The organism is Candidatus Kuenenia sp. (genome assembly GCF_027493735.1).
GTDB lineage: Bacteria > Planctomycetota > Brocadiia > Brocadiales > Brocadiaceae > Kuenenia > Kuenenia stuttgartiensis_A.
The window spans coordinates 389,812-447,482 of record NZ_JAOSKF010000018.1; the positions used below are offsets into that span (position 1 = coordinate 389,812).

Consider the following 57,671-nt stretch of genomic DNA (forward strand, 5'->3'; position numbering starts at 1 on the left):
TTTGCCTTTATAACAATACCATTCGAAACGGCTAACGGCAGTGTGGATAGCGCACGGGCGGCGCTTGAAAAATGGGTTGAAACCCGTCGCATTATTTCAAAAGAGAAACTGGAATTTGAGCTTGCGAAGGAAATGCTTTCTGAGCGGATAGAACTGCTGGGACGCGAAATTGAGACCGTGCGTAAAAAAAACAGTGAGATCGAAGCAAGTATAACGGAAGCGGATAAAAAGAGGGCGGAAATGTTTGAAGAAAATGAAAAACTTAAAAAAGCATCTACAACTTTAAGCGCTACCGTGATAGAACTTGAAACCAGAACAAAGGAACTCTTGAAAAAACTGCCCGACCCTATTAGAGGACGTGTGAAACCGCTCAGCCAGAGGCTTTCAGAGAACCAGGAAGATACAAAACTATCTTTGGGAGAACGATTTCAGAATATCATTGGAATACTAAACGAAGTAAATAAATTTAACGGCGAGATATCCGTTGTAAGTGAAGTGCATGGTCTGCCGGACGGAAACCATGTTGAAGCGACATCTCTTTATATTGGAATAGGCCAATCATATTTTGTTAACGGTAATTGCGACAAGGCAGGATTAGGGATTGCTTCACAAGACGGCTGGATTTGGAGGCCTGCCAATGAACATGCCGCTGCTATTGCCAAAGCGATAGCAATTTTGAAAAATGAAACCGCAGCGGCATTTGTGCAATTGCCAATAGAAATTCAATAAACGGAAATGAGGGTATTATGAAGACAATTAATTGTATCGGTATTGTAATGCTGCTTACTATTTTTTGGGGGTATGCATTTGCTGATGATAAGCAAAAGAATGTTGAAGGCTCCTTTGCCCGTGCTGAAGTAATGGTGCAGGGGCAGCTTGAGGAAGGCCTGGCGGAACTCAGCGCCCTACGTGAATTGATAGCAGATGAAAAAATCCCGCTTAACCGCAAGCTTAACGACCTTGAAAGTGAACTCGTCCGGGTACGTATGGATTATCAAAAGACTTCACGTATGCTTGACAGCCATACGCTTGACCTTAGCAACCTGAGAAATGAAATTAAATCGCGCCATGAGGAGGCTACGTATCTTTCCAACCTGATGGGAGAATACGTAAGAAATTTTGAAACAAGGCTGCACATCGCAGAAATCCAGCGCTATGGGGAAATAATTGAAAAAGCCAGGCTTGCTGCCGAAAACAACAATCTCTCCAAAGATGAGGTATTTAAGGCGCAGGCGGCATTAGTTTCTGTATCTATAACACGTCTCGAAGATGCGCTTGGCGGTTTATGTTTTGAAGGCGAGGCGGTTGATACCGACGGATTGGTAAGACACGGTGATTTTGCTCTCGTCGGGCCGGTTGCGATTTTTCGCTCAAAAGATGGAAATAATGTAGGCACTGCGGAACAGCGCCTCGGCTCGCTTGAACCCTCAATTATCGGCTTTGCAAGTAACAGCGACGCCGTTGCGGCGGCACAGGTTGTATCAAATTTCCGTGGATATTTTCCGATCGATCCGACACTTGGCAATGCTCACAAAATTGAAGCTACCAAAGAAACATTTTGGGAGCATATACGCAAGGGCGGGGTGGTCATGGTTCCCATTTTTGCACTGGCGGGGGCTGCGCTTTTAATGGCAATTTACAAATTCATTGGTTTAGCCTTTTTACGCAATCCGCCTTCAAAAGATATAGGTGTATTTATCAACGCCATTGCGAGGCACGATAAAAACGCAGCCATGCAGGCGGCTGAAGCCATCAAAGGGCCTGTCGGCAAAATGCTCTCAGCCGGAGTTGAACATGTTAAAGAAAAAAGCGAACTGATTGAAGAGGTCATGTACGAAACGATACTTGCCACACGCCTGAAACTTCAGAGCCTGTTGCCATTCATTGCCATCAGTGCATCTTCAGCTCCTTTGCTTGGACTGTTGGGGACGGTAACCGGCATTATAAACACCTTTAAACTGATTACCGTATTTGGTTCGGGAGACGTTAAAACCCTTTCCGGCGGTATTTCAGAGGCTCTGATTACCACCAAATTTGGCTTGATTGTGGCAATTCCGTCATTGCTGCTGCATGCCTTTCTTTCACGCAAGGCGCGCAGTGTTGTTGATCAGATGCAAAAAGCCGCTGCTGCCTTTATCAATCAGGTGAATAAGACACCTTATGAACGCGTTAAAATGAAAGAAGAAGATAGTTATTTAGCAATGAGTGATAATTGATAAAAAGGTATATACAATGAATGTACTGACCGAACATTTAAAAACCCTATGGGAACAGGCATTATCCTTATGGCTTTCCGGAGGATGGAGCATGATTGCCCTTGCGGCAAACGCCCTGGTACTGTTTGGACTTGGAGCGCATATGCACTTTAAACTGAACGAAAAGGGCTTTCGCCGCGTTCCTGAAAAGATATGGAGCCGCTGGATAAATCATCCTGAAGAAAGAAAAGGGCATATCGGAGCGCTGCTCGATTTTGTTGCAGGCGGCAATTCGATAAAACATGCGATCGTTCTGTTTCAGGAACTCCATACAACGGAGATTGCCCCGTTAGGAAGGGATTTGCTCGTTATGAGAATATGTATAGGCGTATCACCGCTTTTAGGTCTTCTTGGGACGGTAACCGGTATGCTTACGACATTTAGCGCCCTTGCTACAGGGTCAGGCGGTGAAAAAACTATGGGGCTTGTTGCACAAGGGATTTCGGAGGCATTGATTACGACTGAAACCGGATTGGTGTTGGCGCTGCCAGGCCTTTTTTTTCAGTATCACCTGTCGCGTCAATACGAAAGGTACAAAAGCTTCCTTGCCCATCTGGAAACAATTTTTACACAGAAACTTTATAAAAAACTTGCGAAACCATTTTAACAGGAAGGAACTTTATGGGACGTTTACGTGATTTAGCGGCGGAGGACAACAGTGATACAGGGATAGATATGTCGCCGCTGATTGATTGTGTTTTTATCCTGCTTATCTTCTTTATCGTCACAACAACCTTTGTTGAAGAGACAGGGGTTGAGGTTGATAAGCCTCAGGCTGCATCCTCTGTCAGGCTGGAAAAAACAAGCATACTGATAGCGCTGACAGATAAGGGAGAGGTAGTTTACGGCGGTAGGGAAATCGGCGTCAGCGGAGTACAGCCGCTGGTGAAACGCATGCTTCAGAAGGAAGAGGTTCCGGTAATAATTCAGGCTGATACCGCAGCGCAGTCCGGACTGCTGGTACGTATCATTGACGAAGCCAAGCTGGCGGGCGCCGTCAAGGTAAGTATTGCTTCCCGTCAGTCTAAAAGTTGAGCATAAATAGAGTGAAAGATTATAAAACGAGTTCTACTTCGGGCCATATATCTCATTACATAAGGGTTGTTTCTGCCGCAGCGGGGTTGACGTTTCTCTTTTTTCTAATATTGCCGCTAATGCAGACGATAAGCAAACCTCCCCGGGCTGATATGGCGGTGCGGGATATAGATACGGCTTATGTGCCTCCACCCCCGCCACCTCCGGAAGAAGAACCGGAAAAAGAGCCGGAACCTGAAGAACCTCCGCCCGAACTTATGGACGAATCACCACCGCTAGACCTGTCGCAGCTTGAATTGGCCCTTAATCCGGGTTTAAACGAAGGCTGGCTGTCCGGTGACTTTGCCGTAAAACTAAATACCGTTGCCGCAGGCGCAGGGGACGATAATCTTGACGCGTTGTTTTCAATGGCGGATCTTGACCAGAAGCCGCGTGTTGTCTATCAGCCGGGGCCTGTCATTGACAAACAGGTAAGAAAAAAGGCGCCGGGAACGGTCTACATACTTTTTATTGTTAATCAGAACGGACGTGTTGAAGACCCCATGGTGCAGCGTTCTACTGATTCTGTATTTGAAAAGCCAGCGCTTGCAGCGGTAAAGCAATGGAAATTTGAACCTGGCAAACGGAACGGAAAGGCTGTCCGGTTTCGCATGCGTGTTCCCATCAGTTTCCCGAAAGGATAGTAATTATGAAAAGATTATTTTTGCAGATTACAAATAGTATGCTTATCTTTATCATCGCCGGTATATTTTATTTGATTTCATGGATAACCGTCCCTGAAGAACGGCAGGCCTGTGCTTCGGGATTAAGTCAATCAGAACTGAAAATCTGGAACGATTTGTCGTTCCAAAAACGGTTTGCCGAAAGCTATATGGCAGAGACTGAAATTGAGCCGCGCGTGACTATGGAGGAACGCGACAGGATGCAGAAGGTGCTTGGGTTTATGTCTTCCGGTGAAATGGACAAGGCTGCCGGCCTGCTGGAAAAGAGCCGTGGTGACAAGGCGAATGCACTTTATGACTTTATGCTTGCTAACATACTATTTCAACAGGAAAAGATTGACCAGGCTGCAGGGATATATCAGATTGCCGTGGAAAAATATCCGAAATTTCGCCGTGCATGGCGCAATCTAGGCCTTATATATGTGCGCATGAGCGAGTTCGAAAAAGCACTGCCTGCGCTTACCCGTGTGATTGAACTCGGCGGAAGCGATTCATTAACATACGGGCTGCTGGGCTTTGCATATTCATCTGTGGAAAATCACCTTTCTGCCGAATCGTCTTTTCGCATGGCCGTTTTGCTTGACCCTGCCACTATTGACTGGAAAATGGGGCTGGCTCGCAGCCTTTTTAAACAGGAAAGATATGCAGAGGCTGTTTCGCTTTGTGATAGTCTGATTTCCGGCAATCCCGACCGTGCAGATTTCTGGTTGCTGCAGGCAAATGCCTATATCGGGCTTAACCAGCCGCTTAAGGCTGCTGAAAATTATGAACTTGTCGATCGCATTGGCAAATCTACCATAGATAGCCTCAACATGCTGGGTGACGTTTATATCAATGAGGGGTTATACGAAATGGCGGTAGATGCTTATATTCGTGCTATGGGAAAAGGTACACAGTATAAGATTGAGTGCGCCATTCGTGCCGCCAAAGCGTTGACTGCTCGTGGAGAGATTAAAGAAACAAGGAAACTGCTTGATAGTATAAAGGCCTTGCATGGCGGACAGCTCAGCACTGAAGATAATAAAGACCTGCTTAAACTTCGTGCAAGGCTGGCCGTTGCTGAAGGTTCCGGCGGCGAGGAGGCGCGCGTGCTGGAGGAGATTGTCGGACTTGACCCGCTGGATGGCGAGGCGCTGATTTTGCTTGGACAACATAGCAACCGTAACGGAGACACTGAAAGGGCAGTGTTTTATTACGAAAGGGCGGCCAATATAGAAAAATATGAGGCGGATGCCAGGGTGCGCCATGCACAGTTACTTGTAGGAATGGGTAAGTATGACGAAGCCCTGCCACTGCTCCGCAAGGCGCAGCAACTTAAACCACGAGACGACGTTCTTAAGTACATGGAACAGGTGGAGCGTATTGCCAAACCACGATAGTTTTGATACAAAAGCACGGCGAAATCTTATACAAATAGTTTCGTCTTAAAATATCATTCTTGAGTGTAGGGGCGAAGCATCTGCTGTAAATTGTCATAAATGCATTCATACCCAAAACGGGCAAATGCTTCGCCCCTACTTTAGTGTAACCTCTGTACCTGTCTTACATTTAGCAGGTAGAAACTATTCTGAAATTAGAGAATATGAAAACTAATTTACCGCGAAAATGGCTGGAATTTGATTCTTCGATATTTTATGAAAAGCTGGCAAAATGGATACTCAGCATCCTCATCCTGGTCATCCTTTCCGGTATGTTGGGCGGCGTTGTCATTACGATGTTTCATTTGCGGCTCCTCTTTAGCCTGGACATAGAACACGCCCTGCGGGTTATTATCATAGACGCCCTCACCATCCTTGCCCTACTGGAGATATTTAAAACCACTATGGCGTATTTTTCCGAAGGCCGCATAAAGGTGACCTATATTATAGACACGGTCATTGTTGTAATGCTTACGGAAATCATGGCGTGTTGGTTTAAGGAATTCGATCTGTACAAACTGGGTACGATAGCCGTCCTCGTCTTAGTATTGTGCGTTATGAGGGTATTTTCCGTTAAATATTCTCCAGGTATAAAACACCCCTGACCCATAGCAACCTTAACATAAAATTAACATGTTCTTTATACTGCCTTTACATAAGAGTTGTTTAATAGTATAGGAATTTCAAGCCGGTCACACAGTCGTACAAGTTGTGCAAAAGAAATTTGCCGAAGGTATGATTTGTAATGTAAGGGTTTAGAGAGTTTAATTTTATATTTATGGAAAGGAGCTACTATTATGAAAATGAACACGTTTTTTATTTGTCCTGAATGCGGGAATGACAAGGATTTTAAAATCTTTACGAGCAACTTTCAGATCGTCAGACAATCGCCAGAATTGGGGCGATGCATTGACTCAAGCTTTGCCCTGCCTAATCTGCGGCAACATGACAATTACATCGAATGTGTGCCCTGTCTTAAAAGGTATGATTATAACGATGCATTAACGAACGGGAGGAGATACGTTAGGGCGATTGGGAGGTTTAAAAAAACTTACCCTATGTCTCAGCGGTAAGTGTGTCTTTTAACGTAGGAATAAATAGTCAAACAAATTAGATTCTTTAAAGATGAACAATAAAATTCATTGTAAGGGCAGCACTGACAAACCCAGTTTGTCCGTGCTGTTATGATGTTGAGCCGTTTCACTGTAAAACCGTATTAAATATTTTGAAAAATAGATGTTTTAGGCGTATTTCTAAAGTTTGGTGCGAAACGAGAACGTGCCGTTCATAAAAATGGGGGTATGCGCTATGACAGCCGCAATCGCTTTCATTTCCGAAACAAATAAAAAATCAGGTATCAGCAAAGAATTGGAAGAAGAATTCATAAACATTATTGAGAAGGGGCTGATTTTCACCAAATTTCAACCCATTGTTTGCCTTGCCACGGGAAACGTCGTTGCGTATGAGGCATTAAGCAGAGGTCCGGAAGCAAGTATGTTCGAAAATCCAATATTCCTGTTCGAAGTAGCCGAAAAACTTGAGATGTTGGAAGACCTGGACATGCTGTGCAGGGAAAAGGCTATTATGAACGCTAAAATATTGGGCATGAATACAAAGCCAATTAAATTATTTATCAACATAGACGCGGCATGTATAACCTATTCAAAACATGATAAAGGAAAGACAAAGACATTAATTGAGGAATTTGAGTTTGAAATGGACAACGTTGTACTTGAGATTACGGAAAGGACGTTCATAAATGACTCTCAGATTTTCCACCAGGCGTTATCACACTATCAATCGCAAGGGTTTTCAATAGCTATAGACGACCTTGGGTCTGGAAGTGCTGGCCTGCGGCTGATATCGGAAATAAATCCACAGAAAGTGAAAATTGATAAATTTCTTGTTGAAAACATAGATAAATCATTTAAAAAGCAGGCCATTGTAAAAATGCTGGTAGATATGTGCCACAGAGTCTTGAATTCAAAAATTGTAGCGGAAGGCATAGAGACGTTTGAAGAATTTACCACCGTAAAAATGCTTGGGATTGATTGGGGACAAGGCTACCTTTTCGGCAAACCATCATCAACACTACAACTAGTTTCAGGCTACGTTAAAAACAAAATCATTTTACAGCAGCATGCCAATGGCGGAGAAGTCTTTTCTGATGAATCGAGAATTGAAAACATAGCGTCTTTGAATGTACCTGCCTTTCATTGCGACACGCAGATTGGAAAATTGGTAGAAACATTTAATCAGAACCCAGAAATGCTTGGCATACCAATTGTGAATAATGGAATTCCAGCGGGGCTTGTCATGAAAACCAACCTTTTCTCTCAGTTGAGTAAAAAGTTCGGCTATGATCTTTTTTATAAACGTCCTGTTTCATACTTAATGGGAACAACGTTCTTAACCGTTGATGTAAGCGAGGATATTGATTCAGTTGCAAAACAGGTGCTCTCTAGAGATTTTTCCATGCTATACGATATATTTATTATTACCAATAACAATAAATATTATGGCGTCTCCACGGTTCATGCCCTACTTGAGAAGATGACCACCTTAAAAATAAAACATGCAAGCCAGGCCAACCCGCTGACGGGGCTCCCTGGAAACGATTCCATAAAGGTATTTGTTGAAAAACAGATAAGAGCCGGTCAGGATTTTGCCTGTGTGTATTTTGACCTGGATTTTTTTAAGGCCTATAACGACTATTATGGATTTTGCAAGGGTGACGAAGTACTCAAAAAAACGGCATATTTGATTATGGAGATATTTAGCGTTTCAAGAATCGGCTATGTTGGACACATTGGAGGAGACGATTTTATCGCTATTATTCACACGGAGGAAGCACAAGACTTGTGCGCCAGATTTATCCGTGAATTTGACGCCATGGTACCCAAGCTGTACGCAGAGATTGACGTGAAAAACGGCTGCATCGAAACCCTGGACAGGAATAATCTAAAATGCAGGTTCCCGTTGATGTCCGTATCGCTCGCAGTTGTTGAATCAAAAGAGAACTCGCGATTTCAATCACTTCTTGAAATAAGCACGGTTGCGGCTGAAATGAAAAAGAAGGCCAAAGCCGTTAAAGGGAGTGTTTTCCTGATAAATCAAAGGGCAAATTGCAAAAGTCGCAACCCGATACAAATCATTGGATTGCAACTTGATGTCTTTGTCTTACACCTTATTTCGTGATAAACTCACGCTAGGACTTTTATGCTTAAATCACGAAAAACCCAAAAGAGAACACCAACTGCAAATATGATTAGTGAGGTTATACCTGCTCGGTTTAAATACCATTGACGCGATATTTCCTTACCTCTATCCATAAGGAAGTTTTCAGCATGGACGAGTATACTCGAAGCCTTTTTGTAATCATGCTTTAGGCTCCTTGCCAAAGCCTCACCTAATAATCTTTTAAAATTTAACTGGTTGTTTTCGGAAAGATGAACAATTGGTTTGCATTCCAACAATGCAACCGTATTTAATATTTCGTGATGCTTCTCTGGAGATTGCGGGCCTTTTGCATCAAACTCTTTACTTGTTATCCAGTCTAAATCATTACGATGATCTATAAAGGCAATAAATTCCTCTGTATCTAAAATTAGATGTTTTAGTTCAAGTGGCCCCCATTTGTCTTTGTTGTAATCTGTGATCATTTTCTCACCGTTTAAACAATAGCAAATGGGTAAAAGTCCATACGTCTCCCAGCATTAAATACAGGGCTTTGAGGTGCATTTTTTGCGTATGTCATTGTTTTTGCCTGATCAAAAGCTGCATTTATTTTGACAATGCCATATTGATTGTTGTTTGTAGGCGAAAAATATTTCGGGGCAGCTAACAACTCTTGAGTAAAAACACCGCCACTGCCGTCGTCACCAGCAGATTGGTTGATATCACATGAATATGCAACAATACGACCTTCAGGGTTAGCCATTACTGCGTCATCGAATATTTTTCTATAATCTATGGGTATGGCCGCACTTTTCATAAATGCCTTCATTGCGGCTCTCGTTTCTTCCATTGTCTCGACTCTAATTAATTTTCGACACACATCGACTATGACCAAGTGACGTTTGTTTCTAGGATTTATACTGCTAATCGAAACAGTCTCATTTTCTTTTACATACATTACCGTTTCATCAAGACCTTTTCCGACACGATGCTCACCATGCCCAGAGCAAGAAATAAAAACATAATCTTTGTACCTAGCCGATTCGATTTGCGCATCCACAGCGGCGGAACTGGGATCTGAAAGGGTTACTATTTCGTCTGCCCTCCAAGCCCCACCCTTATTCGACAATAAAAACTGTTTAATATTCCCCATATCAGTGGTCACGCCAGGAAGTTCCGGTTTTACGCTTGGGGATCCAATTAGTATTGCTTGTCTCGATATCGCCATATGATTTCTCCTTTTTGTACCGGATAGGTCACGGGCATTGCTGCCCGATTCCCTCCTAAGAACTGTACGTGATAGTTTCCCATCATACAGCTCAAGCACCTGTTTAAGCTTCTCTTATGGAGAAACCCGCTAATAAATTTCTTCACGTTAATAACTGACTGTCAGTATATCAAAAAAAAACGAAGGGGGCACCAGGCTTAGCACCCGTCATTTGCGTTCCCTTCTTTCAACTGATTCATTCAATGTTCACGTAATAAGGCACCTGCCAACTATCAGCCTCATTACTGAGCCGGTAATATTTCAACCGGTATCTCTTCCATTACAGAAAAGCATTCGCTTCCTTATGGCATCTCACCCCCAGTCCTCCAACAGCATGCCTCACGGTTAGCCTGCCCATAGGGCGAAGGTCTGAGTTTCCACGTTCCGTATAATTGACCCTGTAAATGACTTAGATGCGTCCTGGACACCGGTGGTTCTACAGTTCCGTGCAAGCACGTTAGAGACTTGCAACTTTACCAACATGCTATTCACTGGGGAATAACCTTCGACCTGTTAAACCTAGTAGGTCTGTCGCTCATTGACGATGCGTGCGGACATTCATATATTTTCATCATATCATTCGTTCCTAGCCCTTAACCGGATAGGTTTTCCGGAGGGGTCTGCCTGTCGCCATTTCGACTCAATTCGGTACGTTGTCCGTGAGGCTTCGCACCCCGTCGTCAGCGCAATGGTAGCACGCTCACGTAGGAATAAGCAGGAACATGCTTAGTACACTCAAGAAGAAAATCTTCTTTTAGTACAATCAATTATGCGACATCGTGTCGCGACTAACGATAGAAGTCAGGAACAGCCAGGGCTACCACTGACCTCAATAAAAACAAAAATATTTCAATATAAAAACGAACTACAAAAACGCCTCGGCCCTGGCTGTTACCTGAACTGACGGGTTATAGTGCTTTTTCGTATTACCTTGGCTTCAAATACTTTAGGAGTTCATTGGCAGCATGAACAATCCAATCAGTATCTTTGTAAGCCCATCCACCCATGCCATCTATATTTAACTTAATGTTTTCACTACCTTTACTTTTCTCATAATTATCAATTGCCCTTTTAAAGGAACGTCTATTCCAAAAATGGAGCTGTTCGCAAATTAGAGATAGGGTTATGCCATAGGATCCTGTCAAATTGAAGCGAGGGTTATTTCTAATAGCTAAGAGTTCACTACGAATTGGATTAATCAATTCATTAAACTCTTTCCTTTTATCTCTTCCGATAGCGAGTCGGTTGCTCACAAGATATCCAATAAAAGCTCCAAGAAGAGCAAATGCAAATTTTTCCAAAATATCATTCATAGGACCCTATAACATCCATTTATTGAGGGTTTCATAATCATTCTGGCTCGAAAATAAGACTACAAAAATAGCTTAAGTACATGTACCGCAATATGATATGGCTATAAAACCATTTTCATCGTTTCTGGGTGTTGCTAATGCAACATGATGACTGCTTTTGTATAATTCTTTATCGCACTATAACAAGTAATTGTTAAGTTTATAGATAACACCATATAAAGTTACACATTCTTATTCTATTATTGCTTTTTCTTCAAAAACAAATAATTTATCATGGATAATCCGTCATTTTTGTATATTGTCTGTAAGGAATGGGGATTATTACATTTTCCTTGATATTCCGCAAGAGGGTACTTTTGGAAAAATAGGGTCACACCTTGATTAGTGATTTTACCTTTTATAATTGTTTATTGGCTTCATCTTCTTTAAATATCTTTTATTTCATAACACTTTAGTTTTTTGAACAATTCCAATAATAGTGCTGCTGCTTGCCGGATAGTAGTGTAGGGGTGGAGCATTTGGTATAAACGGTTGCGGCTCGTTCCTCATTTGAGCTATCTAAGTAGAGACAGGTTTCAAACCTGTCTCTACCATGTAGTGCGACGAGGTTCGTCGCACCAAAAAAAAAGTTGTGCGATAAGGAATAGGGTCTACTCAAATAGTGCGACGAACCTCGTCGCACTACAAAGGATAATTTCCAGTTTCAAAAGACTAAAGTGTTACTTTATTTCATAGTAGCTACTCTCGTACACTCCGACTTATAATCACTGATCAAGGTGTGAACCCAAACCTCATGTTTGCAACCTGAGCCCGCCTGGAGTCTGCGCATTTTAGTCTTTGTCATTTTACTTCGGCCTTTTGCTCCTTTGCCCACGTATCACGCAGTAGCGCCGTTCTGTTAAAAACAGGTTTTTTACTGGCGGTGTCTTTTGCATCAACGCAAAAATAACCTATGCGCTCAAATTGGTAACGGCTCCCGGGTTTAGCATCTGCCAGTCCAGGTTCTACACGGCATTTAGCTATTATTTCCAGGGAATTTGGGTTTAGAAACTTTTTAAAATCAGTTTCATCTTTTTCTCCGCATGGAGATTCCTTTATGAATAAATGGTCGTACAAACGCACTTCTGCTTCAATTGAATGTTCGGCAGAAACCCAATGTATTGTGCTCTTGACTTTACGGCCATCCGGTGCGGAACCGCCCCGTGTTTCCTGATCATAGGTGCAGTGCAATTCTTTGATTTCGCCGGTCACTTCGTCTTTTATTGCCTTTATACAGGTAATGAAATAGGCGTAGCGTAAACGGACTTCACGCCCGGGGGCAAGGCGAAAGAATTTTTTGGGCGGTTCTTCACAGAAATCATCCTGTTCTATATATAAAACCCTGGAAAAAGGCGCCTTTCGTGTCCCCATATTTGGGTCTTCCGGGTTGTTTATACACTCCAATTCTTCCACATGACCCTCGGGGTAATTAACAATGACTACCTTAAGCGGGCGCAATACCGCCATTACCCGGAGAGCATGTTTATTAAGGTCTTCGCGGACAAAGTGTTCCAGCAGTGCGATATCAACCATGCTCTCTCTCTTTGCCACTCCAATTCGTTCGCAGAAATTGCGTATTGCTTCCGGTGTATATCCCCTCCTTCGCATGCCTGAAATAGTAGGCATTCTTGGGTCGTCCCACCCACTTACCTGCTTTTCCTCTACCAGTTCAAGTAATTTTCTCTTGCTCATCACGGTATAGCTGAGGTTGAGGCGTGCAAACTCTATTTGTTGCGGATGGCATTCCACCCCTAACGTGTCGAGTATCCAATCATACAGGGGGCGATGGTTTTCAAATTCTGTTGTGCATATGGAATGCGTGATCCCTTCAATGGAATCGGAAAGGCAGTGGGCAAAGTCGTACATCGGATAAATACACCATGTATCGCCGGTCCTGTGATGCTTTGTACGCCGGATGCGATAGATAGCAGGATCTCTCATGTTTAAATTGGGAGATGACATATCAATTTTTGCGCGAAGCACCTGAGCGCCATCCGCAAACTCTCCGTTGCGCATGCGTGTAAATAAATCAAGATTTTCTTCTATGGTTCGTGTGCGATAGGGGCTATCCTTTCCCGGTTGAGTCAAGGTGCCGCGGTGCTCTCTTATCTCGTCAGCGCTTAAACTACATACATAGGCCTTGCCTAGCCGTATCAACTGTACCGCATACTCATACAGCTTTTCAAAATAATCGGATGTGTAATAAAGATGCGTTCCCCAGTCAAAGCCCAACCAATGTACATCGTTTTTAATTGACTCAACATATTCAATTTCCTCCTTGCAAGGGTTTGTATCATCAAACCGCAGGTGACATACACCACCTTTATTTTCCAGGGCAATACCAAAGTTAAGACAAATTGATTTTGCATGCCCGATGTGCAGGTATCCGTTTGGTTCCGGCGGAAAACGTGTAACCACCCTACCGCCGTGTTTATTCGTTTTTATATCTTCCGCAATAATTTCCCTTATAAAATCAATCCCGGAAGCAGGATTATCTGTAGACATATTATTTCACTCCTTTGCGACCGAAGGTCATGGATATTTTATTCTTTTGAATTAAAGGTTGAATTTTATCATTCTAACACCATTAAGCAACAGCATTTTTAGGTGCGTTTCGCACAGGCAAGATGCCTGTGCCACAGATCTGTGTATCATTTACGCTGAATAGTTACGGTGAAAATGCTGTTTATCATTGTTTGTACAAGACTTCTTCTCTAAAATGAAGTTTTTATTCTCAATTATGTTAGCGTTTAGGAATTTCAATGTTAATACGTTTTATGAAAAAATTGAAAACACTTTGGCAAAGAAGCATTGTTTACAGGGTATTTGTAAAGAAATACCGGCGCTATTTTATTATTGGGGCAATCTCGCTCATTACTGTGGATATTATTAATATATTTCCCCCACTTATTATAAAAAAAACCATAGATATGCTTTCCGGTGACAGTAACATGCGAGGCATTGCATATTATATCGGCTTATTTCTACTGGCGACATTTTTCCAGGGGGCATGCCGCTATGTGTAGTGTGGCGGATATATTTCATAGGAACGTCTTTTCGGTGCGAGCATGACCTCCGTATGGCTTTTTTTAAGCATATAGAAACACAATCACAGCGTTTTTTCCAGAAATATAAAACTGGCGATCTGATGTCCAGGGCTACAAACGATATGAATGCTATCCGTATGGCAGTTGGGCCTGGATTATTAATCGGGCTTGACGCCTTGTTGTATTTTATAGTTATTCCTCCGATTATTATCTGGTTGTCCCCCAAACTATCATTATTTACCTGTATATTGATGCCCTTAACGCCTTTTATTGCTTATAAAATCAGGAATGTTATTGACCGCCAGTTTTGTAGTGTCCAGGAACAATTTTCAAGGGTCAGCGAAAAGGTACGGGAGAGCATTTCCGGTATCCGTGTGGTAAAGTCTTTTAACATTTCTCAACAGGAAGAAGCGGCTTTACGGGAATTGTCAGAAGATTTTGTAAAGAAGAATCTTAAGCTTGCCATTCCGCAGTCTCTTTTGGGTCCAGCCTTTGAGTATATTACTTATTTGGGAATAATCATGCTGCTTTGTATTGGCGGAAGAATGGTCATTCAAGGCGATATTACGCTTGGCACCCTGGTCGCTTTTCAAAGTTACATATCAATGATGATTTGGCCTATGACGGCTGTAGGTTGGTGTGTCTCATTATTGCAGCGCGGTAATGCGTCTATGAAACGTATTGATGAAGTGATGGAGGAAAAGCCTGAGATCGACAAACATTCTGTAACAAGTAAAAAAGTAACTTTGAAAGGAGATATTGAGTTCAGGGACGTACATTTTCAATATTATAAACAGGATAAATGGATATTAAAGGGCATACACCTTAAAATACGCGCTGGGCAACGTGTGGCAATTGTAGGGTCTATCGGCAGCGGTAAAACAACGTTGTTAAGCCTTTTGCCCCGGATACTATCAGTAAAAGACGGTACGGTATTTATAGACGGGATGGATATCAATGCTATGGATGTTACATTGTTGCGCAGGTGTATTGGTTTTGTTCCTCAGGAGGCATTTTTGTTTTCTGAACGAATTGCAGATGCCATTTTGTTTGGCAATGCAGGGGCGGGAACTGGTGAAAAAGTGAGAGAACTTGCCCGTATGGTAAAACTGGAGGCAGAAATCCAAAAGCTACCCGAGCAGTATGAAAGTTATTTAGGCGAACGCGGAGTTAATTTGTCGGGCGGGCAGAAACAAAGATTAACCATTGCGCGTGCGCTGGCGGTAAATCCGGACATTATTATTATGGATGATTGCCTCTCTGCGGTGGATGTTCAGGGGGAGCATTTTATTCTGCACAACATAGCGACAAAATTTCCCGGCAAAACACTCATTATTGTTACACACAGATTACCGGCTATCAGGGATTTTGATGTAATTGTTGTTATGAAAGAGGGCATGATTGTTGAGAAGGGCACACATGCAGAGCTTATAAAAATGAACGGGGAATATTCGGCGCTTTACAGGAAAGAGGAGCTGGAAGAAGGCATAGAAATATTGTAGGGGCGAAGCATTTGCTATAAATTGTCATAAATGCGCTCAAACCCAAAACTGGCAAATGCTTCGCCCCTGCTTAAATGTATAGTAATTTCAATCGTAACGCTTTGGTTTTTTGAAAAATGTATTACCTATAAACTCCGTAGGAGCAGCCTGTTTGTAGCAAAACAGAATATTATAACAGATCGTAGAGACAGGTTTGAAACCTGTCTCTGCAATTAGGAGCGACCTGTCTCTTGTAAATCCATATTAAACAGGTCTGCCTGAATACGGACAGGCCGCTCCTACGGAGCTATTTTACTCTATTGAATTTTATTGTGCTACAAACAGACCGCCCCCTAACGGGGCTACATGGTATTTTTTCTATCCCGTGAATTTTTCAAAAAGCTAAAATGTTACCAATCGTAACATTTTGGTTTTTTTTAAGTATTTGAGGGGATTTAAGGGGGCGTGTTATAAATTACGCTGAGTAGTCGCATCCGATTCAGCTTTCCGAAATTAGCTGTATACAGTGGTTGAAAAGCAGGAATAAAACCACAAAACGGTCACTGTTTTCCAAAGGTAAAGGTTCCGCTCTTACCGCCGGATTTTTTTACCAGGTGGATATCGCTGATTACCATTTCCTTATCGGCAGATTTGCACATATCATAAATGGTAATTGCGCAGATGGCGGCGGCGGTGATGGCTTCCATTTCAACGCCGGTTTTCCCTGTGACTTTTACTTCTGCAAAAACTTCAATGGTGTCTGCGGCATTGTCTTTGTAATCTATTTTAACGCTGGTAATATTGAGCGGATGGCACATCGGGATAAGCTGAGAAGTTTGTTTTGCCGCCATAATTCCGGCAATTCTTGCAACCTCAAGCACGTCCCCCTTGTGCATTTTTTTATCCATAATAAGGCGGAATGTTTCAGGTTTTGTGGAGATCTTTGCGTGTGCGATAGCTGTCCTGTTGGTATCGTCTTTATTGCCAACGTCTACCATTCTGGAAGCGCCTTGTTCGTCAAAATGTGTGAGTTGTGTCATAGTTTTATTTAATGGAATACTTTTTACAATATATTTTGTCGTGATGGTCAAAATCTATAAATTTTATAAGTTTTGTTCCTGTTCTATCTCGTTGCGCAATTCATCAACGCTGGAAAAGGGGGAAAACTTCCCCCTTTTGTCCAGCGTTTTTATTTTTTTTATGTACTCTGGGCGAACCTCATGCAAGTCATTACTTATGTCTTCAATTTCATTGTCTATTACAATTAATTTGGATTTTATGAATTCCAGGTCTTTTTGAATTTTTGCTAATATATTAGTAGACATCTGCGTTCCTCTTCATGTTGAATATTTTGAATTTTATCTTCAAGCATTTTTACTTTTGCGGACAATGCTGCAATCGCATTCTGCTGCTCCTGAATAACCTTTACACAAACCGCAGTGATGTCCATGGAATTCAGATGCGATGAGATGATAGGAGATGATAGAAAATTGCTTTTTTCCATCCGGCAGTCAGTTTAGCAAAAACAAAGAAAATTACAAGTTCTTTTGTTTTATCAGCTCTAACCAACATCGAGCCTGTCATTGTCATCCATTGGATACACCTGATATACGTATCTTTTCAGATTGATTATATTTTTTTGTTTTACTATAATCACCTACAATTATCATGGGATTCGCGGATAGGTTTATCCGGTATGGTAAGGTACTTCTTTGCCGATAAGATATTTTTTGGTAGCGGCGGATTTTATGCCTGTGGTAGTTTTAAGAGGCGTTGTTATCTGTTTGGGAGTTAAATATGAACTTAAAAGAGCGCCTGAATCATAAGCTGTATATTCAAGTACTTCGTCAAATGTCACCTGAAAAAAGGTTACTTAAGGCATTTGAATTATCTGAATTTACCAGGCAACTATTTATTCATGGATTGCAGAAAAGATTTCCGCATCTTTCAGATGAGGAATTTCAAAAAATACTTTTGAAACGTATCGATAAGTGTCACAACAGGAATTATTAAAAAAGGTTATTCAGGCGCTCAAAAACGCCGGAATTCAGTACATGATAACAGGTTCCGTTGCTTCAAGCCTGCAAGGTGAACCACGTTCTACCCACGATATAGATGTAATTGTAGCTATTCAGAAACCGGCGGTAAAGAAACTGATAGAGTCTTTTTCACCGCCTGATTTTTATGCAGATGAAGACAGTATCTGTGATGCAATTAACAAGCAAAAGATGTTCAATATAATTGATGTAAAAGAGGGCGATAAAGTTGATTTCTGGATATTAACCGATGAACCTTTTGACCAATCCCGTTTTTCACGAAGGTATGTCGAGGAAGTTCTTGGGATAAAACTGCAGGTTTCAAAACCTGAAGATACAATCCTGGCCAAACTGAGATGGGCAAAACTTTCAGGCGGCAGTGAAAAACAATTTACCGACGCATTACGAGTTTATGAGGTACAATTTGGAAAACTTGATATGAATTATATGGAATATTGGGTAAAGAAATTAGGCGTTGAACCACTATGGAAACAGCTAAAGAACGAGGCTGAAATAACATAGGGGGGAGAGGAGCATTTCCGATTTTTTGTAACCGTTTGTGTGATTAGGGGAAAACAACGCTGGCAGGGGTTAATACTACTGTACGTTTCATTAAAACATGGCAGATGTGTCGCAAAAAACCGGGAATGCATCTGTATCAACCCCACAAGGGCATTAAAGCAGCAAGGGATGTGGCAAGCCTGTCCCCCGCTGGCGGGGGATTAAGGGTGTGGAATTGTCTGCGGAGCGTGGGAAAGAGGGGCAAAATTGTTTTCATAAATAAAGGGGTAGTTGAATCGATGTAGAAATTCAGTCCACCCCCTGCACCCCCGCCAGCGGGGGACATAGTTTGAACAGGAGCATTCCCGATTTTTGGTTAACTAATTGTACATTGTACCACAAACATCCTGGCTCGAAAATAAGACTACAAAAAATAGTTTAAGTACAGATATACAACACGATATGGCTATAAAACCATTTTCATCGTTTCTGGGTGTTGCAAATGAAACATGATGACTGATGACTCATTTTGTCATTACGCGGGTATCCGTTTTGTTATTGCGATGATCTTTTCAGCTTGTCATTGCGAGGGTCTTTTCCGAAGCAACCTCATAAACCGTAATAGAGATCCTTCCATCCTGCATTCATTCCATTAATTAATTCTATTTTTTTAGCCCTTGAGCCACCCTTAATTTGCTTCTTTCTCCCGCGATATGGGGCCTCTTATGTCACAAAATATCTCGTAGTATATTGATTGCTTCGGAAAAGACCCTCGCAATGACAAGCTGAGCCCCCCCCTACAATGACAAGCAGAGACCTTTTGGATGGCCCTATACATTTGAACCGGTACAGAAACAGAAATGCCAGATGTTTCCGACTCGAAAGTAAGACTACAAAAAATAGCTCAAGCACAGATACCGCAATATGATATGGCTATAAAACCATTTTCATCGTTTCTGGGTGTTGCAAATGCAACATGATGACTGCTTGTGGTATTTTACCCTCAAGCTGGAAGCTTGAGTTACTATTCTTCCCCTCCCCCCTGCTAATGGCATTTTTACAAAAAATCGGGAATGCTCCCGTTGAGTTGAGTTGGGGGGGATACTACTCTACTCTTAACCGCCTACCTTGTGCATAACCACATGCCCTCTGCCGGAATGTTTGCGGGGTTTTAAATGTGCGGCACGGATAAAGGCGTCCTGAAGCAATTCTTCGCTGAAATTGTTCCGCAGTATAGACTTCAAATCAACCTCTCCTCCCGATAAAAGACAAGAGCGAAGTTTTCCTTCTGAAGTTAACCGAAGCCGGTTGCACGAATCGCAAAAAGGCTGGCTTACAGCGGAAACAAATCCTATCGTGCCGAGAGCCCCTTTTATTTTATATACTCGTGCGGCGCCGCTGCCAAGCACTGGTTTAGGTAGAGGAATCAGTTCATTATCTTTTTCGATAGTACTTATTATTTCAGAGGAGGAAATGAATTTATTTTCTGAAGTCAGGCTGCTTTTATTCATCGCCATATATTCAATGAAACGCACCTCGATATCACGTTCCAGTGTAAGTCTTGCAAAATCTTCAAATTCATCATCATTAATGCCCTTCATTGCAACTACATTGATTTTTGTATTTTTAAATCGTAATTGAAGGACTTCTTCTATGCCGTCCAATACATCACTTAAATTCCCTCCGCGCGTGATTTGTTTGTATTTTGTTTCCTGAATGCTGTCAAGGCTGATGTTTAGCCTAAACACCTCAATTTTCCGGAGTATTTTTGCATAGTCTTTCAGGTAAATGCCGTTTGTTGTCATTGCAAGGTCTTCTATGCCCTCTACCTTTGCCAGCATTCCGATAAATGAATCAATACCCCTTCGGACAAGCGGCTCTCCGCCGGTTAATCGAAAACTTGTTATGCCGAATTTTAAGGCAGATTGTATGATAGCTATTATTTCTTCATAAGTAAGGATATCCTTATGTTCCATAAGCGCAATGCCGGCTTCCGGCCTGCAATAAGTGCACCTGAGATTACAAAGCTCTGTTACCGAGATTCGCAGCCGGTTTATCTGCCTGGAATATGAGTCCGTAATAGCCATTAAGTTATTCCTCAACCATTTTCAACATTATAATTTATTTTTGGTATGATGTGGTATTCCTTCATTTTCCTCCACAAAGTGGTGGTGGAAATTCCTAAATTATTTGCCGCTTGCTTGCGGTTTCCTGCAAATTTCTTTAAGGATTCTACAATTGTTTTTCTTTCCTGTTGGGCTAATGCGGCTCTGATTCCTCCGGAATCGTGAAGTATGTCGATAGAATCATGAAAAAGGGATTCCTGTATTGCAAGGTCTGCCGGCATGATGCGGCCATTTTTTGATAATGTAATTGCCCGTTCAATCACATTTTCCAATTCCCTGATATTCCCGTACCATGAGTAGTTTAAAAGTGTACTCATCGCAGTTTCGGAAATTTCAGGTATTTTCTTGTTGAGTTTGTGTGAACACGCATTTACAAAATAATTCACCAGGGCGGGGATATCCTCTTTTCTTTCCCTAAGGGGCGGTACATGAATTCTTATGACGTTTAACCGGTAGAATAAATCTTTTCGAAAGCCGCCGTTTTTAGTAGATTCTTCAAGATCCTTATTCGTTGCGACAATAACGCGTACATCAAGGAATACAGGTTTATTATCACCAACCTTGCGGATTTCTCCGTTCTGCAGAAACCTTAGTAGTTTAACCTGGGTGGAAAGCGACGCCTCGCCAATTTCGTCTAAAAATAAAGTCCCCCCCTGCGCCTCAAAAAACAGCCCCTTTTTATCCTTTACCGCACCGGTAAAGGAACCCATAACATGCCCGAAAAATTCGCTTTCCTGCAAATATTCAGGCAGTGCTCCACAGTTCACTACCACAAATGGTTTGTTGCTTCTTGGACTGTTGTTATGTATGGAACGTGCAACCAGTTCTTTCCCCGTCCCGCTTTCTCCGGTTATTAATACCGTACTTTCACTGTTCGTCAGTTCTGCCAGTATATTCAGTATTCGCATCATTACCGGAGAATTGCCAATAATACCTTCAAATTTGTAATGTTCTTTTGTGCCTTTTTGTAAATTATTGACCTTTTCAGACAAACGTTTCTTTTCCAGTGCACGCTCAATGACGGAAAGCATATCGGGCAGATGAAAGGGTTTTGTGATGTAATCGTATGCCCCGTCTCTTATCGCCTGGATAGCACTGTTAATAGTGCCAAATGCAGTCATGACAATAACCTCCGTTGAGGGGTTGATTTCTTTTACGTTTGACAGCACTTCAAGTCCGTCCATAATTCCCATTTTCAGGTCCACAATAATTAAATCATAGCCAATTTCTTTTTGCTGTTGTATGGCCATTTCGCCATTATCAACCCCTGTAACCTTGTAACCAGCCCTTTTCAGAGCAATTACAAGAGATTCTCTCATATTTTTTTGATCTTCAACGACAAGAATAGTATACATAATTTTTAAAAACCTCAAACGGAAACGGTGCGGGATTTCTTATTGTTTAACGGTAGCCTGATTGTAAATATTGTACCCCTGTTTTGTATGCTTTTTACATCGATCGTACCGTCATGATTGTCTAAAATGCGGTGTACGATGGAGAGCCCTAATCCGGTGCCTCTTGATTTTTTTGTGGTAAAAAAAGGCTCAAAGATCTTTTTAATTCTTTCCGGCGGTATGCCGATACCTGAATCGGAAATGATAATTTCTATTTTATCATCATTCGGGACTCCGGTTTTTTTCAGGCTAATGGAGATTTCACCTCCATTTGGCATGGCGTCTATAGAGTTTATCAATAAATTCCAGAATACCTTTTTTATCCAGATTCTATCCAGAAATATCTTTGGAAGGGCTTTGCTATAGTTCTTTTTAATCCTGATATTCCCGTTGAACCTGGCGTCTTTTTTCAAAAGAATTAATGTCTCCTCAACCATTTTTGCAATGTCACTTTTGGTAAAATGGTATTCGGCGGGATGCGCAAAGGTAAGGAAATTGGAAATTATATTATTCAGCCACTCGGTCTCTTCAACAACCATATTGAACAGGTTTTTATCATCGTCGCTAAGAACCAAATCTCTCTTCAGCATGCAGACGGAATTTGATATTGCTCCGAGCGGATTCCTTATTTCATGGGCAATGGAAGCCGCCAATTCGCCAATGGACGCCAGCCGCTCTGAACGGCGTATTTGCTCTTCTATTTTCTTTTTTTCAGTAATGTCTTGTATAATGCCTTCAACACCGATCACACATCCGTTCTTATTTTTTATAGGATATGTGTTTTGAGAAAACCAGAGTTCTTTGCCGTTTTTGCAATAAACCCTGTATTCCAGACCCTTAAATACCTTTGTTCTGCCGCCAATGATTTCTTTTGTTATATGCTTAACCAATGCAACATCATCCTTGTGGATTATTTTAAATGCTAAAGAAGGTGCATCATAAAACTCCTGGGGGAGGTATCCCGTTACATTTTTTAATGCATTGTTGAGGAACATAAACCTTCCGTTTTTATCAAGACGGAAGATGATGTCTTCTATATCTTCTACCAGATTTCTGTATTTTTCCTCAGAGTATTTGATTCTATCAAATAGGCGTGTATTGTCAATTGCAATAGCTAGCTGCGGAACAATCTTATTAATAACATCCACGTGTGCTTCTGTAAAATTGTTTACCTTTTTGCTTCCGAAATTAAGGCTTCCTATGATTTCTCCCTTGCAAATTAAAGGGACCGACAGGCGGGATTTAATACCTTCCTTTGATAAAATAGGGTCTGTTGAAAACGGGCCTCTGGAAGTATCGTGAACGACAAAAAACTCACCGTCTTCCACCACCTTTCCCGCCAGTGTACCCTGTTTAGAATACTGCACCCCCTCTTCCAATTCAGAAAAACGATAATCTTTCGAAACGGCGAAAGTCAAAAATTCAACCCTCTTTTCATCAAGCAATGCAATGCTTAAGCGGTCAAAAGCAATTACTTTGTGAAATTCTTCGCTGAGGGACTTATAAACCTCTCTGATATCCAGTCTTGAGGCTAATATTTTATTTATATTATTCAGGATATCTTTTTCCTGCTCAATCTTCTTCCACTCAGTCAGGTCTATAATAATACCTTCGTAGCCAATGATGTTGTTCCGCATATCCCTTCTCAGGCTGCCGGTCATCATACAGGGAATTTTGCTGCCGTCCTTTCTTTTTAACGCTATTTCGAAATCCTTTACATAACCGTTTTTGTTTATGGTTTCTTTTATTATTTTACCTTCTGACGCTTTGTAAAATAAATGATGAATCAGGTTGAGTTGTAAAATATCATTCTTTGTGTCATAACCAAACAATTCAATGCCGGCCTGATTAATATCGACAAACTGACAATTTATATCACAGAAAAAAACGACGTCTTTGCTTGATTCGAACAAACGTTTATATTTTTCTTCAGAGATGATTAATTTATGTGTTCTTTCTTCGATAATTCTTTCAAGGTGAACCGTATAATTATTGACCTCTTCTTCCAGTAACTTTTGTTCGGTAATATCCCTTATGATTATTACGTAACCTGTTGGTGAGCCGCTGAAAGAATTCCTCCTGGTGATGGTTGTATATCCGGTAAATGTTTTTCCATCTTTACGCACCAGTTTCATTTCATCTTTGTAGCTGCCGGTAAATAATGCAGATTTAAGTATTTTTTGAAATTTTCCGAAATAAAAAATTTTTTTTTTTTTTTCCAATAGACAGTATTTCTTCTCTGGTGTATAACATTTTTATATTTGATTTGTTTATCATTTGTTCCGGCGCATATTGAAACATTCTTGTTGCGCCTTCGTTAAATTCCAGAATATTTCCACAAAGATCACTTGCAATGATTGAATGTTCCGTAGAACTGACCAGAATGCTTTTTAAGAAATTTGTCGCCTCTTCCAGTGCTGTTGTTTTTCCCTGAACGGATGCTGACATGACATTAAACGCATCTCCCAGTTCCTGTATTTCATCCCGTGTGTTTATTTCCACGCGTTGCGAAAAATCTCCGGCAGACATTTTACGAGTTGCTTTTGTTAAGGTAAGAATGGGGGTGCCTATTTTTTGGCCGGTTATAAAAGCAAATGCGATCCCCGATATCGCCATAATAATGCCTGCAACGGTCAAATAAGAAAGTATTTTTGATATAGAATTCTTAAGTTCATTCATAACGAGAGATATTTTATCTGCGTCAACTTCGACAATAATACCCCACTGCAGTTCGGGAACCCAATGCCATGCCCCCAGTACGGTTTTTCCGGCGTTATTAACATAACCAATCATGTCATATCCATTAGCGCCGGCTAAACATGCTTTTACACTCCTGGTAAATTGGTTTGTTCCCGGTTCTGTCAGGAGGGTTTTTAGTGGCATTTCTTTGGCAAAATTTCCTGTAGTGTGGAGGAGTTTTCCAGGAGCCAATCCGGCAATAAATTGCCCTTCCCTATTGATAATGTGTACTGCGTAATTATCTCCATGTGGTATTTCTAATATCTCTTTACTGAGGAAAGAGAGGTCTGATTTTAATACTACTATACCCACTATATGCCCATTTTCTTTTATTGGTATGTAGGCATATAATGTGTTAAAAATTGCCTGCCAGTTTTGTGCTTCAAGTGTATCAAATGTAGTTATAGGAGGTGTTTCTGAAAAACATATTTCACCACCCCCTGCCTGGAGAAAACCCTTACTGCCGGCAATGTTTAACCCTATAATGCTACCGTCAGTTGACACACAAATATTACCGTCAATGTCACTGATAATAAATTCATGTAAATTGTTTTCCGTGGATAGGAGAGAAACGAATCGTGTGGTGGTAGTGTTATCTGCTTTTGCTAAACAAACAGCAGCAGCCATAAAAGGGTTTTTTGCGAGATGTTCCGCATCTCGCCGTATTTTTTTAACCGGTCATTCAACAGAAAAGCTTTTTTAGAGGTAATCAGTTGTAAATTATTAATGGTCGTTTCATGGATAGCTTTTCGTGCAGTGGGATAAGCGATAAGACGCATCACCAACAATGGAGTAAGGACAGCCAGCAGGAAGAAAAATATTAATTTTATTCTGATAGAACGAAACATAAGAGGTCTCTTTTTTGTTTTAAAATATCCGTTATCTCTCTCTCTTTTTATGATCGTGACGCTCAGATGGATCGGGAGAAAAATATGAAAAAACACCTGTTTTTTGCAACACGTTAATCCTGAAAGTCGGGCAAGAAACCCCTCCTACGTTATCCTGGTTAAAATCAGCGGGAGGGTAACATTATTTTGCGGCGGGCAGTTGTTAGCGGAGTATGTTTTGTGAGGAATACGCTTATTATTTGAATAGTATGGGCGGAGTCATTATAAACAACTACTCAGACAGCATTCCTTATTCAACAAAGTTAGGGTCTACAGGTACTTTACCCAAAAAAGGGACTTCCCTGTATTCTCTTATTTCCGTGTTTTCTTCTGTTTGTTTTCTGACAAATACTTCACACTTTTTGCTTATCTCGCTAAAGGCCTTTGCTCCTTCCGAATCAGGAAAAGCAGTTACAAATGCCTCGCCATCATCACATTTCTTTGTGACTTCAGGATCCAACGGTATCTTGCCAAGAAATGTCAATCCTAATTCTTTGCAAATCTTTTCGCCGCCTCCCGTTTTAAACACTTCTATGTGCCCTTTGCAGTGGGGACATACTAAATCACTCATGTTCTCTACCACGCCAATGACCGGCACATTGCTGTCTCTCGAGAAATAAACCGATTTCTTTACATCAAGCAAAACTACATCCTGGGGCGTAGTGACAATAACAGAACCATCCACTTTGCCAATAAGTTCAATGATTGAAATGGCCTCGTTGCCTGTGCCAGGCGGTAAATCAACCAGCAGATAATCAAGTTTTCCCCAACAGATACTTCCCATTAATTCACATAAAAAATCCCACTTTGCGGCATCTCTCCATATTATGGGAAGCGCGGGATCTTCGATGAGAAAGGAAAGAGAGGCAATCTTTAAATTTGGGAGCACTTCTAACGGTAGTATGCCTTCTTCTGTCCCCTTAAGTCTTTGTCCCTCTACTCCCAGCATCATGGGTATATTTGGCCCGTGTATATCCGCGTCGGCAACGCCTACCTTGTATCCCTTCAAAGCCAATGTCACGCCAAGATTTGTAGTGACGGTGCTTTTTCCCACACCGCCCTTATTACTTATTACAACGATTTTGTAGGTAATCTCCTTCATGCGTTGGGCGATTGCCCACTTATTGTGTTCTATATGGTCTAATTGGCAGGAAGACTGTTTATCACAAAGTTCACAAGTAAACGGTATCTTACAGTCAGACATCATTACCCCTTTCATAAGTTTGTTCTAATCGCTGACGCCAAAAATGGCACAACGTATTTGTTGGTGTGAGATGAAAAAATTACCTGTTCCAATAAAGAAAAATACCGCATCTTTCTCCGCATTTTTCTAACATAGTGTGTGTTAATGGTATGATATTTTTTACGGACGTTAACCCTGCGGAAGCGTCTTGATTGCACACGTACTGTTTATCGTACTGCATACGTATTCGCAAATACCACAACCGACACATTTTTCTTCGTTAATTACCGGTTTGCCGTCTTCCTGATACAAGGCTTCATCCTGTAAAGGACACTTAATATAACACAGGTGACAATCCTGGTCGTCCCATGCAAAGCATTGTGACTTATTGATACGTGCAATCCCCATTTTTACCTGAGTAACAGTATCGACGGGCTTTAATGCGCCGTCTTTGCACGCCTCAATACACAATAACCCGTTACATAATACACACGGACTTTCCTTTGGTTTTATAACGGGAGTGCCAATCGCCACATCCATGAACCCTTCGTATCGCTTAATGGCCTTTGCGGGACAAACCATTATGCACTCATCACAACGGGTGCATAATGAGAGAAATTCCGTTTCTTCTATTGCTCCTGGAGGACGCAAATAATCCCCTTTTGGCATTATCCGGTCGATTTTTTTGCTTGTATAATCTGCGGCTTTGTTGCCAACATAATAAAATAAGTCTTTAAAGAACTGTCGCCTGTCAACAATTTTATCAGAGTCGCCCATTTCAAATCCCGCAACAATCAAAAATAATGAGAAGTTTTAGTTAATGATAAATCCTAAAATGAATCTACTTCAATTAAAATATCTTGTCAAGGTCAAATCCTTATCATAATCTAATGCCAAAAAAAGTGGGGGAATAAGAATTCTTTAACCATAAACACCTTCTGTTACGATATCTCTCCCACTAACCCATTAAAATAAATTTGCATCTTTTTTGATTGTTTGTTACATTCACCATTCATAGTATTACCCGACAAAACTACTTTTTTTATAAGTTTTTCTTCGCGCCATTCGTACTCTTCGTGGTAAAACTCCTTCTGATTGCAGCTTAGTTGCGTTATGTATCATATATACCTTTTTCGTTTTATGGAGAAGCTTTAAAGTGGCAAAAAAGACCGCTGATAATAAAATGACCTGTTCCTTTTGTGGTAGAAATCGTGAAGCCATAGGGCGATTGATACAGGGGAATGCGAACAGTTTTATTTGTAATGAATGTGTTGACACATGCTACATGTTGTTTAAGAAAGAGCATGCCTCCGTCGCCGATGTTAGGCCGGCGGGCAAAATTCTTACTCCGATGGAAATAAATGATAAATTAAACGAATACATCATAGGACAAGAAAAGGCAAAAAGAACACTTGCCGTTGCTGTATATAATCATTATAAACGATTGCTAACAAGCAACAGAGGCAAGGATGATGAGGTTGAAATAGAAAAAAGCAATATCCTGTTAATTGGCCCTACAGGTTCCGGCAAGACGCTTTTAGCCCGCACACTCGCGAAACTGCTCAATGTTCCTTTTGCTATTGCAGATGCAACAACTCTGACAGAAGCAGGATACGTTGGAGAAGACGTAGAAAATATTTTGCTGGGTTTGTTAAGAAATGCGGATTTTGATGTAAAGCGCGCACAGCAGGGAATTATTTACATAGACGAAATAGATAAAATCGCAAGAAAGAATGCAAGCAGTTCCATTACCCGGGATGTTTCAGGTGAAGGGGTACAGCAGGCATTATTAAAGATTTTGGAAGGTGTGGTATCGAATGTCCCTCCCCAGGGGGGAAGAAAACATCCGGAGCAAAAATATATACAGATAGACACAAAAAACATCCTCTTTATTTGCGGCGGAACTTTTAGCGGCGTTAATGAGATTATTAAGAGGAGGATTGGCAAGGCGAGTATTGGATTTGATACAAAAAAAAGTACTCACGAAACCTCCGATAATGATACATCCCTGGGCGCTCTTCTGAATAAGGTTGAAGTTGAAGACCTTATTGAATACGGCATGATTGTGGAGTTTATGGGGAGATTGCCGGTAATTGTATCATTATTGCCGCTTACGGAACAGGATATGATCAAGGTAATGACTGAGCCGAAGAATGCATTGGTAAAGCAATACCAAAAATTCTTTGAAATGGAAAATGCTAAACTGGAATTTACCGATGAGGCACTGATGGCAATTAGTAAAATAGCGCTGAAAAAAGAAACTGGCGCAAGGGCATTACGTTCTGTATTTGAAAGTTTTATGTTAGATCCTATGTATCACTTGCCTGACTGTAAAAATGGTTCAACCTTTTTAGTTACCCCTGACGTTGTGAATGGCAAGATACCTTTGATTGCCCAGGAATTAAAGAAAACGGCGTGACAATTTTCCCGCCCCGATATATATAAGAACAACTGAACGTCCCCCTCTGTGTAGTTACAAACATAGTACCTTAAAACCCAAGGTAATTATTTTTCATTAGGCGGCATTTAATCCGCATCTATACTGCAAACAAGACACTGATTTTCTTTCGCTGATTTACCTGCAAAGGTGTCTTCATGTATAAAACTGTTGCATACCACGCATTTCTTGTTTTCTATTAGATCAATTTTTCTACGGTAATATCCTAACGCTTCAATCTTTGTACGAATGATTTCCCTCCTTCTTTCAAACCCATAGCATGCCGCAAGAAACGATCTGAAATCAAAGCGTTGTGTTACGAGCATGATGAGTTGGAATCCGTTTTCATGCCCCGCTGTGGATGCATCAATTCTGGCATAAATAACAGACGCCTTTTTTTTACTCTTTTCATTTACTTTAAATATAATGCCGCCGCCTCTTTTCAATAAGGTATGTTTTACATAGGTGTCATGAAGGTATTTCCCCAATGTTTGTTCAATAAGGGACTCCGAAATATCCGGTGGAAATTGCATTTTGTAAAGTATGAATTTTACGTCTGATTTGTCTGTTGGTTCAGGTATGAGTTCATGTATGCTGAAGCCGGAACAATATTTTTGTATACCGGCAATTTTCCCGGCGAGCGTTTCCCGTTGTAATGCTTCTTCTGTGATGGCATTTGAAAGGAAAGAAAGGTGATAGATATTTATGCCATAAGCAAAATCTACCGCCGGTTTTCCATCTATAAATTCTCCTATATACCCTGATAAGGCGTAATAATAAGGGGTAATGTGGGGCAGCGCCATCATAAGAGAACGCGCAATAGCTACCCCTATAAAACGTTTCGGGATTAAACGCAGGACAGGGTCGATTTCGGCAATAACCCGCAGTGTAATCTGATTTTTTTTGCCGTCGGCAACATGTTTAATATCTTCCCGCAAAAAGGGAGGAAAAGTGGTGTGTTGGGTCAGGCTTTTTTTATGAGTTGCCGTTGGGCATGCGCCGCAGCCAGTACAATTTACTTCAATACCCTCCCTGCCTAAACAGTAATCCTGTTCGGTAAAATTTATGGAACGTTCGTATTCTTTCCATAAAAAATGTTTAGTAATGCCTGTATCAATTTCATCCCAGGGGAGTATCCGCTCTTCGCTCTTTTTTTGAAAAAAGTCATTTTCTGAAAGACCTGACTCCTCTAAATATATTTTCCAGTTCTTTTTCACTTGTTTGGGAACCGTATTGTAATAAATAAAATCATCGGCAATCGATGAACGTATAAGGGCGGGGGTTAATCTGCGATCACCCATTGCCAGGAGCTGCATCAGCCAGGTATCTTCATGGGAGGCGCTTTCACGAAATTCCATAGCGTTGACTTTGCATATATTTTCTATTGCAATAAATATCTTTTTATTTTCCTCAAGCGCTGTCTTGCAAATATCGAATTGGAGTGGAGTGTGTGGCGGATAGTACAAACGCGTCAGGCTGAAAATAACCCTTGTTTTGCAATGAGAGAGGTTTTTTAAATCGGCGAGGCTTTCCACAAATCTGCTGAATTCCTCAAGATCTTCTTTGTTTTCAAGTCCTGTGTAAATCAAAAAAATCTTGAGTTCCCGCATACCATTTTCGAATAAATATTCACAGGCAGTATATATTTGGTCTTCGGTAAGATTCTTATGCAGGTAACGGCGCAATCGTTCACTGATGCCTTCCATACCACAGCTTACCGTAGTCTTGCCAATGATTCTTTGCACCTCTGCGAGGAATTTATCTGTAGAGAGGAGGTCGAAGCGCTGGCTTTTCAGATTTACATTGGTGATTTCCCGGTAAAACGACAGGATCATGGGATAGAGTTCCGTGTGGGTATTAAAGTTAAAACTCATGAGGTTTATGGTATCCAGCCCCTGAAGCGCCTTTGCCTTTTTCATACTTTCTGACAATTTTGCCAGCGATCTTTCCCTGTACGGTTTCCGCTCCCAGCTTTCCGCACAGAACGAGCAAAAACATGGGCATCCATTGCTGATTTGTATACTACCGCTGCCCAAATTTTCAGGGTCATACCATATCGGGCCTGATTCCAGCGTCCGTGTTTGATCAAGGTCATATACTATGGCGCTCTTTACCGGACAGGATACGTAAGGCGCCTTCGGGGCAATTTCCGATAATTCCTGTGCCGATAGATTGTTTTGTACAATTGTTTTATAGCGGTGTTCATATTTATCGGGTTCATAAAACCCGTCTACTTTGCCGTGGCATTCCTTTAATATCCTTGCCTTTGTCCAGCCAAGTGCCTTTCCTTGTTTTACTATTTCAAGGAATTGTTTTACGGCGTACTCTCCTTCGCCAATAAACACAGCATCCACAAGTCCGTAATGATTTTTACCGCCCTGTTCATTCACCGTTCCGTGTAGTGTTTGGGTAACAGCAGCATTAGCGCCTCCCAGCACAATCAGAGGAATAGTATTTTGATCAATGCGCTCGCTTTTATAAAGGGGTATGCCTGAAAAGAGCAATAATTTGGGCAAATTAAGCATTTCCAGCACAAAGGAGTTGCTTATACCAATGACGTCAAAAGCACAAGGCGGCTCCTTTGTGGTGGTTCCCACCCAAAGTGGAATTTTTGCATCGATCATTATTTTCAGGTCTTTGGGAGGCGGAAGAAAGGCAAAGTCGGTAAAGACCCCTTCGGTTTCCTGTGCTATTTGCGCTATCAATGCGTGGGAGATAGAAGCAGACACATCGCGGTATGTTGACAGGCGGCATATAAGAAATCGCACTTCAGATTCAGAAAACAGGGCTGGGGACATAGTATTAGGCTCCCCGCCTTTTAACCAAAGACCTGCAATAGAAAGAGAGTAATACTTCTCTTCATACCACTGACGGATTTCAGAAGAAGATTTTAGACAATCTGCTGGCATTGTACAAAACATAGTGGGCAGTGAAAGAAATTAAAAAATTATGTGATTGTTTACACAACAGTGTATAAAAGGTATGATATGGCATTGTATCTGATAGGCAGTGATTTTACAATGATTTGAATTGTAACGTGAATAATCCATGATTCAGCCCCCCTTTTTAGTACCTTAGCAGTAATTTCTTTGCATTTTTTGGCAAAATATTTAATGGTGAAATACGAAATGCTAAATACGAATCCACCCCCTGCACCCCCGCCAGCGGGGGACATTCTCCCCCTTTGGAGCTGGCAAGGGGGAGGATTTGGGAATTTGTTTCGTATTTCGTGCTTCGTATTTTTTATCTCGCACTTGTTTGGTTCTGGCTATGCCAGCCTTGGGTTCCCAGTTTTTAATATACATCATTTATGTCAATATTTATAGATACCGCCACTCCGGAAGAAGCAAAGATAGCAAAGGATTTCGGATGGGTTAAAGGAATTACGACAAATCCCTTGCTCCTTGCCGGAGCAGGCAGGAAGGCTGAATCCGTATTAGCACAACTTGCAGAACTCAATATGGGAAAGCTGTTTTATCAGCTTATTTCATCTAATAGTAAAGACATGCATAAGGAAGCCCGTATGGCAAAAGAGATTGCAGGCGACCAGCTTGTACTGAAAATCCCTCCGGTTGCCGCCGGGTTTCAGGCAGTTTATTCTCTTTCAAAAGAAATACCCTGTTGCGTAACTGCACTATACAGCGTATCACAGGCATTAGTGGCAAGTGAGGCAGGCGCACAATACATTGCGGTGTATGTTAACCGCGCAACAAAGTTGATAGGAGACGGGCTTGCGCTTCTGAATGCAATGTCAAAGATACTTCACGGTAGCACCACGGAAATTCTGGCGGCAAGCATCAAATCTTCTGAAGAAGCAAGCAGCTCGCTTCTTTGCGGCGCCGACCATCTGACCTTGCCTTTTAACATATTATCCACATTGTGCATTCATGAACATTCGGAAGAAGCGGTGCGTCAGTTCAACTCAGGGGGAACAGGGATTCAGATTGAAGTAAAATGAATAAGAGATAAGAAGCTTTCTGAAATTATTGAAAGGATTGAAACGGATTTGTCATTCAAAAGATTCCAGGCGGGTCCAGGTTTGTAACCTGAACCCGCAGATGTAGTTTCCGGCGCCGTTACGTTCCCGAACAGCAATTTGGGGTGGGCATTTCCAGTAGTCCTTAAATTTTTTATTAGCCGAAAATCAACATCTTCATCGGCAAGGATTTTAAGTGGCAATTAATTCCTCCAGTTCAATTACGTCTGCGGAATATGAAAGAGCAGCCAGGATATCCTCTTTTGTGAGATGAGGATATACCTCTAATAATTCTTCTACGGTTATACCTTCCGATAGCTTTCTCAGAACATGTTCAACGGTTATTCGCGTCCCTTTAATTATAGGTTTACCAAGCATTATTGCCGGATCTGTTATTATTTTCCCTTTATAAATCATTGCTATTGCCTCCCCGATAAATGAAATACCTACAATACCGTTACAATTTAACCCTTCGTAAATATAACCAATTACGTTGACATTAATCAAGCATTCAACTAACATTTTTCGTTAAATAAGGCTTTACGCAATGATTTAACAATTACTTTTCCCAAAAAACCAAAGTGTTACCGTTATTAACCTGCCTTATCCAAAAATATGCAAAGACCTATCATCCCCATTACACTTTTATTTCTCTGCGGTATTTATCTTGGATCTCAGACAAAAATTCCCCTCTCCATAACCCTTGGAATATGCCTGTTCTTCTGGATAGTATGTTTTTTCACCTTATTTTTAAACAAAAGTTGCGTATTCCTGCTGCCATTGTTGTGTATTTTTATCATTATCCTTGCCGTTGCCTACTACGATTGCCGTAATGATTTTATCCCACGCAATCACATTGAACACGCGCTGGGTACGCAAAAATCTTTACTCCGCGTAAGGGGAATAATTGTCAAACCTCCCATTATTTTGGAGGGAAACGCACATAATAAACTATTTCTGAATCGCCAATCAAATACCTTTGGTGAAAAATCTCACCATAAAATATCCTTCATACTGCAGGCAAAAGAGATGAAAACCGTATCCGGATGGGAAGAAATATTTGGACACATCAGGGTTACCGTATACCTGCAGGACGAGGAATTACTTTCAGGCATCACATTACAAGAATTAGTCTACGGTCAACGAGTGGAATTGCTTGGCCACGCATATCTTCCCAAAACACCGGGCAACCCCGGAGAGTTTAACTATGAAAATTATCTAAAGAGGCAAAAACCGTCTATTAATTCCTTAATGACCATACTACACATAAATAACATAAAAATAGCAGACCCCGCGTTCCGCAGCCGGTTTTATAGTTTTATATACGCTTTAAGAAATTACTTAAACAACACCATTTACACTCACGCTTTCAGTAATAGTGCTCCGTTAATCAGCAGCATGTTATTAGGCAACAGGGCGGGGTTATCGGTAGAAACAATTGATACTTTTGCAAAAACAGGGATCATCCACTTCATCGCCATCAGCGGTTTTCATGTTGGAATAGTAATAGTTACCGTGCTGTTGCCGCTGCGTGCCCTGGGCGTCAATCAAACAGCGACCATAGGTATAATAGTGTTCGTTACCATTTTCTATGCACTTTTAACGGGCTTTAACCCACCGGTGCAACGCGCGGGCATCATGGCCATTGTTTTCTTTTGCGGCTATTTGGTGCATAGGCAATGGGACATCACCAGCAGTATTTTTACGGCAATATTATTTATTCTCCTGCAAAATCCATCAGACCTTTTTAGCATTGGGTTTCAGTTGTCAATCATGGCAACGATGGGCATCGTCTATGGTGCGCCAAAGATTGAGGCAGTGTTATTTAAGACTGCTTTGTTTGTAGAAAAATTACAGGCGCCTGAAGAACGAGGCAGGTTATTTTTTATAAAAAAATATGTACGTAAACTCCTTTGCGTCTCTCTGGCAGCGTGGATTGCCACCCTGCCACTCACCGCATATTACTTTCATCTTTTCACGCCATACGTATCCGTAATAAGCATCATAGTGTTTCCCTTATTCTGGATTATCATTGTCAGCGGGATTGTTTTGTTATTCTTCGGGACCATATTTCCTCCATTCGCTTCGGTTTTTGCATGGCTGGCGTCTGCCACTGATATCGCATTGGAATCAATTGTTTCAACGTTGTCTTTCCTGCCGTATTCCCATTTTTATGTGATTGGGCCTTCTTTAACAGGGATTTTCGTCTATTATTTGCTGCTCTTCTTCCTTCTTTATCGCACGTATTTATCAATACACTATCTTCATATTGTACTATGGGGGCTGATAAGCGCTAATGTTCTCACCTTCTCCGGTATAATAAAATCCAGGCCACATGCTTTAAAAGTGACCTGCTTAGATGTTGGGCATGGCGCTGCCCTGTTTATTCAATTCCCCAACGGGAAAAACATCCTGTACGATGCAGGTACATGGCACAATTATGATGTGGGAAAACAAATCGTCGCGCCTTTTTTATGGAGTGAAAAAATCAAAAAAATCGACCTGGTAATTTTATCCCACGAACACAATGATCACTGGAGCGGTTTGCCTTCAATCATCGAAAGATTCAACGTAAAACGAGTGTATTCACAACCATATTTTTTCCAATCGGAAACAGGCCGTATAATACACGAACGTCTCCATAAAAAAAATATTCATACCGCTGCGCTTTCCCATGGATTAGAGATAAAAGGTTTTGAACCCGTAACGGTAAAGATACTCCATCCCTCTTTTTCCCCTTCATCTTCTTTATCAACAAATGATAATTCCTGCGTAGTGAAGATTGAATATTCCGGGCATTCCATTCTTTTATGTGGTGATATTCAAAAGCAAGGGATAAACACACTCTTATCAGAACAGCAGGCCATCAGGTCAGACATTGTGCAGATACCGCATCACGGCTCTTATTCAGTAAACCTGCCGCAGTTTATCAATAGGGTTCAGCCGTCATATGCCTTTATCAACTCGCAGCATAATACGGTGTCCCACATGACAACCAATACATTAAATGATTACCATGTCGTAACAACTCAAACACATCGGGATGGCGCTATAACATTTTTACTAAACAAGAATGGTATAATGTACTCTGTTTACAGGAATTAATTCCCTGACAATAAAAGCATTATAGTTTTTTGCTTGATTTGCTTTTTTGTTTGTGATAGAAGCTACGGGTAAGTACAAGACAATTTGAAAAAAGGTAAACCAATCGTGAGGTTGGGACACAAAGCCATGGGTCTTTCTTAAAGAAGAATGCCAGGTTGCCAGATTTAGCGTAAAAGGAACTTTTGCTTTGTTAAAAGGTAAAGCTATTTTATTTTTTGCAAAGTAAAAAAAAATGCTAAGGCCCATGCGTCAGATATTAAATCTGCCATGGGTCTTTTTTTATGGTTGAAGGAGAGAAGGATATTTAGTGTGTAATTGTTTCAGATTTTTTGTAACACTTTAGTCTTTTGAAAAACTACAACAATGTAGTGCTACGAGGTTCGTCGCACCAAAAAAAAGCAGTGCGATAAGGCATAGTATATGTTCAAGACAATGCGACTAACCTAGTTGCACTACAAATAATTATCTCCAGTTTCAAAAGACTAAAGTGTTACGATTTTTTGGTGAAAAAACAACCTCCACCCCACCCCTGCCCCTGTGGTAGACCTGGCATACTTGCCTGGCATTGCGATGACAAGCGTAAACGTTTGTTCTGCCAATAAGGGAAATTGGGAAAGTCCTCTCTTGGGAGAACCTCCCGCAATCCCCTTCCCGGAGAGGACTAAGGGGTGGGTAAAAACAAAAGCCGTTGGTTTTTTATTTTTAAAATCCAACCGGACTAGCATATACAACGGAACAAAGCCGCTGCCAAAGGCAAGCGGATTCAGCCCTGGTTCTCAAGCCGGAATCTGGGAACGGCGTTTTTACTTTTTCAAAAGACTAAATCGTTACGATTGTTTACCGATTACTTCCAATAACTGCAACTATCAGATAAGGAGATGAAACATACTTGTAAAAAAATATAATGTAACAAAAAACAAAAACAATTTGAAAAAAGGCAAACCAATTGTGAGGCTGGGACGCAAAGCCATGGGTCTTCAGGAAAGAAGAATGCCAGGTCGCCAAATTCAGTCGGTAAAAGAGTTTATTTAATGTTCACAACATATCTTGCATAGCTTTTGTATGCTTTATCGCGGGTATTGCGGCGGTAACAATGAATCCGGCAATACCCGATCTATGAACTTTAAATAATAAGGTATTTACCTTCTCATTGTGTAACTAAGACCCGGACGTAAGATGCCAATATCTGCCCCGGGTCTTTTTCTTTTGATGAAAGGAGGTTTTTCCGCAAAATGATTTTAATATGCTGCTGAATACTATCAAATCATACCGGTACGGCAGCAAGTATGCTGCATACTTTTCGGTAAATTTTTTTACTACTCTATTATCATGTCTACCACAATGAACAAGAAAATATTAGCACGAAAATTGTTTGCGGAAGGGAAAAAATATGACCGCCTTTTCCCCAATTCGGAACAAGCAATAGATGCTTACAAACAAAGCCTTAAGAGTGATAGTGCCTTCACTGACGCCTATGTAAAACTGGGATTTATCTACCTTGCCAGAAACGATTACGGCGAGGCGCTCCATTATCTGCAAAAAGCAGCCTCATTAGAACCTGATAACGCAGAAACACTTAACAATCTTGGCTATGTTTATGAAAAAATGTTTCGGTTTGCCAGCGCAAAACAAATGTACAAAAAAGCCTTAACAATAAATCCTGAAAATATTGAGGCGCTGGTTAATATTGCTAAAATTCTGGAATTGGAAGGTAACTACAACGGAGCAATAGAACAATATAAAAAGACTATCGCACGCTACCCTGATGCCATTTTTCCGCATTTCTGCCTGGCAGTTCTCTATGATACACATGACATGTTTGACGATGCGATAAGAGAATATGAGCTTGTTTTGGGAAAAGACCCTCATTATGTAAAGGCAATGTTTAATCTGGGAAGTCTTTACGCCCAATTAGGGAATAGCAATGAGGCTATCATGCTTCTGAAACGGGCTTCTGAATTGAATCCGCAGGAAGTAATAATCCTCAACAAACTGGGGGAAATGTATTTATTCATTTCAAATTATTCTGCCGCAGAACAAGCCTTAAAACAATCCATTGCATCAAACCCGTTTCAGGAGGATGTACAGGTGAGTATTATACACGCTCAATATTTACAGTATTGTTCAAATCCCGAAACAGCAAAAAAAGAGGAAATTATCCTCAGAATCCATTTTGTCCTTTCATTGTATTCCTATAATAAAATGTGCCGGGAAATTTTAAACGCTTTGAATTAGCAATACCATTTTGGCGAGTTCAGAGGGGATTTTTATAAATGAATTGGATTGATATAATACTATCTGTAGTCCTTTGTATTTCAGTGATTTTTGGCTTTGTTGACGGACCAATATGCCAAATTCTTAGAATCTGTAGTTTGTTTCTCTCTTTTTGTGTGGCGCTTTTTTACCATGCAGTCATAAGCAACATCTTCTGCAATGTGTTTTCGGTTTCATTGCACAATGTATTGAGTTATTTCATCCTGTTCGGCCTTGCAGCGCTTATAACCACAATTATTTCAGATTTTCCCAAAAACATGGTCGACAATTTGAAAATGGGCGGTTGGTATAATGTATTGTGCGCGGTATTAGGATTTGTTAAAGGGACTATCCTCTGTGGTGCGATCATCTTCGGCATCCTCAATTTATGCTCCATGCCGGCATGCGAAATGGTTTGCACCTCGAAAATAGCAACGGTAATGGGAAATGGAATGCAAAATGTAGCAGCAATTACCTCAAACAATTTTTTTGACCCGTTAAAGAAAAACAGAGGATCAGACAATGCAAAAATGGCAAAGGGTACGGAATTTTAAATTAGGCTGGGTTTGGTAGCAACTTTATTCGGTTATTGCTCTTAATGTCAGAACTCTTAAAGTGTTTTTTTTGTCAGAAAGTACCCAAGTTGATTAATTACCGTGGGAGAGGTGTGAATTCAAGACGCTTTATGTCTGGTGGCACAGGCTTCATATTATTCGATGGCCTTTACTTTGATGTGACGCAGGGCGTAGGAACTAGAAGAACGAATTTTGGGAACAAGCCGGAATTACATTTATTTTGCTTATTATAAATCATTTTGTATAATGCTGTTACGGCTGTCCCCTAAAAAATATAATAAAAACATCCTGGCTTTTGATAACAGAAAATAAAAATTTTATGTCACATACAATCTGCATACTAACCGGCCCCACTGCCAGTGGAAAATCGCAAATAGCCCTGAAAATAGCTGAAAAAACCGGGGCAGAGATTGTTTCCGCCGACTCTATGCTAATTTATCGTGGCATGGATATTGGGACGGAAAAGCCATGCGCTGAGACAAGAACCAAAATTCCCCATTATTTAATAGATATTAGGGAACCGTGGGAAGAATACAGTGTGGGAAATTATATAAAAGACTTTGAAATCATCACGAATAATCTTTATGAACAGGAAAAACCCTTTATTGTTGTCGGCGGCACGGCGCTTTATCTTAAAGCGATCATGGATGGTTTATTTGACGGTCCTCCGGCAAATTGGGAATATCGGAACCGGTTAAAAACAATCGCAAAAGAACAAGGAACAGAGTCTTTATACCATATGCTTGAAACAATTGATCCAAAGACCGCCAGCCGGTTACACTCCAATGATCAGAGAAGGATAATCAGGGCGCTTGAGGTTTTTCAACAAACGGGGATAAGCATTTCTTCTTACCAAACCCAGTTTGGGAATAAAAATCCGAAGTACCATTGCATTGTTGTTGCGATTATGCATGATCGCAAAGAATTGTACCGGCGTATAGAATCGCGCGTGGATGATATGTTTTCGCGGGGTCTTATTGATGAAGTGAAAGCTTTGATAAGTAACCCCCTGGGATTAAGTAAACAAGCTTCTCAAGCGCTTGGATACAAGGAGGTTATTGATTTACTGAAAGGGAATTATTTGCTTCCGGATGCAGTCAATGCAATCAAACAAGGCACGCGCCGGTTAGCAAAAAGGCAAATGACCTGGTTTAGAAGTTTCTCCGATATTCACTGGGTCACGGCAGATTCACCTGAAAATGCCGATTCCCTTGCAGAAAACATCCTGGATTACTTTGCTCTGAAAAATCCTGCACTGAAGAAAACGCTTGCTTGCTGAAAAGACAAAAAATATCTTTTTGAAGATTGTACTCACAAAGCACACCGAGTCCACAATGAAAAAAAGCGCAAAAACGAGGTTTTTACCGGGCAATATGAAAATGATGCATTTATTGAAATCACGAAAACACGCTGATACGTGTAAACCTGCTTTGCAAAAAAGGCCCTCCCTCTTTAAACAGCACAATATAAAAACAGTATTGGGGCTTGATATTGGTAACAATGCATTAAAGGCAGTAAAGATTATTAAAAAAAATAATGAAGTAACCGTTGTGGACTTTGATATCATTGAGTACCCTGCTGCCCTGCCAAATACAAAATTACTGGAATCCCATCACATCAGAGATGCAATTAAAATCTTTCTGTCAAAGCATACTTTCAGTAAAAAAACGGACGTCGTGGTCTCCGTTCCCGGACAGCTTGCCTTGTCAAGATTCAGCACTATTCCTTTAGTGAGCAAAAAGCAATTAAAAAGCCTTGTTTCTTTTGAAGCACAACAGCAGATACCGTTCGACCTTAAAGACGTTGTGTGGGATTATCATCGATTATCCGGGCGAACTCCAAATGAAGAAGGCATCGAAATTGGATTTTTTGCGTCAAAACGGGAAACGCTTGATTCCATTATAAACAATATCTCTTTCCCGGAGTTCAACCTGACCGGCATACTTAGTTCACCGTTAGCAATATATAATCTGGTTCTTTTCGATCAACACGTGGAAGGCCCAACCATCATCGTCAACAGAGAGGAAGAAAATACCGACCTTATCATTATTGATCACGCGCACTTCTGGCTGAGAACTATTCCATTACATGAGGTAAATGCAGATTTTGTAAAAGAAATACAACGGTCTATGGAATATTATAAATCCTTGAGCAAAAGCACAGACACTGTCCATTTCGAAAAACTCCTGTTCGTCGGGAATAAATCAAATGATCCGTTATTACAAAAAACCATTCAGGACAATTTCACCTATAAGGTTGAATTATTAAATACTTTAAATAACATAAGAATTTCCCGCACAGTTGATCAAGCCCTTTTCTCCGGTAATTGTGCTTCATTAAGTGTTGCGCTGGGGCTAGCCATTCAAGGCATCGGACTGGGAAAAACAGCGATTAATTTACTGCCTAAAGAGCGAATACTAGCCGCACAAATTGCAAAAATGAAACCCTATGCAGTCGTAGCCCTTGGATGTTTTGCGCTGTTAATAGCCATTCAATACATTGGGCTTCGCACCCATATTTCCAAACTTAACAACGCACGCAATTATCACCAGGCGATGCTGCAAAATGTGAAAAACCTTGAAAACACTTATAAGAACGCTGATAAAATCTTCAATGAAAAAAAGTCCGAACTGGAATTTATATCATCCATAGACCCCGCGCGATTTTTTTGGATTGAATCAACGGAAAAATTACTGGCGTCAATTCCAGACAATGTCTCGATAAACTCCCTGCAATCTTCCTGGATAGACCCTGATGCGTTAAATATCGGCGAAGGCAAAGCGAAGAAAAATCAAAAGGATAGTATCGTGAAAAAATGTCTTCTTATGGGCATAAGAGGAGAAAGCAGAGAACCTGGCATACGTTATATCGAAGAGCATGTTTTACAACCGATTAAGAATCTAACGCTTTCCGGACAAAAAATCGCGGCATTTAAAAATGTAGAACTTGTCCCCAACTCCTGCCGTCAGGTATATTCTGAAGCCGAAGCAACAGAGTGCATCAGCTTTGAAATACGATGGCTGGTAAAATCACAGGAAGAAATTATCGCAGAATCGGAAAAAATGTAACAATTTACGATTTGGGATTTTGAATCGTAAATTGTAAAAAGGCGGAATCAAAAGTATCGTAATACTTTAGTTCTATAAAAAAAACCGCTCGTTCCCAGGTAGCGACAAGGCATGCCTTGTCGCTACCTGGGAACGAGCATTTTTGCTTTTTCTAAAATCCAAACTGTTACAAAGTATCGCTACTGCGACGTTTTTATTTCAGATGCTGCAGCAATTTTTTGATATAGGCAGGTTTCAAATCTGCCTAACCCTTGAAAAATGAAAGAACAACCCTGTCAGGGTTAATGCCGTGCCGATTTTTGTGCAGGACGTAAGAATAAAATGTAGCTGTATTGGTAAATAATAACTGCTAAACAATTAAACGTGAAAAATATTGTATGGATTCCGGCATAAACGACAATCTTGCAAAAGGTGAAAAACATACGGAAAGCGTTCTTTCATCCCTGTACAATTTCTGGACAATTATTGGCGCTGTTTTTCTTGCGATGGTAATTGTTCTTTTTGTTTTCAACTACTCTCTTTTAAAACAACACGCTACTATTCACCACGACCTGGAAAATATGTCATCCATGCTTGAGAGGTATGCCCTGTCAAAAATTACGTACAATAGCAAATGGATACAGGCAAAAGAGGCAGAGACGGATAAATATAATGAGGAAATTGAAAAATGCCGCGCCCTGATACATCGTATGGATAGTCAATTGGAAACATTTTTCTTAAAGAACATTCCAGGAAAGGGAATAGTAAAGATTGAAGATGAAGCCTTATGGAGACAGGAATATTTAAAAAAGGTTTCCCGGTTATTTGCAAAATTAGAAGAAAGCACTATCGGCTTTCATGGATCCGCCTTGCCATTTTATGATTGGGGAACCACTATTCCTACATGGGATGAAATCCTGCCCGAACAAAAAAGATTCTGGATACTTGAAGCGCTGGTCAACGCACTTCTTAAAAATACGGGCGTAATAAATCTGGAAAAAATCTCTTTCAAAACTGCGCCTAACAACAAAGACGATACCCACCTGCCGATTTATTCCACCATCCCCTTAACTATTTCATTAGCGCTTGAAGCAGAACGTTTACCATTTTTATTGAATGATCTCCTCACTGCCAGTATTCCATTTGTTATTGAAAATATAAACATTGAAAGCACCGGCAAAAAAACAGTCGGCATAAATTACAGAAAAAACGACGGCAATCCGATAGAAAATCAGGATACTTTAGCGGCAATGCCAACAATTTCTATTCTTATTGATGCATATGTGATTGACTTTAAAACATAAAGAGCAAACATTTTTTTGAGTACGATGGATATAAGAAATTTACAGATTAAACATAGCGGAAAATGTATTGCAGGCATCATGGTGTTTTGTCTTTCTTATACGATGTTTCACACATTTGTTCTGTTGAATGCAAAAACACACAAAATGGTATCATCTTTGGAAGCGTCATCCGAAGCAATTGAAAGAAAACCTTTGACAAGCAAACCGCCTGAAGTAGAAATATCATTAACAAACGCGCGGGAAATGGAATTACGCTTTACCACGCCTCCCCAGCCAAAAATATTGGAACGGGCGTTTGTTTTTACTCCATCAATAAAAGACCGCCGTGAAGGTATTACTCTCAGGGATTTGCTAAAAAAGAGACGCTATCAGGACGCTTCCCGTCTGACGGTAACGGAAAAAGGTGATACGGAATTTATTTATAAAGGCGGCACAGAAGACCTCGCCTTGATTCAGGTGAGAAAATTATATCGGGATGTTTGGAAAGAAAGCAGCTTTACTGTTTCAAAAGGAATGCCTATCGGTGAAAAAAGGATCATCGGGAAAGAAACTATACCTTTTGATACCCGTTGCAAACTTGTGGAAATTATCCCCTCCGCTCAAAAACCGATTATCATAAAAAGACGCATTCTTCAACAAAATGAAAAAGGCGAATTTGTAGGAACAACCATTATGGAAGAACCGCATATGATTACATCATCCAGTATCTTATTTAAAAACAGGGACGGAGAACTGTACAACCTTTGGGCGGGAGAATTGATAAATTTAGGGACAGAAACGGTATCAACCGGTTTTTCTGAAATACAATGACTGGCAATTAATTGAGTACAACAGGAGAAACAGGTTTGATCTCGTTCCCAGGCTGGAGCCTGGGAACTAGCGTTTTTGTTTTTTCAAAAAACTTAAGTGTTGTCAAAGAATAAAATCCCATATACATCACGCTGGTAAAGGAGAAACTACATGAAAAGTGTATTTGTGTTTACCACTTTTGCCCTTTTGTTTTTTTTGCCCCTTGGCACATATAAAACATGGTCGCAAGATAACGATAGCGCTGAAAATAATTCATCTCTCACAGACAATTACTATCTTAAATCCGCAAAAAAACACCTTGAATTAAATAATTATCAAAGGGCTGTTAATGAACTGACGCTCGCTATTTTATTAGACCCCGGTAACGCGGAAGCGCTAGCACTTAAAAATGAAGCCATTTCGCGCCTCAAAGAAGATGCCGTCTTGCCCGAAACAACGAAGGCGGCAACATCCGTTCCTGCAAAAACAATTGATACATCAGAATTGTTGAAACTAGCACGTGCTGCGGCAGAAAACAACCGCTACGATGACGCTACAGCACTGATAGAACAGGTGCTTGAAACAGAACCTGACAATAAAAGAGCCTTGTACTTTAAAAAGAGGCTGATGGAAATAAAACAAAAAGCACCCGCTGTGACGCCGGAGAAAAAAGACCCTTTAGTCACAAAGAGAAACGCAGAAGAAGCGATAGACAGAAGCGTCAAAAACGAACGTCCTGAATTGCTTAATAAAGAAGGTGAAACCACTTCCACACAAACTGTTTCCGCTGCTGCCAAAAATAAGGAACTATTGCAAATGCCCTATGAAGAAACCCTGGAAATTGCCGAAACATTTTCCGGAGATATGATTACCGGACAGAAACAATATGCTTTAGGTTCTATAGAAAACAGAAGGCATCTGGAACAAGAACTCGATGAAATAGAACCTTACAATGAAGAAGCTTTGTATTACAAAGAAAAGGTAAATATAACAAAGCACAAATCGAATTATGAAAATCTTAAAGCAATCTATTCGCAGGAAAAACTACGAAGCAAGGAATATCTCAAGGAATCATCTGTTCCCTACCAGGATATTATTCGTTTCCCGGATCAAAAACAGTGGGACGGTATTTCAAACCGCAAACTCCCTGAATTATCGGCATCGGTAAAGGAAAACAAGGCCAGGACTGAACTCCTGAGAACAATACCAAATCCCACAGAAATACAATTTTCACAAAAAATTGAAGACGCCTTAAACACCATTATTTCCTTTGAATTTATTGATACATCATTAGAGGACGTCATTGCATTCATTCGGGAAAAAACAAACATAAATATGGTATTTGACGCAGATACGGGGGATGTTCCCATTACGTTAAGATTAAACGAAGTGTCTGTAAAAACCGCGTTGAACTACTTGCTTCCGAAAGGATATGAGTATCTCGTTGAAGGCGACATATTGCATATATACAAACAGAAAATGGAGCTGCGGGTTTATGATGTAAGGGACATATTAATCAACCTCGACGATAAAGAACCCCTTGAATTCGATATCACTGCCGCAACATCCAGCCAGTTAAGCATGACAAGGGGTGAGTCTGCCAGGGTAAGAGACCCTTCTGAAAGAGTATTGGATTTAATAGAGATGCTTGTTACAGCAATCGAACCCTCTTCATGGTCTGCCAATGCCGGAATTATTGGAAATCCTACTACCGGAGTACAACGAAGCATCCGGACAAGCGGGCAGGGAGAAGGGAGCATCACCGCCCGAATGGGGCAACCTGGAGATTTGGTAGTAGTGAACACAACGTTCATTCATAAACAAATTGAAGACGTGCTGGCGTCGCTCAGAACCTCTCAAAATCTGCAGGTAAATATAGAGGCGCGTTTTATCACCGTAACGGATGAGTTTTTAGAGGATATCGGTACAGATATAACCAGGTTTTTCAGTGATAATACATCCGTCAGTACAGGTGCGGCTGATATTGCGGGAGACTTAGGCAGTGGTATTGACCTCAACTTTGCCATATTCGGAAATTCTGCATTAAAAGGTTTTTTGAAGGCGGTGCAGGAAAGTAAAGGGTCGGAAGTGCTCACCTCGCCGCGAATAACGCTTTCAAACACGCAGCGCGGGAATATCGCCGTACTGCAAACCAGAAATTACATTCAGAGCACCACGGTTGAAGACGGGATAGTCACTCCGGTTATCGGCACAGTGCCGGAAGGCACAACGTTTGACGTAAGGCCTATCGTAAGCGCTGACAGAAAATTTGTCTACCTGGAAGTAACCCCTTCTGTCTTTGCTATTGAAGAAATAGAATCCTTTACGTTTAGCGGATTATCAGAAGGGGTGAGTGTTGGTGGAGGCGACGGCACCACTTACATACCTCCAGAACAGACAATACAGCTTCCCAGGTTAAATGTCTCTCAGGTGTCTGTGACCGTATATGTGCCGGATAAAGGCACACTCATGATTGGTGGACTGGGTTCTCTCAGTAATAAGGATGAGACAAGCGGAGTTCCGGTATTATCCAAAATACCCATCATTAAAAGACTGTTTACCCGTGATCAGAAAACACGAAATAAATCGAATCTCATCATCTTGCTAAAACCAACAATCATCATTAAGGAGGAACAGGAAAGGTTTCTCCATCTGACAAATGAAAAATCCTATATGCCGTCTGTTTCAAAGACAAAAAGGCAGTAGGCGCCGAGGATTTTCGCAACTTCTCAGCATGCTTTTTTAGTCGGCAGTTTCCAGTCCTCAATCGGCAATCTGCAAACTGCCGACGGCTGATTGTAGATTGCCGATGCCGGTTGCAACCCTGAACCCGCTTGAGGTAATTATTATGCAAAACCAAAAAGGGTTTTCTCTTATCGAACTGATCGTTGTCATGGCTATCCTGGGCATTGCCACCGGGATAGCAGTGCCTGTTTATAATAATATGAAACCGCAAATAAGGCTGAATGGTGCGGCAAGACAGGTAATGGGAGATCTTATGTGGGCAAGAATGCAGGCAGTCAGTCAAAACAACAGATACAGGATAATTTTTTTGAATGAGTACCAATATCAGATTTTAGATGACGATAATAGTAATGGAACTGCAGATTTAAATGAAAAAATAATAACAAAAGATTTAAATGGAAAATATCCCGGAATAACCTTTAATCCTGTCCCATCACAAAATCCTATATTCGGCACAAATGGTTTATTGCACTGGCCTTTCGGTATTACCATAACCCTGGAAAATCCTCATGGGAAAAAATCTCTTACAATTGCACGTACCGGCCGGGTTAAAATTAATTAATATTTTTTTAAATAAAAAAAATGCTCGATCCTCATGATAATGCAGGTTTTTCTTTAATCGAAATAATGATTTCTATCGCAATCATTGCCATTGGATTATTTGCGGTAATGAGCGTACTCATCATAGTAGTAAAAGGGAATGCCCACAGCAACAAGTCAACTACGGCTGTAACCTTAGCGCAGGATAAGTTAGAGGACTTCAGGAATATGGATTATGATGAAATTACCGGCACATACACCATATACAATAATCCTGACTATTATCTGGAAGTAACTGTTGGCAATGACACTCCTATCGTAAACACAAAAACCGTAGCAGTAAGCGTCTACTGGAATCCTGGAACAAGTACTTCGGTACATAATGTTCAATTAAAAACTATTTTTACACAATAGGAATTCCAATGTCAGTTTTTCGCAACGATAATGAATATGGCTTTACGTTAGTTGAATTGTTAGTAGGTCTTGTCCTTACTGTTATTATTCTGAGTACAGCGGTCAAGTTACTTATTTCACAGCGGAAGGCATTTAGTGTCCAGGAGCAGGTAAGTGAGATGCAGCAATATATCCGGTCAGCCATGGACATAATGACCCGCGAGATCAGAATGGCTGGTTGTATGGTAACAGGTACAAGCACAATCAGGACTTCTGGCACGAGCACAATTACTTTCCTGGGCGATATTGATAGCGACATTGCCGCCACCCTTGTTACTAATGCCAATGCAGGAACAACCGTAGTTTTCGTTAGTTTAACGCCAGATAGTAATTATTCGATAGCAAGCACTGATTATATCTATATTTCCGATGGAAACCGTACAGAAGTTATTCCTTCTGATAGTTCCGCCAGTCATCTGGTAGGTGAACCAGACCCGATTTATTTAAGCTCAGGTTTATTGTATTCATACATTGCAGGGAGTACTACCGTTCGTACCGTGGAAAATGTTACTTTTAGTCATGACACGGCTAATTTAAAGATATATCGAAATAGTCAGCCACTTGCAGAAAATATTGAATTTATTAGTTTAACATACGGTACAAATACCGTCACAGGAGCTACAAACACCGTTACCATTGCTATAACAGGACGTACTGCTAACATCGATCCAAATTATTCCGGAGACGGTTATCGGCGCGGAACTCTCACATCAATTATTAAATTGAGAAATCAATAATGGAATTAAAACAATCCAAAAAAAAGTTTTCTCTAAACGTGATGGGTGGACAGGACAAGGGATTAGTCCTTATTGTTGTTCTTGCATTAATAGCAATTTTAGCCATAGTAAGCACAGTCGCTGTTTACACAACCACAACAGATATTAAAATAAGCGGAAATTACAAGACCAGCGTCCAGGCATTCTATGTGGCGGAGGCGGGGATATATGATGGAATTGGCCGATTAATGAATGGCAACATATCAGATGATGGAGCAAAGACAGACCCGGATTGGAACGTTGCAGGTTCTTCTACCGGTTTTAACAATAGTTTCACCGTAACACATCAGGTTATTGACAGCAGTGTTGTGACGGATGACGGAGGCACTCCCCTTTTTCTGATTACATCAACGGGTTCCAGCTCGTCTTCAATAAAGCAAATAGAAGCTGTTGTTCGCCTCGTGTATGCGCTTCCTTTCACAAAGGCATTGGAGGGATGCGACGGTGTAACAATAGAAAGCAATGGTTTTACCGATAGTTATGATTCTGACCTTGGAACTTATGATTCACAGGTAATTCCCGTTGGTACCAGGAAGGACAACCAAAATAATGCATGGGCAAGGGATAAAGGAAATGTAGGTACCGCCAATGCCGGTGCCGATATAACTGTCGATGGCAATGCACAGGTACATGGAAATGCCAGGGCAACAAGATATGTTGGGGCATCCGGAACGGGTTCTCCTGTAACGGGACTGGGAACCCCGGCAAATCTTACCGGATATAGAGGCTCTCCGGACACCACCGGCGTTAATGCCGTTATTTATGGAATCCCCACCGAAAATAATCCACCCACCGATTGTGACCCATTAGATACCGCGACTATTTTTGATGAAGCAGATGATATTGTGGACAGCAATAACAATGCTGAGATAGTCAATCTTTCCACCAACAATCCTTATAATTCATCTAATAAGGCATTCAGCCTTAGTAGTAACGATGCGTTTTCTCTTGGAAGTCCCGGACAGACCAGGAATTATCATTTCAACAGTTTTGAACTCAATTCCAATTCAACATTAACCATAAATGGAAGTGTAACTTTTTATGTAAGCGGGGACTTTGAAGACGCTAGCAATAGCAGTTTGACATTGAGTAGCGGTTCAACGTTGGCTGTTTATGTTACAGGCGAGTTAGATATCTCATCCAATACCATTGTTAATCCGGGGGCGCCGACAGACCTTATGATATATTCTTCTGCCGCATCTTCCAGTAACAGTGACTATAAGATCAGCATAAGCTCAAATTCTACTATAACCGGCGCTATCTATGCCCCTAACGCTGCAATTGACATTAGCTCAAATTCCGATTCGCTGGGAGCAATCAGGGGAAAATACATAAAGAGCCGTTCAAACGCAAAATTCCATTACGATGAAGCTTTTGGAAGGTTGGAAGGGTATCCTGTTTTAGGCTATGAAATTATTTCCTGGAGCGAAATTAATTGAGGGCCTTTCATGATTATCACGTTGGACGGAATTCCGGGGACTCCATGCTTAGTTATTTAAATTAGACTGCCTTTGGCGGCTTTCTCAATGTAGAGCGACGAGGCTCGTCGCTCTACAATTGCAACCTTGAATTTACTTATCATTAAATTAGGTTGGGTTTTTAAAAGACAAAAACCCAACGGTATCCATTTTTACCCACCCCTGTCCCCTCCCCAATAGGGGAATTTGCTGTAGAGATGCACAGCCGTGCATCTCTACTTTCACCGGGATTCCACAAATTTTCCCTTTAAAGAGAGTTTATAGAGTTGACGATAAAGGCTGTCTTTTTTTAATAATTCCTCATGAGTACCCTCTTCTATAATTTCTCCCCTGTTTAATTCAATTATCTTATCACAAGAAGGAGAGGGAAGGGGAGCATTATATATATCGTCTGCCGGGGACAGCTTGAAATCGAGGCAAGTGGCGGTATCGTAAACATGTGGGGACAAATAATTATGATTACTTACGGGGAACCCCCTTGCACCGGTATAAGTGGTGAAGAAAGGTTAGAAATACCAAAAGGAACTATGCATATTTATTATAGCACAGATGCAATAAACAAATATGCCGACCCGCTTACTTTCGAGGTAGATTCATGGAGGGAAGTATATTGAAGGCGGAATTCAGGGGACTCCATGCTTAGTTATTTAAATTAGACTGCCTTTGGCGGTAACTTTATTCTGTGGTTGATGTTAATGTAGAGACGCATTGCATGCGTCTCTGGTGCGGCAACATTTTCTTTACGCACAGCAGTTTCCAGACGCATGCAATGCGTCTCTACATTAACCGGGATTCCACAAATTTTCCCTTCAAAGAGAGTTGATAGAGTTGACGGTAAAGGCTGTCTTTTTTTAATAATTCCTCATGAGTACCCTCTTCTATAATTTCTCCCCTGTTTAATTCAATTATCTTATCACAATGAAGTATGGTTGATAGCCGGTGGGCAATTAAAATAGATGTTTTGCCTTTTGTAATTTTATGCATCGCTTCCTGGATAAAAACTTCTGAAAGGGGGTCCATGCTGGAAGTCGCCTCGTCCAGAATGATAATTTGAGGGTCGTACAGAATAATCCTTGATAGTGAAATAAATTGCCGCTCCCCTACCGAAAGATTTGCCCCCCGCTCAGATATTTTCGTATCCAATCCATCTTGCATTCGATTAATAAACGGCATTAAACCTAAAGAATTAATTATGGACAACAATTCGGAATCCTCCATATGCCTGAACAACGTAATATTTTCCCGCAACGTGCCCGAAAACAAAAAAACATCCTGACTGATATATCCAATCATGTACCTCAACCCAATCTTCTCAATTTTTTTTATATCAATCCCATCAATAAAAATCGCCCCCTTCTGAATTTCATAAAACCGTGTCAACACATTGGCAATAGACGTTTTGCCGCTTCCGGTTACGCCTACTAACGCAACTGACTGGCCATGTTTTACCTGAAAGGAAATATTCTTCAATACAAAATCGCTGTCGTTATAAGCAAACCAGACATTACGAAAGATTATATCTCCCTTAAATTCCTTTTTTGGGATTTCCCTGTAGGGATTTGCAATACTATAATCCGGTTCCTGCTGTTCTTCCATTAAACCGAATACACGCTCTGAAGAAGCCATTGCCCCTTGAAAAATGTTATACTTTTCAATTATATCCCTTATCGGATCAAATAAATTTTGAACATACGTCAGAAATGTCACTAAAACTCCCAAAGTAAGAACACCATCCAGGTATCTCATTCCTCCATACCATAAAATAATGGCAATGGTAAAGCCGCTCACCATGTGGATTGATGGCTGAAAAATTGCAAAGTATGTAATGTACTTTGATTGTTCCTTCAAATTGTCATCACTGATTTCTCCAAATATCTTATAATTCTTCCCTTCCCGGTTGAAAAGTTGAATCACTTTCATCCCCGTAATATTTTCATTTAGATAAGAGTTTATCTGCGCAAGTTTGCGGCGTATTTCACGAAACGAGTTTTTCATACGGGCGCCGAACCAGCATGCCAATATTATCATTATTGGAAATGCCAAAAGACTCAACAACCCAAGCTGTACATCCAGGAGAAACATTGCGACAATAATCCCTGCTATTATGAACAGGTCTCCTATTACGGTGATAACGCCCACAGAAAAAAGCTCGCTGATGGAAGCAATGTCATTTGTCAACCGCGTAACAATTCTGCCCACAGGATTTTTGTCGAAAAACGAGACCGGCAATGAGTGGATGTGGCGAAAGAGTTCCATGCGCATATCCATTGTTACTTTTTGCCCAATCATTTGTAAATTATAGCTCTGAATTACTATTAACAATAGCCGTACCGTTTTTATTCCAAACAACGCAATTGCCATTTTGTATAATAGCGATATATCCCCATTGACAATACCATGGTCAATCGTATAACCAAAAAGATACGGTCCCATTAAAAAAAGAATTGTACCTGCAATAACAATGAAGAGCGATAATATGCCCAATGCCTTATAGCGTAAAATATAAGAAAACAGTTTTCTTATCACAACCCTGTTAAAACCCCTCGTTGGCGTCCTGTCTTTGCTGAAATAGTCTTTATTTTGCATATTCACGTATTGCTTTTAAATAAAATATTTTGTAACAATAAATTAGACCTTCGGCAACTGGTATTGGATTACACTCCACCCCTTCCCTCCACGTTTACGCTAACCTTTAACCACTCCAAACGCCGTGGGTTCAGGGAGGGGCGGGACGGAGAAAGGACAAAATTGTTTATGAGGAAGAGGAATATGTTTGAAAATGGCATACATTATGTTCTTTTATCCGCTCTATCGTTGCTTTCGTTCACTTCATGTCCAAACGTTGCCTTGCCTGCTGAAAACCGGCTATGCTCTCTGCCGCAGGAAGGCTCTGTATGCCTTGTTGCTGCAGTTTGTTCCGCGCCTTACGGCAGTTCCCCTTCCTGAAGTTTACCGTTGGAGGAACGTCAGTTGAGCCACTCGCACACCTTCCACGACAGGGCCCGCCTGGAAATGTCAGGCATCCCGGCAATCGCTGTACCTATTCGATCAAGGATTCCAATAGAAAATTCTTGTCCACATATTCTCATAGTGAACAGTATAAACATTTTCACTCCCGGTGTTAAGCGCGTATTATGATCAGGCTTGGAGGGGGGTAGGGGGGAGGATTGAAATTTAGCATTTCGGATTTCACCATTTGTTTTTGACTGGCTTAATAGAATAAACCGGATATTTCCTTATCCTCTGCGATTAAAATATTTTTTCAATCTGTTTTTTGATATTTCCTGCTTCGGTAGCAAGATGGTAATGATGTTCCGGTGAGAATCTTTCTATGGCTTCAGCAATCCGTCCCAGACATTCCATCGCAAACAGATAAACCCCTTTTCTCGGCGCTTCGTGTCCAACGCTTTCAACCCATACTTCACAAGATGATATTCGTACCTGCGCCTTGAGGGCCAGAAGTATTAAATAATGCTCCAGAGGAGAACGCATTTGATGTTCTTCTTTTTTGCTTTCTTTATCCTGACGGAGATAGTCCTGTTTCAGGCATTTAAAAAGGTTGTGTACAAAAGGCTTAAGCAGACTGTAAACCGGATCGTCTTCAAAATCCTTGCGGTAAAATTCCGAATCGTCAAAGGACGATTCATGTGTGAATTTATTCCAATCGCATAGTTCCGGCAGGGAACTAGCCCACGGTTCAGGTGGCTCTTCTTCCATTTCCTCGTAACGGAGGTCTACAACTCTGACTTCATAATCTTCATCACCATCCTCTTCTCTTATGTCCGGAATCAATGAAATGTCTAAAAACCTTTCCGGGTGTTCGGGGTTGAAGGCTGCGTCCCTCTTTTTCATCAGTTCATAAGCGATGAACTGTTTTTCCATCATCTTGTCCCTTTGTGCGCTTTCTTCCATCATAAGTTGCATACCTTTTTCAAGGCTTGCCACTGAAAGTCCTTCGGCGTCAACCACAGCAATGATGGGTTCTTCTAGTCTGGCTTGTTCCATGTAATAATCCAGCCAGCATTCAGGCGACCACGATGTATCGGCCTCCGGTTCACTGGGTCTTATTCGTCTGTTTTCCCTGAAACCTTCAAGCATATTAAGGAAAATTTGAAAGTCTGGCGCAATTCTCGCTATGTCGCTAAGGAAACGGATGCCGGATTGAGATTTTTGGGAGGAAAGCTTGTCCATCTTTGACAGGACGTTACTGAGTAAATTGATTGCGTCTTCAACATCATCCCGAAGATAATAGGTCAATATACTATTTATGCCTTCTTTTAACACCTGTAAACTTTCTATGATTATTGTGACATTTTCACATTCTCTGCACTTAGATATATCTTCCTCAAGGCGGTTGAAAACACAGGGTATGAGGAGCATCAACCGGTCAGGGCCAGGGAGGCGGCCGATTCCGTCCCGCGGGTCATCCGGGTCATGGAAAATATTTTCATCTGCCTTGCGGAAGAAATCATCGAGTTCGGCAAAAACAACCCTTGTTTTTATTTTTTTTTTAACCACTTTTTTTTAACCGGTTTTTTTTTTTCTTTTCCTCTGTTTTATCAAATATTTTATACTCTCACGAAATTCTTCCGCAAATTTAACAAATTCAGCGGAATCTTCAAAATACAATTCTATAAATTCCATTATAAAAAGATATAATAATCCCTGAGGTTCCCTTTTAGTTTATGAGTTTTCAACCTTTGTTAAGGGAATAAATGTACATACAAGGGGAACACCAACCTTCATCCATTGAAAAAACCCAATCTCCGGCGCATGGGGAAACAGGATTTTAGCTGTCCGGCAAAAACAAGATTTGGAGGTGTTCCAACAAGCGTCCATATGCCGCCAATATTTGCGCTGTAAGCAATACCCAGCATCAATGCAGTGCCAAAGTGTTTTACTCTTCTGGCCGTGTTGACTACCGCAAAAATGGGTAATCAACGCCATCCCGATGGGAAGCATCATCATAGTTGTTGCCGTATTGGAAAGCCACATAGGCAAAAAGGCTATAGCTATCATAAAACCATGCACAAGCTGCCTCGGTTTATTGCCAATTATCTTTATAATAGAAAGGGCAATGCGCCGGTGCAGGTTACATTTATGCATGGATATTGCAATACAGAATCCTCCGAGGAAGAGGAATGCCGCGTCTTCCGCATAGGGCATTGCAACTTCCCTGCCATTCATAATCCCCAGGATCAGAAACAGGGCAAGAGGCGTCAAAGCAGTGACAAAGATGGGGAGCGCTTCCGATATCCACCAGCACACCATTAACAAGGTTACTGCGGCGGTTTTTTGGCAAACGGGGACATACCTTCCGGCGCCGGCATGATAAGCATGATAAAGAAAAATACTACGCCAGGCACAAAGCCAGCAATACATTTGAAAGGACAAGAATAGTCGTTGTCTTTTTTCCTTTTCATTTTGTTGAATAATGAATATAAAACTACGTGCGATTAATCTTTCCTGTCAATCCATCCCCCCCCCACAACAGTGTCATTGTCGTAAAAGACCACTGCCTGTCCCGGGGTGATGGCCTTTTGCGGTTCATTGAAGTGTACCCTAACCTTGTCTGTTCCAAAGGGGGATACGGTAGCGTGCGCCGGCATATGATGATAACGTATCTTTGCCTGCACTTCCATGGGTAATTCCAGTTGCTGAACGGAAATCCAGTTTAGTGAGGAGGCAATCAGTCCGGTTTCCTCGAGATCTTTGTCCGTGCCGATTATTACTGCATTTTCACGTGGGTTTATATCGACTACGTATCGTGGCGAGCCAAAAGCAACTCCGAGACCTTTTCGCTGTCCGATGGTAAAGAACGGCGCCCCCTGGTGTTCTCCCAGGATGTTTCCCTGCCTGTCCTTGATGGGGCCTGGAATAATATGGTTGCCATATCTCTCGTAAAGAAGGGAATGGTAATTATTGTCCAGCACAAAACAGATATCCTGGCTCTCAGGTTTGTCTTTTGTTTTCAGGTTTAAATCTTTTGCTATCCGGCGGACGGATTCTTTCGTCAGCGTTCCCAAGGGGAAAAGGGTTTTTGAGAGTTGTTCCTGGTTGAGTGAAAAGAGAACGTATGACTGCTCTTTATTGAGATCATCACCTTTTTTCAATAAAAACCTGTCGTTGTGTTTTTCTACCTTTGCGTAGTGTCCCGTGGCGACAAAGTCCGCGTTTAGCATCTTTGCAAAATTCAACAGTTTTCCGAATTTTAGTTCCTGATTGCACATGATGCAGGGATTGGGCGTTCTTCCGTTCAGGTATTCAGTGCAGAAATGGTCTATAATGTGATCAAAGGCTTCTTTAAAATTCAGGACATGGAATTGAATCCCTAGCTGCTCGGCAACGGTTCGCGCGTCATTGGCGTCCTCCAGACTGCAGCACACCTTTGTTTTCGTCATGGCGTCCAGTTTTTCAAGTCCTAGGCGCATGAAAAGTCCGACGACTTCATATCCTTGCTCCACCAGGAGGTGTGCCGCAACACTGCTGTCAACACCTCCGCTCATGGCAATAATAACCTTTGTATTCATGGTAATTCTTTATACTTGATGTTTGATACCTTATCGGTAATTTCTTTGCATTTTTTGGCAAAATATTTAATTCCACCACCTGCACCCCCGCCAGCGTGAGACATTCTTCCCTTTGGAGAGGGGGGATAGGGGGGAAGAGATTTTGGAATTTGTTTAGTATTTCGTGCTTTGTACTTGTTTGTTTCTGGCTATGCCAGCTTAGGAATTTCAATATTTTTGTAGAGACGCATGCAATGCGTCTCTGCATTAATATCCACAACAGAATAAAGTCGTTGCCAAAGGTGGCCTGATTCCATTCTCATTCCCAAGTTCCGACTTGGGAATGTACGTGTCATGGAAGCTCCTGCTTCCATTCAATCGATAAGAAATATTTATAACGCTATAGTTTTTTGAAAAATTCCAATAGTAGCGATGTTTGCCGCATAGTCCAGGCTTAACCCCATGCATTTCGCTGTGTGGAGAATGGCGGGCTTTAACCATGACAGGGTTATGAAATAGCCTAAAGTCATTGCTAAAGCCGGTCTTTTTACGACTATCTCTGCACTGAATACGGTGCGACTAACCTCGTCACACTACATTGTTGGAATTTTACCGCGGTACATGACGCCATTATTCAAACAAACATCTTGATTTCAGGTTGCCTGCTGTGTGCACCGCCTTGGCAGGCAAGCCTGCCAGAGGGCTATTTTTTCAGCAGAGCGGCAATTTCCTGGTCGAATGCGTCTTCCGTCACAAATCCAATGTGTTTATTTGCAACGTCTCCGTTTTTGTCGTAAATAATGGTGGTTGGGTATGCCCTTAGGTTGTAAGAAATAGCGATTTCGTTTCCCGCAAGATAAACGGGATAATTAATGCCGTTGCTTTTTACGAAATCAGGCACCACTTCACGTCCATTTTCATCAAAGGCGATACCAATAATCTCTAACCCGCTGTTTTTATATTTGTTATAGAGGTTTACAAATCCCGGTATTTCTTTTCTGCATGGAGGGCACCAGGTTGCCCATAGATCAACTATTACGATTTTCCCCTTATTATTATGCAAA

52 protein-coding genes and 2 riboswitches (2 of these 54 only partly in view) are annotated in these 57,671 nt (G+C 41.1%); of the genes, 29 read left to right on the forward strand and 23 right to left on the reverse strand.

Annotation, left to right across the window (positions count from 1 at the left end):
* The 8 genes from M5U24_RS10210 to M5U24_RS10245 all read left to right on the forward strand — a co-directional run.
* Window positions 1-729: the 3' portion of a DUF3450 family protein gene (locus tag M5U24_RS10210; RefSeq protein ID WP_298202344.1), read on the forward strand. Its footprint begins 114 nt before the window's first position; 729 of the gene's 843 nt are visible here — the last part of the coding sequence; its start codon lies beyond the left edge, outside the window; the stop codon is at window positions 727-729.
* Between the two features lie 17 nt (window positions 730-746).
* Entirely contained in the window at window positions 747-2,216 is a 1,470-nt protein-coding gene (locus M5U24_RS10215; protein ID WP_298202346.1) for a MotA/TolQ/ExbB proton channel family protein, read from the forward strand.
* Window positions 2,217-2,232: 16 nt separating this feature from the next.
* A complete protein-coding gene (locus M5U24_RS10220) occupies window positions 2,233-2,862 on the forward strand; it encodes a MotA/TolQ/ExbB proton channel family protein (protein ID WP_197705198.1) in 630 nt (209 codons plus the stop codon).
* Window positions 2,863-2,876: 14 nt separating this feature from the next.
* Window positions 2,877-3,290 carry a biopolymer transporter ExbD gene (locus M5U24_RS10225; RefSeq protein WP_197705197.1) on the forward strand — a complete coding sequence of 138 codons (414 nt, stop codon included), beginning with the start codon at window positions 2,877-2,879 and terminating at the stop codon, window positions 3,288-3,290.
* A gap of 11 nt (window positions 3,291-3,301) precedes the next feature.
* On the forward strand, window positions 3,302-3,973 hold the full coding sequence (locus M5U24_RS10230) for an energy transducer TonB (protein ID WP_157820588.1): 672 nt from the start codon (window positions 3,302-3,304) through the stop codon (window positions 3,971-3,973).
* 5 nt (window positions 3,974-3,978) lie between these two features.
* Window positions 3,979-5,391: a tetratricopeptide repeat protein gene (locus M5U24_RS10235; RefSeq protein ID WP_099325689.1), complete on the forward strand. Its 1,413-nt coding sequence runs from the start codon at window positions 3,979-3,981 to the stop codon at window positions 5,389-5,391.
* A gap of 203 nt (window positions 5,392-5,594) precedes the next feature.
* Window positions 5,595-6,035, forward strand: coding sequence for a phosphate-starvation-inducible PsiE family protein (locus M5U24_RS10240; protein ID WP_230405701.1), 441 nt, complete (start codon window positions 5,595-5,597; stop codon window positions 6,033-6,035).
* A 703-nt stretch (window positions 6,036-6,738) separates the two neighbouring features.
* A complete protein-coding gene (locus tag M5U24_RS10245) occupies window positions 6,739-8,628 on the forward strand; it encodes a bifunctional diguanylate cyclase/phosphodiesterase (protein WP_298202349.1) in 1,890 nt (629 codons plus the stop codon).
* 5 nt (window positions 8,629-8,633) lie between these two features.
* Here M5U24_RS10245 and M5U24_RS10250 read toward each other — a convergent pair whose 3' ends face one another.
* The 4 genes from M5U24_RS10250 to M5U24_RS10265 all read right to left on the reverse strand — a co-directional run bounded on the left by M5U24_RS10250 (window position 8,634) and on the right by M5U24_RS10265 (window position 13,731).
* A complete protein-coding gene (locus M5U24_RS10250) occupies window positions 8,634-9,092 on the reverse strand; it encodes a hypothetical protein (protein ID WP_099325681.1) in 459 nt (152 codons plus the stop codon).
* Between the two features lie 11 nt (window positions 9,093-9,103).
* Window positions 9,104-9,835 (reverse strand): caspase family protein, encoded by a 732-nt coding sequence (locus tag M5U24_RS10255; protein ID WP_157820583.1) that lies wholly within the window; start codon window positions 9,833-9,835, stop codon window positions 9,104-9,106.
* Between the two features lie 965 nt (window positions 9,836-10,800).
* Entirely contained in the window at window positions 10,801-11,187 is a 387-nt protein-coding gene (locus M5U24_RS10260; protein WP_099325679.1) for a hypothetical protein, read from the reverse strand.
* 840 nt (window positions 11,188-12,027) lie between these two features.
* Window positions 12,028-13,731 (reverse strand): glutamine--tRNA ligase/YqeY domain fusion protein, encoded by a 1,704-nt coding sequence (locus M5U24_RS10265; RefSeq protein WP_099325678.1) that lies wholly within the window; start codon window positions 13,729-13,731, stop codon window positions 12,028-12,030.
* Between the two features lie 257 nt (window positions 13,732-13,988).
* Between M5U24_RS10265 and M5U24_RS10270 the strand changes: the two genes are divergently transcribed.
* Window positions 13,989-14,252, forward strand: a complete 264-nt coding sequence (locus M5U24_RS10270; protein WP_298202354.1) for a hypothetical protein — start codon at window positions 13,989-13,991, stop codon at window positions 14,250-14,252.
* The gene (locus M5U24_RS10275; protein ID WP_298202355.1) at window positions 14,237-15,775 is read left to right on the forward strand and encodes an ABC transporter ATP-binding protein; all 1,539 of its coding nucleotides are present in this window, start codon (window positions 14,237-14,239) and stop codon (window positions 15,773-15,775) included. The genes M5U24_RS10270 and M5U24_RS10275 overlap by 16 nt, the downstream gene beginning before the upstream one ends.
* Before the next feature lie 539 nt (window positions 15,776-16,314).
* Here the strand turns inward: M5U24_RS10275 and moaC are convergent.
* Complete coding sequence (gene moaC / locus M5U24_RS10280) at window positions 16,315-16,794, reverse strand: cyclic pyranopterin monophosphate synthase MoaC (RefSeq protein WP_099327053.1); 480 nt, start codon at window positions 16,792-16,794, stop codon at window positions 16,315-16,317.
* Window positions 16,795-16,857: 63 nt separating this feature from the next.
* Window positions 16,858-17,079 (reverse strand): DUF2683 family protein, encoded by a 222-nt coding sequence (locus M5U24_RS10285; RefSeq protein WP_099325675.1) that lies wholly within the window; start codon window positions 17,077-17,079, stop codon window positions 16,858-16,860.
* Between the two features lie 472 nt (window positions 17,080-17,551).
* Between M5U24_RS10285 and M5U24_RS10290 the strand changes: the two genes are divergently transcribed.
* The 3 genes from M5U24_RS10290 (at window position 17,552) to M5U24_RS10300 (ending at window position 18,596) form a co-directional block, all read left to right on the forward strand.
* The gene (locus M5U24_RS10290; RefSeq protein WP_157820582.1) at window positions 17,552-17,767 is read left to right on the forward strand and encodes a hypothetical protein; all 216 of its coding nucleotides are present in this window, start codon (window positions 17,552-17,554) and stop codon (window positions 17,765-17,767) included.
* Entirely contained in the window at window positions 17,746-18,312 is a 567-nt protein-coding gene (locus M5U24_RS10295; protein WP_099325673.1) for a hypothetical protein, read from the forward strand. Before M5U24_RS10290 ends, M5U24_RS10295 begins: the two co-directional genes overlap by 22 nt.
* A 104-nt stretch (window positions 18,313-18,416) precedes the next feature.
* Window positions 18,417-18,596 (forward strand): hypothetical protein, encoded by a 180-nt coding sequence (locus M5U24_RS10300; RefSeq protein WP_164995527.1) that lies wholly within the window; start codon window positions 18,417-18,419, stop codon window positions 18,594-18,596.
* A gap of 810 nt (window positions 18,597-19,406) precedes the next feature.
* On the opposite strand, the gene moaA is transcribed toward M5U24_RS10300, so the two are convergent.
* The 7 genes from moaA to M5U24_RS10335 form a co-directional block, all read right to left on the reverse strand.
* Window positions 19,407-20,378, reverse strand: a complete 972-nt coding sequence (gene moaA / locus M5U24_RS10305; protein ID WP_099325672.1) for a GTP 3',8-cyclase MoaA — start codon at window positions 20,376-20,378, stop codon at window positions 19,407-19,409.
* Between the two features lie 11 nt (window positions 20,379-20,389).
* Window positions 20,390-21,772 (reverse strand): sigma-54 dependent transcriptional regulator, encoded by a 1,383-nt coding sequence (locus tag M5U24_RS10310; RefSeq protein WP_099325671.1) that lies wholly within the window; start codon window positions 21,770-21,772, stop codon window positions 20,390-20,392.
* Window positions 21,773-21,786: 14 nt separating this feature from the next.
* The gene (locus tag M5U24_RS10315; protein WP_298202359.1) at window positions 21,787-24,033 is read right to left on the reverse strand and encodes a PAS domain S-box protein; all 2,247 of its coding nucleotides are present in this window, start codon (window positions 24,031-24,033) and stop codon (window positions 21,787-21,789) included.
* The gene (locus M5U24_RS10320) at window positions 23,981-25,177 is read right to left on the reverse strand and encodes a HAMP domain-containing protein (protein WP_298202361.1); all 1,197 of its coding nucleotides are present in this window, start codon (window positions 25,175-25,177) and stop codon (window positions 23,981-23,983) included. Before M5U24_RS10320 ends, M5U24_RS10315 begins: the two co-directional genes overlap by 53 nt.
* The gene (locus M5U24_RS10325) at window positions 25,156-25,398 is read right to left on the reverse strand and encodes a hypothetical protein (protein ID WP_298202363.1); all 243 of its coding nucleotides are present in this window, start codon (window positions 25,396-25,398) and stop codon (window positions 25,156-25,158) included. Before M5U24_RS10325 ends, M5U24_RS10320 begins: the two co-directional genes overlap by 22 nt.
* 289 nt (window positions 25,399-25,687) lie before the next feature.
* Window positions 25,688-26,644: an Mrp/NBP35 family ATP-binding protein gene (locus M5U24_RS10330; protein WP_230407998.1), complete on the reverse strand. Its 957-nt coding sequence runs from the start codon at window positions 26,642-26,644 to the stop codon at window positions 25,688-25,690.
* 165 nt (window positions 26,645-26,809) lie between these two features.
* Window positions 26,810-27,397: a 4Fe-4S dicluster domain-containing protein gene (locus tag M5U24_RS10335; RefSeq protein WP_099325668.1), complete on the reverse strand. Its 588-nt coding sequence runs from the start codon at window positions 27,395-27,397 to the stop codon at window positions 26,810-26,812.
* A gap of 379 nt (window positions 27,398-27,776) precedes the next feature.
* On the opposite strand from M5U24_RS10335, the gene clpX reads away from it, so the two are divergent.
* Window positions 27,777-29,039 carry an ATP-dependent Clp protease ATP-binding subunit ClpX gene (clpX, locus tag M5U24_RS10340; RefSeq protein ID WP_230405703.1) on the forward strand — a complete coding sequence of 421 codons (1,263 nt, stop codon included), beginning with the start codon at window positions 27,777-27,779 and terminating at the stop codon, window positions 29,037-29,039.
* A gap of 107 nt (window positions 29,040-29,146) precedes the next feature.
* Here clpX and M5U24_RS10345 read toward each other — a convergent pair whose 3' ends face one another.
* Window positions 29,147-31,966 carry a radical SAM protein gene (locus tag M5U24_RS10345; RefSeq protein ID WP_157820579.1) on the reverse strand — a complete coding sequence of 940 codons (2,820 nt, stop codon included), beginning with the start codon at window positions 31,964-31,966 and terminating at the stop codon, window positions 29,147-29,149.
* Between the two features lie 401 nt (window positions 31,967-32,367).
* On the opposite strand from M5U24_RS10345, the gene M5U24_RS10350 reads away from it, so the two are divergent.
* Window positions 32,368-33,015, forward strand: coding sequence for a transaldolase family protein (locus M5U24_RS10350; protein ID WP_099325665.1), 648 nt, complete (start codon window positions 32,368-32,370; stop codon window positions 33,013-33,015).
* Here the strand turns inward: M5U24_RS10350 and M5U24_RS10355 are convergent.
* Window positions 32,997-33,236, reverse strand: coding sequence for a hypothetical protein (locus tag M5U24_RS10355; RefSeq protein WP_099325664.1), 240 nt, complete (start codon window positions 33,234-33,236; stop codon window positions 32,997-32,999). The two genes, M5U24_RS10350 and M5U24_RS10355, sit on opposite strands and share 19 nt — an antisense overlap.
* Entirely contained in the window at window positions 33,226-33,555 is a 330-nt protein-coding gene (locus M5U24_RS10360) for a DUF433 domain-containing protein (protein ID WP_230405704.1), read from the reverse strand. Before M5U24_RS10360 ends, M5U24_RS10355 begins: the two co-directional genes overlap by 11 nt.
* A 93-nt stretch (window positions 33,556-33,648) precedes the next feature.
* Between M5U24_RS10360 and M5U24_RS10365 the strand changes: the two genes are divergently transcribed.
* Window positions 33,649-36,138, forward strand: coding sequence for a DNA internalization-related competence protein ComEC/Rec2 (locus M5U24_RS10365; protein WP_099325663.1), 2,490 nt, complete (start codon window positions 33,649-33,651; stop codon window positions 36,136-36,138).
* 83 nt (window positions 36,139-36,221) lie between these two features.
* A riboswitch (cyclic di-GMP riboswitch) is annotated at window positions 36,222-36,301 on the forward strand.
* A 319-nt stretch (window positions 36,302-36,620) separates the two neighbouring features.
* On the opposite strand, the gene M5U24_RS10370 is transcribed toward M5U24_RS10365, so the two are convergent.
* Window positions 36,621-36,869, reverse strand: a complete 249-nt coding sequence (locus M5U24_RS10370) for a hypothetical protein (RefSeq protein ID WP_298202366.1) — start codon at window positions 36,867-36,869, stop codon at window positions 36,621-36,623.
* Between the two features lie 195 nt (window positions 36,870-37,064).
* Window positions 37,065-37,144: riboswitch (cyclic di-GMP riboswitch) on the forward strand.
* A gap of 335 nt (window positions 37,145-37,479) precedes the next feature.
* On the opposite strand from M5U24_RS10370, the gene M5U24_RS10375 reads away from it, so the two are divergent.
* The 11 genes from M5U24_RS10375 (at window position 37,480) to M5U24_RS10425 (ending at window position 50,059) form a co-directional block, all read left to right on the forward strand.
* Window positions 37,480-38,373: a tetratricopeptide repeat protein gene (locus M5U24_RS10375; protein WP_164995531.1), complete on the forward strand. Its 894-nt coding sequence runs from the start codon at window positions 37,480-37,482 to the stop codon at window positions 38,371-38,373.
* Window positions 38,374-38,411: 38 nt separating this feature from the next.
* The gene (locus M5U24_RS10380; protein ID WP_099325659.1) at window positions 38,412-38,945 is read left to right on the forward strand and encodes a CvpA family protein; all 534 of its coding nucleotides are present in this window, start codon (window positions 38,412-38,414) and stop codon (window positions 38,943-38,945) included.
* A 340-nt stretch (window positions 38,946-39,285) separates the two neighbouring features.
* Complete coding sequence (gene miaA, locus M5U24_RS10385) at window positions 39,286-40,245, forward strand: tRNA (adenosine(37)-N6)-dimethylallyltransferase MiaA (RefSeq protein ID WP_099325658.1); 960 nt, start codon at window positions 39,286-39,288, stop codon at window positions 40,243-40,245.
* Window positions 40,246-40,300: 55 nt separating this feature from the next.
* On the forward strand, window positions 40,301-42,034 hold the full coding sequence (gene pilM / locus M5U24_RS10390; protein WP_157820578.1) for a pilus assembly protein PilM: 1,734 nt from the start codon (window positions 40,301-40,303) through the stop codon (window positions 42,032-42,034).
* A gap of 377 nt (window positions 42,035-42,411) precedes the next feature.
* Window positions 42,412-43,317, forward strand: coding sequence for a hypothetical protein (locus M5U24_RS10395; protein ID WP_099325656.1), 906 nt, complete (start codon window positions 42,412-42,414; stop codon window positions 43,315-43,317).
* A 15-nt stretch (window positions 43,318-43,332) separates the two neighbouring features.
* The gene (locus tag M5U24_RS10400) at window positions 43,333-44,127 is read left to right on the forward strand and encodes a hypothetical protein (RefSeq protein ID WP_298202371.1); all 795 of its coding nucleotides are present in this window, start codon (window positions 43,333-43,335) and stop codon (window positions 44,125-44,127) included.
* A 150-nt stretch (window positions 44,128-44,277) separates the two neighbouring features.
* Window positions 44,278-46,812 carry a hypothetical protein gene (locus tag M5U24_RS10405; protein WP_298202373.1) on the forward strand — a complete coding sequence of 845 codons (2,535 nt, stop codon included), beginning with the start codon at window positions 44,278-44,280 and terminating at the stop codon, window positions 46,810-46,812.
* 142 nt (window positions 46,813-46,954) lie between these two features.
* Window positions 46,955-47,413 (forward strand): type II secretion system protein, encoded by a 459-nt coding sequence (locus tag M5U24_RS10410; protein ID WP_169704204.1) that lies wholly within the window; start codon window positions 46,955-46,957, stop codon window positions 47,411-47,413.
* A 20-nt stretch (window positions 47,414-47,433) separates the two neighbouring features.
* Entirely contained in the window at window positions 47,434-47,805 is a 372-nt protein-coding gene (locus tag M5U24_RS10415; protein ID WP_099325652.1) for a prepilin-type N-terminal cleavage/methylation domain-containing protein, read from the forward strand.
* 8 nt (window positions 47,806-47,813) lie between these two features.
* Window positions 47,814-48,581, forward strand: a complete 768-nt coding sequence (locus M5U24_RS10420) for a prepilin-type N-terminal cleavage/methylation domain-containing protein (RefSeq protein ID WP_099325651.1) — start codon at window positions 47,814-47,816, stop codon at window positions 48,579-48,581.
* Complete coding sequence (locus M5U24_RS10425) at window positions 48,581-50,059, forward strand: pilus assembly PilX N-terminal domain-containing protein (RefSeq protein ID WP_099325650.1); 1,479 nt, start codon at window positions 48,581-48,583, stop codon at window positions 50,057-50,059. Before M5U24_RS10420 ends, M5U24_RS10425 begins: the two co-directional genes overlap by 1 nt.
* Before the next feature lie 260 nt (window positions 50,060-50,319).
* On the opposite strand, the gene M5U24_RS10430 is transcribed toward M5U24_RS10425, so the two are convergent.
* Window positions 50,320-50,547, reverse strand: coding sequence for a hypothetical protein (locus tag M5U24_RS10430; RefSeq protein WP_298202377.1), 228 nt, complete (start codon window positions 50,545-50,547; stop codon window positions 50,320-50,322).
* A 6-nt stretch (window positions 50,548-50,553) separates the two neighbouring features.
* Between M5U24_RS10430 and M5U24_RS10435 the strand changes: the two genes are divergently transcribed.
* Window positions 50,554-50,712, forward strand: a complete 159-nt coding sequence (locus M5U24_RS10435) for a hypothetical protein (protein ID WP_298202379.1) — start codon at window positions 50,554-50,556, stop codon at window positions 50,710-50,712.
* Window positions 50,713-50,875: 163 nt separating this feature from the next.
* Here the strand turns inward: M5U24_RS10435 and M5U24_RS10440 are convergent, their stop codons facing one another.
* Window positions 50,876-52,684, reverse strand: a complete 1,809-nt coding sequence (locus M5U24_RS10440) for an ABC transporter ATP-binding protein (RefSeq protein WP_298202381.1) — start codon at window positions 52,682-52,684, stop codon at window positions 50,876-50,878.
* A gap of 168 nt (window positions 52,685-52,852) precedes the next feature.
* Between M5U24_RS10440 and M5U24_RS10445 the strand changes: the two genes are divergently transcribed.
* Window positions 52,853-53,044 carry a hypothetical protein gene (locus M5U24_RS10445; protein WP_295100783.1) on the forward strand — a complete coding sequence of 64 codons (192 nt, stop codon included), beginning with the start codon at window positions 52,853-52,855 and terminating at the stop codon, window positions 53,042-53,044.
* Between the two features lie 303 nt (window positions 53,045-53,347).
* Here the strand turns inward: M5U24_RS10445 and M5U24_RS10450 are convergent, their stop codons facing one another.
* From M5U24_RS10450 to M5U24_RS10465, 4 genes are all read right to left on the reverse strand, one after another.
* Complete coding sequence (locus M5U24_RS10450; RefSeq protein ID WP_298202383.1) at window positions 53,348-54,616, reverse strand: hypothetical protein; 1,269 nt, start codon at window positions 54,614-54,616, stop codon at window positions 53,348-53,350.
* Window positions 54,617-54,781: 165 nt separating this feature from the next.
* A complete protein-coding gene (locus tag M5U24_RS10455) occupies window positions 54,782-55,492 on the reverse strand; it encodes an SLC13 family permease (protein ID WP_157820575.1) in 711 nt (236 codons plus the stop codon).
* Window positions 55,493-55,554: 62 nt separating this feature from the next.
* On the reverse strand, window positions 55,555-56,628 hold the full coding sequence (mnmA, locus tag M5U24_RS10460) for a tRNA 2-thiouridine(34) synthase MnmA (RefSeq protein WP_099325644.1): 1,074 nt from the start codon (window positions 56,626-56,628) through the stop codon (window positions 55,555-55,557).
* A 682-nt stretch (window positions 56,629-57,310) separates the two neighbouring features.
* A protein-coding gene (locus M5U24_RS10465) for a TlpA disulfide reductase family protein (RefSeq protein WP_099325643.1) crosses the window boundary here: on the reverse strand, window positions 57,311-57,671 show its 3' portion. The gene runs 125 nt beyond the window's last position; only the last 361 of its 486 coding nucleotides appear in the window; its start codon lies beyond the right edge, outside the window — the gene reads right to left on this strand; its stop codon occupies window positions 57,311-57,313.

What these genes read in the sequence shown, in the direction of transcription:
- M5U24_RS10215 (WP_298202346.1), top strand. Translation starts at nt 747, where the DNA reads ATGAAGACAATTAATTGTATCGGTATTGTAATGCTGCTTACTATTTTT.
- M5U24_RS10220 (WP_197705198.1), top strand. Translation starts at nt 2,233, where the DNA reads ATGAATGTACTGACCGAACATTTAAAAACCCTATGGGAACAGGCATTA.
- M5U24_RS10225 (WP_197705197.1), top strand. Translation starts at nt 2,877, where the DNA reads ATGGGACGTTTACGTGATTTAGCGGCGGAGGACAACAGTGATACAGGG.
- M5U24_RS10235 (WP_099325689.1), top strand. Translation starts at nt 3,979, where the DNA reads ATGAAAAGATTATTTTTGCAGATTACAAATAGTATGCTTATCTTTATC.
- M5U24_RS10240 (WP_230405701.1), top strand. Translation starts at nt 5,595, where the DNA reads ATGAAAACTAATTTACCGCGAAAATGGCTGGAATTTGATTCTTCGATA.
- M5U24_RS10245 (WP_298202349.1), top strand. Translation starts at nt 6,739, where the DNA reads ATGACAGCCGCAATCGCTTTCATTTCCGAAACAAATAAAAAATCAGGT.
- M5U24_RS10250 (WP_099325681.1), bottom strand. Translation starts at nt 9,092, where the DNA reads ATGATCACAGATTACAACAAAGACAAATGGGGGCCACTTGAACTAAAA.
- M5U24_RS10255 (WP_157820583.1), bottom strand. Translation starts at nt 9,835, where the DNA reads ATGGCGATATCGAGACAAGCAATACTAATTGGATCCCCAAGCGTAAAA.
- M5U24_RS10260 (WP_099325679.1), bottom strand. Translation starts at nt 11,187, where the DNA reads ATGAATGATATTTTGGAAAAATTTGCATTTGCTCTTCTTGGAGCTTTT.
- M5U24_RS10265 (WP_099325678.1), bottom strand. Translation starts at nt 13,731, where the DNA reads ATGTCTACAGATAATCCTGCTTCCGGGATTGATTTTATAAGGGAAATT.
- M5U24_RS10270 (WP_298202354.1), top strand. Translation starts at nt 13,989, where the DNA reads ATGTTAATACGTTTTATGAAAAAATTGAAAACACTTTGGCAAAGAAGC.
- M5U24_RS10275 (WP_298202355.1), top strand. Translation starts at nt 14,237, where the DNA reads ATGCCGCTATGTGTAGTGTGGCGGATATATTTCATAGGAACGTCTTTT.
- moaC (WP_099327053.1), bottom strand. Translation starts at nt 16,794, where the DNA reads ATGACACAACTCACACATTTTGACGAACAAGGCGCTTCCAGAATGGTA.
- M5U24_RS10285 (WP_099325675.1), bottom strand. Translation starts at nt 17,079, where the DNA reads ATGTCTACTAATATATTAGCAAAAATTCAAAAAGACCTGGAATTCATA.
- M5U24_RS10290 (WP_157820582.1), top strand. Translation starts at nt 17,552, where the DNA reads ATGAACTTAAAAGAGCGCCTGAATCATAAGCTGTATATTCAAGTACTT.
- M5U24_RS10300 (WP_164995527.1), top strand. Translation starts at nt 18,417, where the DNA reads ATGTGTCGCAAAAAACCGGGAATGCATCTGTATCAACCCCACAAGGGC.
- moaA (WP_099325672.1), bottom strand. Translation starts at nt 20,378, where the DNA reads ATGGCTATTACGGACTCATATTCCAGGCAGATAAACCGGCTGCGAATC.
- M5U24_RS10310 (WP_099325671.1), bottom strand. Translation starts at nt 21,772, where the DNA reads ATGTATACTATTCTTGTCGTTGAAGATCAAAAAAATATGAGAGAATCT.
- M5U24_RS10320 (WP_298202361.1), bottom strand. Translation starts at nt 25,177, where the DNA reads ATGGCTGCTGCTGTTTGTTTAGCAAAAGCAGATAACACTACCACCACA.
- M5U24_RS10325 (WP_298202363.1), bottom strand. Translation starts at nt 25,398, where the DNA reads ATGTTTCGTTCTATCAGAATAAAATTAATATTTTTCTTCCTGCTGGCT.
- M5U24_RS10330 (WP_230407998.1), bottom strand. Translation starts at nt 26,644, where the DNA reads ATGATGTCTGACTGTAAGATACCGTTTACTTGTGAACTTTGTGATAAA.
- M5U24_RS10335 (WP_099325668.1), bottom strand. Translation starts at nt 27,397, where the DNA reads ATGGGCGACTCTGATAAAATTGTTGACAGGCGACAGTTCTTTAAAGAC.
- M5U24_RS10345 (WP_157820579.1), bottom strand. Translation starts at nt 31,966, where the DNA reads ATGCCAGCAGATTGTCTAAAATCTTCTTCTGAAATCCGTCAGTGGTAT.
- M5U24_RS10350 (WP_099325665.1), top strand. Translation starts at nt 32,368, where the DNA reads ATGTCAATATTTATAGATACCGCCACTCCGGAAGAAGCAAAGATAGCA.
- M5U24_RS10360 (WP_230405704.1), bottom strand. Translation starts at nt 33,555, where the DNA reads ATGTTAGTTGAATGCTTGATTAATGTCAACGTAATTGGTTATATTTAC.
- M5U24_RS10365 (WP_099325663.1), top strand. Translation starts at nt 33,649, where the DNA reads ATGCAAAGACCTATCATCCCCATTACACTTTTATTTCTCTGCGGTATT.
- M5U24_RS10375 (WP_164995531.1), top strand. Translation starts at nt 37,480, where the DNA reads ATGAACAAGAAAATATTAGCACGAAAATTGTTTGCGGAAGGGAAAAAA.
- M5U24_RS10380 (WP_099325659.1), top strand. Translation starts at nt 38,412, where the DNA reads ATGAATTGGATTGATATAATACTATCTGTAGTCCTTTGTATTTCAGTG.
- miaA (WP_099325658.1), top strand. Translation starts at nt 39,286, where the DNA reads ATGTCACATACAATCTGCATACTAACCGGCCCCACTGCCAGTGGAAAA.
- pilM (WP_157820578.1), top strand. Translation starts at nt 40,301, where the DNA reads ATGAAAAAAAGCGCAAAAACGAGGTTTTTACCGGGCAATATGAAAATG.
- M5U24_RS10395 (WP_099325656.1), top strand. Translation starts at nt 42,412, where the DNA reads ATGGATTCCGGCATAAACGACAATCTTGCAAAAGGTGAAAAACATACG.
- M5U24_RS10405 (WP_298202373.1), top strand. Translation starts at nt 44,278, where the DNA reads ATGAAAAGTGTATTTGTGTTTACCACTTTTGCCCTTTTGTTTTTTTTG.
- M5U24_RS10410 (WP_169704204.1), top strand. Translation starts at nt 46,955, where the DNA reads ATGCAAAACCAAAAAGGGTTTTCTCTTATCGAACTGATCGTTGTCATG.
- M5U24_RS10415 (WP_099325652.1), top strand. Translation starts at nt 47,434, where the DNA reads ATGCTCGATCCTCATGATAATGCAGGTTTTTCTTTAATCGAAATAATG.
- M5U24_RS10420 (WP_099325651.1), top strand. Translation starts at nt 47,814, where the DNA reads ATGTCAGTTTTTCGCAACGATAATGAATATGGCTTTACGTTAGTTGAA.
- M5U24_RS10425 (WP_099325650.1), top strand. Translation starts at nt 48,581, where the DNA reads ATGGAATTAAAACAATCCAAAAAAAAGTTTTCTCTAAACGTGATGGGT.
- M5U24_RS10435 (WP_298202379.1), top strand. Translation starts at nt 50,554, where the DNA reads ATGATTACTTACGGGGAACCCCCTTGCACCGGTATAAGTGGTGAAGAA.
- M5U24_RS10440 (WP_298202381.1), bottom strand. Translation starts at nt 52,684, where the DNA reads ATGCAAAATAAAGACTATTTCAGCAAAGACAGGACGCCAACGAGGGGT.
- M5U24_RS10445 (WP_295100783.1), top strand. Translation starts at nt 52,853, where the DNA reads ATGAGGAAGAGGAATATGTTTGAAAATGGCATACATTATGTTCTTTTA.
- mnmA (WP_099325644.1), bottom strand. Translation starts at nt 56,628, where the DNA reads ATGAATACAAAGGTTATTATTGCCATGAGCGGAGGTGTTGACAGCAGT.